This window comes from Amycolatopsis sp. cg9 (assembly GCF_041346945.1).
GTDB lineage: Bacteria > Actinomycetota > Actinomycetes > Mycobacteriales > Pseudonocardiaceae > Amycolatopsis.
The window spans coordinates 7595938-7653608 of sequence record NZ_CP166850.1; the positions used below are offsets into that span (position 1 = coordinate 7595938).

Annotated in this window: 48 protein-coding genes (2 of these 48 only partly in view); 14 read left to right on the forward strand and 34 right to left on the reverse strand. The window is 73.6% G+C overall.

What is annotated here, in order from left to right; all coding sequences use genetic code 11:
* The 3 genes in view from AB5J73_RS35260 to AB5J73_RS35270 are tightly spaced (each overlapping or abutting the next) and all read right to left on the reverse strand, a layout consistent with a single transcriptional unit that may run on beyond the window.
* A protein-coding gene (locus tag AB5J73_RS35260) for an ABC transporter permease (RefSeq protein WP_370963133.1) crosses the window boundary here: on the reverse strand, positions 1 to 167 show its start. Its footprint begins 778 nt before the window's first position; the window shows 167 of its 945 coding nt (coding positions 1–167); it begins with the start codon at positions 165 to 167; its stop codon lies off the left edge, out of view.
* The gene (locus tag AB5J73_RS35265; RefSeq protein ID WP_370963134.1) at positions 164 to 1741 is read right to left on the reverse strand and encodes an ABC transporter substrate-binding protein; all 1578 of its coding nucleotides are present in this window, start codon (positions 1739 to 1741) and stop codon (positions 164 to 166) included. The genes AB5J73_RS35260 and AB5J73_RS35265 overlap by 4 nt, the downstream gene beginning before the upstream one ends.
* A complete protein-coding gene (locus tag AB5J73_RS35270; RefSeq protein WP_370963135.1) occupies positions 1738 to 3474 on the reverse strand; it encodes a dipeptide ABC transporter ATP-binding protein in 1737 nt (578 codons plus the stop codon). The genes AB5J73_RS35265 and AB5J73_RS35270 overlap by 4 nt, the downstream gene beginning before the upstream one ends.
* A gap of 229 nt (positions 3475 to 3703) precedes the next feature.
* Here AB5J73_RS35270 and AB5J73_RS35275 point away from each other — a divergent pair, with 229 nt between their 5' ends.
* Together AB5J73_RS35275 and AB5J73_RS35280 are read left to right on the forward strand one after the other, a co-directional pair.
* On the forward strand, positions 3704 to 4678 hold the full coding sequence (locus tag AB5J73_RS35275; protein ID WP_370963136.1) for a methyltransferase domain-containing protein: 975 nt from the start codon (positions 3704 to 3706) through the stop codon (positions 4676 to 4678).
* Positions 4675 to 5604 (forward strand): alpha/beta hydrolase fold domain-containing protein, encoded by a 930-nt coding sequence (locus tag AB5J73_RS35280; RefSeq protein ID WP_370963137.1) that lies wholly within the window; start codon positions 4675 to 4677, stop codon positions 5602 to 5604. Before AB5J73_RS35275 ends, AB5J73_RS35280 begins: the two co-directional genes overlap by 4 nt.
* Before the next feature lie 3 nt (positions 5605 to 5607).
* Here AB5J73_RS35280 and AB5J73_RS35285 read toward each other — a convergent pair whose 3' ends face one another.
* The 4 genes from AB5J73_RS35285 to AB5J73_RS35300 form a co-directional block, all read right to left on the reverse strand.
* Positions 5608 to 6195 carry a TetR/AcrR family transcriptional regulator gene (locus tag AB5J73_RS35285; RefSeq protein ID WP_370963138.1) on the reverse strand — a complete coding sequence of 196 codons (588 nt, stop codon included), beginning with the start codon at positions 6193 to 6195 and terminating at the stop codon, positions 5608 to 5610.
* Positions 6196 to 6545: 350 nt separating this feature from the next.
* Positions 6546 to 8156, reverse strand: a complete 1611-nt coding sequence (locus AB5J73_RS35290; protein WP_370963139.1) for an amidohydrolase — start codon at positions 8154 to 8156, stop codon at positions 6546 to 6548.
* A gap of 3 nt (positions 8157 to 8159) precedes the next feature.
* On the reverse strand, positions 8160 to 8939 hold the full coding sequence (locus AB5J73_RS35295; RefSeq protein WP_370963140.1) for a molybdenum cofactor biosynthesis F family protein: 780 nt from the start codon (positions 8937 to 8939) through the stop codon (positions 8160 to 8162).
* A 7-nt stretch (positions 8940 to 8946) separates the two neighbouring features.
* Positions 8947 to 10818: a primary-amine oxidase gene (locus tag AB5J73_RS35300; RefSeq protein WP_370963141.1), complete on the reverse strand. Its 1872-nt coding sequence runs from the start codon at positions 10816 to 10818 to the stop codon at positions 8947 to 8949.
* 113 nt (positions 10819 to 10931) lie between these two features.
* Here AB5J73_RS35300 and AB5J73_RS35305 point away from each other — a divergent pair, with 113 nt between their 5' ends.
* Positions 10932 to 11630, forward strand: a complete 699-nt coding sequence (locus tag AB5J73_RS35305) for an SDR family NAD(P)-dependent oxidoreductase (protein WP_370963142.1) — start codon at positions 10932 to 10934, stop codon at positions 11628 to 11630.
* A 13-nt stretch (positions 11631 to 11643) separates the two neighbouring features.
* Positions 11644 to 12444, forward strand: coding sequence for an SDR family NAD(P)-dependent oxidoreductase (locus AB5J73_RS35310; RefSeq protein WP_370963143.1), 801 nt, complete (start codon positions 11644 to 11646; stop codon positions 12442 to 12444).
* A gap of 1 nt (position 12445) precedes the next feature.
* Here the strand turns inward: AB5J73_RS35310 and AB5J73_RS35315 are convergent, their stop codons facing one another.
* The 7 genes from AB5J73_RS35315 to AB5J73_RS35345 form a co-directional block, all read right to left on the reverse strand.
* On the reverse strand, positions 12446 to 13138 hold the full coding sequence (locus tag AB5J73_RS35315; RefSeq protein WP_370963144.1) for an ABC transporter ATP-binding protein: 693 nt from the start codon (positions 13136 to 13138) through the stop codon (positions 12446 to 12448).
* Positions 13135 to 14853 carry an ATP-binding cassette domain-containing protein gene (locus AB5J73_RS35320; protein WP_370963145.1) on the reverse strand — a complete coding sequence of 573 codons (1719 nt, stop codon included), beginning with the start codon at positions 14851 to 14853 and terminating at the stop codon, positions 13135 to 13137. Before AB5J73_RS35320 ends, AB5J73_RS35315 begins: the two co-directional genes overlap by 4 nt.
* Positions 14854 to 15116: 263 nt before the next feature.
* A complete protein-coding gene (locus tag AB5J73_RS35325; protein ID WP_370963146.1) occupies positions 15117 to 15977 on the reverse strand; it encodes a branched-chain amino acid ABC transporter permease in 861 nt (286 codons plus the stop codon).
* 10 nt (positions 15978 to 15987) lie between these two features.
* Entirely contained in the window at positions 15988 to 17160 is a 1173-nt protein-coding gene (locus AB5J73_RS35330) for an ABC transporter substrate-binding protein (RefSeq protein ID WP_370963147.1), read from the reverse strand.
* The gene (locus AB5J73_RS35335; RefSeq protein WP_370963148.1) at positions 17157 to 17552 is read right to left on the reverse strand and encodes a nuclear transport factor 2 family protein; all 396 of its coding nucleotides are present in this window, start codon (positions 17550 to 17552) and stop codon (positions 17157 to 17159) included. The genes AB5J73_RS35330 and AB5J73_RS35335 overlap by 4 nt, the downstream gene beginning before the upstream one ends.
* 11 nt (positions 17553 to 17563) lie before the next feature.
* On the reverse strand, positions 17564 to 18331 hold the full coding sequence (locus AB5J73_RS35340; protein WP_370963149.1) for a MoaF C-terminal domain-containing protein: 768 nt from the start codon (positions 18329 to 18331) through the stop codon (positions 17564 to 17566).
* A gap of 57 nt (positions 18332 to 18388) precedes the next feature.
* A complete protein-coding gene (locus AB5J73_RS35345; RefSeq protein WP_370963150.1) occupies positions 18389 to 19333 on the reverse strand; it encodes a helix-turn-helix domain-containing protein in 945 nt (314 codons plus the stop codon).
* Positions 19334 to 19457: 124 nt separating this feature from the next.
* On the opposite strand from AB5J73_RS35345, the gene AB5J73_RS35350 reads away from it, so the two are divergent.
* Both AB5J73_RS35350 and AB5J73_RS35355 read left to right on the forward strand, forming a co-directional pair.
* On the forward strand, positions 19458 to 21671 hold the full coding sequence (locus tag AB5J73_RS35350; protein WP_370963151.1) for a helix-turn-helix domain-containing protein: 2214 nt from the start codon (positions 19458 to 19460) through the stop codon (positions 21669 to 21671).
* A gap of 38 nt (positions 21672 to 21709) precedes the next feature.
* Positions 21710 to 21949: a hypothetical protein gene (locus AB5J73_RS35355; protein ID WP_370963152.1), complete on the forward strand. Its 240-nt coding sequence runs from the start codon at positions 21710 to 21712 to the stop codon at positions 21947 to 21949.
* A 277-nt stretch (positions 21950 to 22226) separates the two neighbouring features.
* On the opposite strand, the gene AB5J73_RS35360 is transcribed toward AB5J73_RS35355, so the two are convergent.
* The 3 genes from AB5J73_RS35360 to AB5J73_RS35370 are packed head-to-tail and all read right to left on the reverse strand — an operon-like array spanning position 22227 to position 25182.
* Positions 22227 to 22958, reverse strand: a complete 732-nt coding sequence (locus AB5J73_RS35360; protein ID WP_370963153.1) for a glycosyltransferase family 2 protein — start codon at positions 22956 to 22958, stop codon at positions 22227 to 22229.
* On the reverse strand, positions 22955 to 24238 hold the full coding sequence (locus AB5J73_RS35365) for a bifunctional PIG-L family deacetylase/class I SAM-dependent methyltransferase (protein ID WP_370963154.1): 1284 nt from the start codon (positions 24236 to 24238) through the stop codon (positions 22955 to 22957). Before AB5J73_RS35365 ends, AB5J73_RS35360 begins: the two co-directional genes overlap by 4 nt.
* Positions 24235 to 25182: an acyl-CoA dehydrogenase family protein gene (locus AB5J73_RS35370; protein WP_370963155.1), complete on the reverse strand. Its 948-nt coding sequence runs from the start codon at positions 25180 to 25182 to the stop codon at positions 24235 to 24237. Before AB5J73_RS35370 ends, AB5J73_RS35365 begins: the two co-directional genes overlap by 4 nt.
* A gap of 52 nt (positions 25183 to 25234) precedes the next feature.
* On the opposite strand from AB5J73_RS35370, the gene AB5J73_RS35375 reads away from it, so the two are divergent.
* Entirely contained in the window at positions 25235 to 26206 is a 972-nt protein-coding gene (locus tag AB5J73_RS35375) for a magnesium transporter CorA family protein (protein WP_370963156.1), read from the forward strand.
* Here AB5J73_RS35375 and AB5J73_RS35380 read toward each other — a convergent pair.
* Complete coding sequence (locus AB5J73_RS35380) at positions 26190 to 26468, reverse strand: oxidoreductase C-terminal domain-containing protein (protein WP_370963157.1); 279 nt, start codon at positions 26466 to 26468, stop codon at positions 26190 to 26192. The two genes, AB5J73_RS35375 and AB5J73_RS35380, sit on opposite strands and share 17 nt — an antisense overlap.
* The gene (locus AB5J73_RS35385; RefSeq protein ID WP_370963158.1) at positions 26447 to 27181 is read right to left on the reverse strand and encodes an NAD(P)/FAD-dependent oxidoreductase; all 735 of its coding nucleotides are present in this window, start codon (positions 27179 to 27181) and stop codon (positions 26447 to 26449) included. The genes AB5J73_RS35380 and AB5J73_RS35385 overlap by 22 nt, the downstream gene beginning before the upstream one ends.
* Positions 27182 to 27570: 389 nt before the next feature.
* On the opposite strand from AB5J73_RS35385, the gene AB5J73_RS35390 reads away from it, so the two are divergent.
* Together AB5J73_RS35390 and AB5J73_RS35395 are read left to right on the forward strand one after the other, a co-directional pair.
* A complete protein-coding gene (locus AB5J73_RS35390; protein ID WP_370963159.1) occupies positions 27571 to 32118 on the forward strand; it encodes a HAMP domain-containing protein in 4548 nt (1515 codons plus the stop codon).
* 4 nt (positions 32119 to 32122) lie between these two features.
* Complete coding sequence (locus AB5J73_RS35395; RefSeq protein ID WP_370963160.1) at positions 32123 to 34492, forward strand: SpoIIE family protein phosphatase; 2370 nt, start codon at positions 32123 to 32125, stop codon at positions 34490 to 34492.
* Between the two features lie 164 nt (positions 34493 to 34656).
* Here AB5J73_RS35395 and AB5J73_RS35400 read toward each other — a convergent pair whose 3' ends face one another.
* Genes AB5J73_RS35400 through AB5J73_RS35410 form a run of 3 tightly spaced genes read right to left on the reverse strand, consistent with a single transcriptional unit; the run spans position 34657 to position 37621 of the window.
* Positions 34657 to 35553, reverse strand: coding sequence for an ABC transporter substrate-binding protein (locus AB5J73_RS35400; protein WP_370963161.1), 897 nt, complete (start codon positions 35551 to 35553; stop codon positions 34657 to 34659).
* Positions 35554 to 35581: 28 nt separating this feature from the next.
* Positions 35582 to 36676: a calcium:proton antiporter gene (locus tag AB5J73_RS35405; protein ID WP_370963162.1), complete on the reverse strand. Its 1095-nt coding sequence runs from the start codon at positions 36674 to 36676 to the stop codon at positions 35582 to 35584.
* 51 nt (positions 36677 to 36727) lie between these two features.
* The gene (locus tag AB5J73_RS35410; protein ID WP_370963163.1) at positions 36728 to 37621 is read right to left on the reverse strand and encodes a LysR family transcriptional regulator; all 894 of its coding nucleotides are present in this window, start codon (positions 37619 to 37621) and stop codon (positions 36728 to 36730) included.
* Positions 37622 to 37691: 70 nt separating this feature from the next.
* On the opposite strand from AB5J73_RS35410, the gene AB5J73_RS35415 reads away from it, so the two are divergent.
* The gene (locus AB5J73_RS35415) at positions 37692 to 39425 is read left to right on the forward strand and encodes a pyruvate dehydrogenase (RefSeq protein WP_370963164.1); all 1734 of its coding nucleotides are present in this window, start codon (positions 37692 to 37694) and stop codon (positions 39423 to 39425) included.
* A 62-nt stretch (positions 39426 to 39487) separates the two neighbouring features.
* Here AB5J73_RS35415 and mftB read toward each other — a convergent pair whose 3' ends face one another.
* The 4 genes from mftB to AB5J73_RS35435 all read right to left on the reverse strand — a co-directional run bounded on the left by mftB (position 39488) and on the right by AB5J73_RS35435 (position 43517).
* Positions 39488 to 39736: a mycofactocin biosynthesis chaperone MftB gene (mftB, locus tag AB5J73_RS35420; protein WP_370963165.1), complete on the reverse strand. Its 249-nt coding sequence runs from the start codon at positions 39734 to 39736 to the stop codon at positions 39488 to 39490.
* 16 nt (positions 39737 to 39752) lie between these two features.
* Positions 39753 to 40862, reverse strand: coding sequence for an NDMA-dependent alcohol dehydrogenase (locus tag AB5J73_RS35425; protein ID WP_370963166.1), 1110 nt, complete (start codon positions 40860 to 40862; stop codon positions 39753 to 39755).
* An 87-nt stretch (positions 40863 to 40949) separates the two neighbouring features.
* On the reverse strand, positions 40950 to 42557 hold the full coding sequence (locus tag AB5J73_RS35430; protein ID WP_370963167.1) for a sigma-54-dependent Fis family transcriptional regulator: 1608 nt from the start codon (positions 42555 to 42557) through the stop codon (positions 40950 to 40952).
* A gap of 120 nt (positions 42558 to 42677) precedes the next feature.
* Positions 42678 to 43517 (reverse strand): urea carboxylase-associated family protein, encoded by an 840-nt coding sequence (locus tag AB5J73_RS35435; protein WP_370963168.1) that lies wholly within the window; start codon positions 43515 to 43517, stop codon positions 42678 to 42680.
* Between the two features lie 139 nt (positions 43518 to 43656).
* Here AB5J73_RS35435 and AB5J73_RS35440 point away from each other — a divergent pair, with 139 nt between their 5' ends.
* Entirely contained in the window at positions 43657 to 44448 is a 792-nt protein-coding gene (locus AB5J73_RS35440; RefSeq protein WP_370963169.1) for a hypothetical protein, read from the forward strand.
* Positions 44449 to 44530: 82 nt separating this feature from the next.
* A complete protein-coding gene (locus AB5J73_RS35445; protein ID WP_370963170.1) occupies positions 44531 to 45187 on the forward strand; it encodes an HNH endonuclease family protein in 657 nt (218 codons plus the stop codon).
* Here AB5J73_RS35445 and AB5J73_RS35450 read toward each other — a convergent pair.
* On the reverse strand, positions 45184 to 45951 hold the full coding sequence (locus tag AB5J73_RS35450) for a fructosamine kinase family protein (protein ID WP_370963171.1): 768 nt from the start codon (positions 45949 to 45951) through the stop codon (positions 45184 to 45186). The two genes, AB5J73_RS35445 and AB5J73_RS35450, sit on opposite strands and share 4 nt — an antisense overlap.
* A gap of 55 nt (positions 45952 to 46006) precedes the next feature.
* On the opposite strand from AB5J73_RS35450, the gene AB5J73_RS35455 reads away from it, so the two are divergent.
* Positions 46007 to 46363, forward strand: a complete 357-nt coding sequence (locus AB5J73_RS35455; RefSeq protein ID WP_370963172.1) for an MmcQ/YjbR family DNA-binding protein — start codon at positions 46007 to 46009, stop codon at positions 46361 to 46363.
* Here AB5J73_RS35455 and AB5J73_RS35460 read toward each other — a convergent pair.
* The 6 genes from AB5J73_RS35460 to AB5J73_RS35485 form a co-directional block, all read right to left on the reverse strand.
* Complete coding sequence (locus AB5J73_RS35460; protein WP_370963173.1) at positions 46288 to 47145, reverse strand: GNAT family N-acetyltransferase; 858 nt, start codon at positions 47143 to 47145, stop codon at positions 46288 to 46290. The genes AB5J73_RS35455 and AB5J73_RS35460 overlap by 76 nt on opposite strands.
* Before the next feature lie 45 nt (positions 47146 to 47190).
* Positions 47191 to 49263, reverse strand: coding sequence for a putative Ig domain-containing protein (locus AB5J73_RS35465; protein WP_370973431.1), 2073 nt, complete (start codon positions 49261 to 49263; stop codon positions 47191 to 47193).
* 106 nt (positions 49264 to 49369) lie between these two features.
* Positions 49370 to 49591 (reverse strand): hypothetical protein, encoded by a 222-nt coding sequence (locus AB5J73_RS35470; RefSeq protein WP_370963174.1) that lies wholly within the window; start codon positions 49589 to 49591, stop codon positions 49370 to 49372.
* Between the two features lie 199 nt (positions 49592 to 49790).
* Complete coding sequence (locus tag AB5J73_RS35475; RefSeq protein WP_370963175.1) at positions 49791 to 51377, reverse strand: acyl-CoA synthetase; 1587 nt, start codon at positions 51375 to 51377, stop codon at positions 49791 to 49793.
* Between the two features lie 56 nt (positions 51378 to 51433).
* Positions 51434 to 54400: a BTAD domain-containing putative transcriptional regulator gene (locus AB5J73_RS35480; protein WP_370963176.1), complete on the reverse strand. Its 2967-nt coding sequence runs from the start codon at positions 54398 to 54400 to the stop codon at positions 51434 to 51436.
* A 231-nt stretch (positions 54401 to 54631) separates the two neighbouring features.
* The gene (locus AB5J73_RS35485) at positions 54632 to 55225 is read right to left on the reverse strand and encodes a hypothetical protein (protein WP_370963177.1); all 594 of its coding nucleotides are present in this window, start codon (positions 55223 to 55225) and stop codon (positions 54632 to 54634) included.
* 56 nt (positions 55226 to 55281) lie between these two features.
* Between AB5J73_RS35485 and AB5J73_RS35490 the strand changes: the two genes are divergently transcribed.
* Positions 55282 to 55644: a DUF488 domain-containing protein gene (locus AB5J73_RS35490; protein ID WP_370963178.1), complete on the forward strand. Its 363-nt coding sequence runs from the start codon at positions 55282 to 55284 to the stop codon at positions 55642 to 55644.
* A 91-nt stretch (positions 55645 to 55735) separates the two neighbouring features.
* Here AB5J73_RS35490 and AB5J73_RS35495 read toward each other — a convergent pair whose 3' ends face one another.
* Positions 55736 to 57671, reverse strand: the 3' portion of a protein-coding gene (locus tag AB5J73_RS35495; protein WP_370963179.1) for a glycoside hydrolase family 2 TIM barrel-domain containing protein. It continues 380 nt past the right edge of the window; only the last 1936 of its 2316 coding nucleotides appear in the window; the start codon falls outside the window, past its right edge; the stop codon is at positions 55736 to 55738.

Here is a 57671-nt window from a genome sequence, read left to right on the forward strand (position 1 = left end):
CCCATGCTCGACCGCAGCGCGGCGACGTCGGCCGGGCGCGCGGTGGGGCCGAGGATGGCCTGCGCCGGGTCGCCCGGGATCAGCCGGATGACGAAGAACATCATCGTGCCGACGATGACCAGGATGATCAGCAGGTCGCGCAGCCGGCGCAGCAGCACCCCGGTCATGCGGCCAGCCAGGAGTTCCAGAAGACCCGGTAGAAGTCGCCGTAGCCCTTGAGCCGCGGGGTGTAGGCGGCGTACAGCCGGGACTGGCTCAGGGTGATCACCGACAGCTGCTTCCAGGTGAAGGCCTGGAGCTTGTCGATGACGGCCTTCGCCTGCTCGGGCGTCGTCGAGGCGTTGAACTCGGCCATCAGCCCGTCGAGCTCGGGCGACGACGAGCCGTTGAGCGTGCCGAGGGTGAGCGCCGGCATCTGGGCGGGTGAGGTCAGCGAGGAGTCGAAGAACAACGTCGTGATGTCCCAGCCGCCCGGGTCCTTGGTCAGGGTGCCGAGCATCGTGGCGAAGTCGAACGTGTCGATCTTGGTCTGCAGCCCGATCTTCCCGAGCGCGTCCTGGATGAGCACGGCCCACTTGCCGAACTCGGGGTAGGAGTTGGTCGTGACGATGTGGATCGTCGCGCCCGCGGTGACGCCGGCCTCGGCGAGCAGCTGCTTCGCGCGGGCCGGGTCGTGCTGCTTGTAGACGTCGTCGCCGGCGGTCGAGTAGGACGCCTTGTTGTCCGGCGAGGCGAAGGCGCCCGTCTCGATGGTCAGGTCCTTGCTGCCGCCGGTCGCGGCATTGATGGCGGGCTTGTCCAGCAGCAGGTTCAGCGCCTGGCGGGCCCGCGGGTCGGCGAACTTCGAGCCGGGGTTGAAGTTGGGGATGACGACGTTCTCGTTGCCGCCCGGCAGGTTGCGCACCACCAGGTTCGGGTTGGCCTTGAGCTGCTCGTACTGGTCGTTGGCCGGCATCGCGTGGTCCCACTGGCCGGTCTGCAGGCCGTTGATCAGCGCGTCCTGGTCGCCGACGACCTTGTAGGTGACCGTGTCGAGGTAGGCGTGCTTCGCGCCGGCCTGGCCACCCCAGTCCTCTTCGGAGCGGGACTTGTAGCCGTCGTAGCGCTCCAGCACCAGCTGCTGGCCGATGTCCCAGCTCTTCAGCTTGTACGGGCCGGTGCCGATGGCCTTGTCCTGGCCGAACCCGGTGGCGGGCAGGCCGGCGAGGTTCTTCGCCTCGTAGATCTCGGTGCCCGCGCCGGCCAGCTCGTCGATCAGCGGGTAGCGGGGCCGCTTGAGCTTGATGCTCACCGTCGCCGGGTCCGGCGCGGTGATCGCGTCGATGTCCGGGGTGACGAGCTGCCCGGTGCGGTGGCTCTTCTGCCAGCGCTGGAGACTTGCGACCACGTCGTCCGCCGTCAGCGGGGCGCCGTCCTGGAAGGTGACGCCCTGGCGCAGCTTGAAGGTGTAGGCGAGCCGGTCCGGGCTGGTGGTGAACGTGTCGACGAGCATCGGCCGGGCGACGAAGTGCTGGTCCACTTCGAACAGCTTCTCGTACATCATGTTGCCGATCTGCGCGGTCACCTGGCCGGGGTTGGCGACCATGTCGAGCGACTGCGGATCGGTGGGGACGGCGACGGTGAGGTTGCCGCCGCGGACCGGTGGCCCGTCGGCGGCCGTCGTGGTGCCGGCACTGCCCATGCAGCCGGCGAGCAACGTGGCCGCGGCGGCGAGGGCGGCGAGCAGAGGAGTTCTCTTCATGGGCGCGTCGATCCTGTGTGGGGGAGGGCGGGCAGGTCGGGGTTGGCGGCGAGCAGCCGCCGCGTGTAGTCGTGCCGCGGGGAAAGCCGGATCTCGTCGGGGGTCCCGGTTTCGATCAGCTCGCCGCGGTACATCACGCCGACGCGGTCGGCGACCGACAGCACGAGGCTGAGGTTGTGGGTGATGAACAGCAGGCTCAGCGTTCGGGTGCGGCGGAGGTCCAGGAGCAGGTTCATCACCTGGCCCTGGACGGAGACGTCGAGCGCCGAGGTCGGCTCGTCGGCGACGATCAGCTCGGGCCCGGCGGCGATCGCCCGGGCGATGGAAACGCGCTGGCGCTGGCCGCCGGACAGCTGCGACGGCAGCTTCCCCGCGGTGTCCTTCGGCAGGCCGACCTCGTCGATCAGCTCGGTGACCCGCCGGTCCAGTTCGGCGCCGCGCAACGGGGTCAGCTCCTTCAGCGGCTCTGCGATGATCCGCGCGGCGGTGTGGCGGGGGTCCAGGGAACTCTGCGGGTCCTGGAAGATGAGCTGGACGCGACGGCGGAACGCGCGCTCGTCCCCGAGCAGCCCGGCCGGCGTGATCCCGTGCGCGCCGAAGGCGATGGTGCCCGACGACGGCGGTTCGAGCGCGGTCACCAGCCGGCCGAGGGTGGACTTGCCGGAGCCGGATTCGCCGACCAGGCCGAAGAACTCGCCCGGCGGGAGCTCCAGGGAGACCTCCCGCACCGCGTCCACCCGGCGTCCTTTCCGGCCGTACACTTTGGACACCGCGGTCAGGGTGAGCGGCGGTCCTTCGGGCGCCCGTTCGGGACGCGGCCGGAGAACGCGGGTTTCGACGGCTTCGGTCGCTTCGCCCGCCATCGCCGATTCGAGCAGGGCGGGGGAGATGGTCGGGAAACCGTCCCGGCGGCTGACTCCCGGCTGCGGCACGCACCCGAGCAGCGCCCGGGTGTACGGGTGCCGCGGCCGGGTCAGGACTTCGTCGCGCGAGCCGACCTCGACCAGGCGGCCGCGGTACAGCACCGCGATCCGGTCGGCGACCTGCGCGGCGACCCCCATGTCGTGGGTGATGAACACGCAGGCGGTGCCGTGGTCGCGGCGCACGCGGTCGAAGAGCGTGAGGATTTCCGCCTGCGTGGTGACGTCGAGGGCGGTGGTCGGTTCGTCGGCGATGAGCAGGTCGGGGTCGGCCATCAGGGCCAGCGCGATCATCACGCGCTGCTGCATGCCGCCGGACATCTGGTGCGGGTACAGCCGCAGGATCCGGCCGGTGTCGGTGAGCCCGACCTCGGTCAGCAGCCGCCGGGCCTTGGCTTCGGCGCGCTTGCGCAGCGGGCTGCCGCGGCGGGCGGCCTGCCCGGGCAGCGACCCGGGTTCGCGGTAGGCCTCGGCCAGCTGCGCGCCGACGCGGCGGCTCGGGTTGAGGGAGTCGAGCGCCTCCTGGAAGATCATGCCGATCCGCGGGCCGCGGTAGGCGCGCATCGCGTCGGCGGGCAGCTTCGTGACGTCCACGCCGTCGACCGCGATCTCGCCGCGGGTGCGGACGGGGGCGACGAACTCGAGCAGGCGGATGATCGACAGGGCGGTCACGGTCTTGCCGCTGCCGGACTCGCCGACCACGCAGAGCGTCCGCCCCCGCCCGAGATCGAGGGAGAGCTCCCGCACGAGTTCGCGCTCGGTGTCGTCGGTGACGACGCCGACGGTGAGCTCCCGGATTTCGAGCAGCGTCATGGATTCCCCTTCCTCGCGCCCGCCGCGAGGGGGCGGGCCGGACTGCCGGGCACCGGCAGGGGTAGTTCTACGCATGTTGACACTGGCGCCATGCGGTGTCAATGGTTTTATTCTACAAACGTAGGAAGTTGAAACATCACGGCTTTTTGTTGCTGTGCGGGGGAAATTCGGCACTGGACTCTTTTATCTACGGATGTAGAGTGTCCGCGTCGAACAAAAGGAGGACGACGTGACGACCAGACCCGCCACGCCCGAACGGATCGTGGACATCGCGGTCGGCCACATGGCCGCCCAGCAGCTCTTCGCCGCCAACCGCATCGGCCTGTTCCCCGCACTGGCGGCCGGCCCGCTGACGGCGGGGGAGCTGGCCGGGTGCACCGGCAGGCCCGAAAAGACCGTCCGGATCCTCGGGGACACCCTCGCCGCGCTCGGCCTGCTGTCCCGCGTGGACGGTCGCTACGCGCTGACCGCCGACACCGCCGCGTACCTCGGCGGCGAAGGTCTGGACCTCGCGCCGTTCCTGACCTTCCTCGAAACGATCAGCTACCCGCACTGGCAGCAGTTCCCGCACACCGCCGACACCGGCGAACCCGGCGAGCTCGACCTCGGCGGCGACCGCTGGGACACCTTCCTGGGCGGGGTCATGGTGTATAACGCCCTACACGCTCGGATGCTGGCGGGCGAATTCGACTTCACCGGCTACAAAAACCTCCTGGACCTGGGCGGGCTCTCGGCCGAGTTCGCCCTGCGGGCCCTGCGGGCGAACGACGTGCTGCGGGCGACGTTCGTCTACGACCCGCGGTCGGTCCCGTCGGTCACCGAGGCGGTCGCGGAGTTCGCGGACCGGACCACCGTCGTCGGCGCCCCCACCCCGGACGCCGAGCCCGCGGGGGAGTTCGACCTGGTGATGGTGAACCACGTGGTCCACCGGTTCTCCGTCGACGAGAACCGGGCCGTCCTGCGCCACGCCCGGGCCGCGGCGGCGCCGGGCGCGCGGTTGCTGCTGCTCGACTTCTTCCTGGACGACGACCCCGCGCCGCGGGCGCTCGACGCGCTGCACGCGGGGGAGTACCTGGTCATCGACGGCACGGTGGTGTACCCCGAAGCCGACGTCCGCGGCTGGCTGTCCGCCGCCGGCTGGCGCCCGGTGGACCGGCTGACGCTGCCGGGCTCGCCGCGGGTGCTCGTCGCGGAGGCGGTGTGAGCACCGGTCTCGACCCCGCCGTGCGGGAACTGCTGGACCGGGCCGCGTCGGCGCCGGTCCCCGACCGCCCGCCGACGGCGGTGGAGCTGCGGGCGGCGTTCGCGGCCTCCCGGCCGCAGCCGGGCCCGGCGGCGCCGGTCGCGTCGGTGACCGACCACTGGGTGCCGGGGCCCGGCGGAGTCCTGCGCGTCCGCCTGTACCTGCCGGACGCGCCGGGCCCGGTGCCGGTGTTCGTGTGGATCCACGGCGGCGGCTGGACGATCGGCTCGATCGACGAGAACGAGGTCGCGTCGCGCGCGGTGTGCTCGGCGGCGTCGGTCGCGGTGGCGGCGGTCGAGTACCGCCTCGCGCCCGAGGACCCTTACCCGGCCGCGCCGTCGGACTGCTACGCGGTGCTGGAATGGCTGGCCGCGGGCGGTGCCGGCCCCGCGGTTTCGCCGTCGCGCCTCGCGGTCGGCGGGGAGAGTGCCGGGGGCAACCTGTCCACGGTGGTCTCGCTGATGGCCCGCGATCGCGGCGGCCCGCCGATCGCGGCCCAGGTGCTGATCTGCCCGGTGTCCGGCCACCCCGACGACGGCCATCAGTCCTATGTGGACTACGCGACCGGCTACGGCATGACGGCCGACGCGATGCGGTTCTTCTTCGCCCAGTACGCCCCCACCGCGTCGGATGACCCGTACGTGCTGCCCTCCCGGTCCCGCGACCTCTCGGGCCTGCCGCCGGCGCTGGTGCTGACGGCCGAGTACGACGTCCTGCGCGACGAAGGGGAGGCGTTCGCGCGGCAGCTGGCCGAGGCGGGGGTGGCGGTGGACGTGCACCGGTACGAGGGCCAGATCCACGGGTTCTACGGGCTGTACACGGACCTGCCCGCGTCCCCGCGGTCGCACGCCGAAGTGGCGGCGTACCTGAAGGGGATCTTCGCCTGAGGGTCAGGGGCGGGTGAGGCGGTCCAGGAACGACTCCAGGTGCCGGTGCTGGAGGTCGATCGTGGAGAACTCACCCGCCACCAGGCTCATCACGTTGGCGCCGGCGTTGAGCAGGACGATCTCGTCGACGAGCTGCTCGTCCGGGGTCTCGGTGACGATGTCGCCGTCTTCGCGCCCTTCGGTGAGGAAGCGGTGGAGCAGCCCGCGCCACTCGCGGACGTGCTCGAGGTACTTGTCGTGCATGGTCCGGTTGCCCAGCGACATCTGCCAGAAGATCATCAGCACCCGGCCGGCGGTGATGCGCTCGTCGTCGATCGGCATGGACGACACGCAGAGTTCCCGCAGCGCGGTGATCCCCCGGAGGCCGTCGAGCTCGACGTACTGCCGCATCATGTCGAGGGCCCGCTCGTAGGTGGCCGCGATGATGTCTTCCTTGCTGGGGAAGTACAGCTTGAGCGCCCCGTTGGCGAACCCGGCGGCCGCGGCGATCTCCCGCATGGTGGCGGCTTCGATCCCGCCGCGCACGATGAGGTCCCAGGTGACGTCGACGATGTCGCTGCGCCGCTGGTCGTGGTCGATGATCTTGGGCACCCGGCACCTCCCGCACTGGTTTCTCTACCAGTGTAGGAGAAAGTACCGGCGAGTACAGCACGGGGTGCGCGCGCCGGCACCGCCGGTTGGGGCCGCCCGCCGCGAGCAGCCTTCCCGCGCCCACACACGACCTGGCCGCCCCGCCGCGGGTCGCGATGTCTTGAACGAGTCGTTCATGACGCCAGGGCCCCGGCAAAGTCAGGTCAGCGCAGCAGATCCGGTCGCCCACACGTCATGAAAGGGCCGTTCACCTCGTCAGACGACATGAAAGACCCTTTCATGACATCGCCGCGACGCCGCGCGGACCGCGCGGCCACGACTTTGCCGGGACCCTTCCGGGCGGCACCGGGTCAGCGCTGGAACACGCGCCGCCCCGCGAACCACGTCTCCACGACCCGCGTCTCCGCCACCCGCGAAGTCCGGAAGGGATCGCGGTCCAGCACCACGAAGTCCGCCGACCGGCCCGGCGTCAACGCGCCCGTGACGTCGTCGAGCCCGCACGCCCGCGCCCCGCCGAGGGTGAACACCTCGATCGCCTCCGCCAGGGTGATCGCCTGCTCCGGCCACAGCGCCCCCGGCCGGCGCCCGTACGGATCCTGGCGGGTGACGAGGCCCGCGATGCCCTCCCAGGCGTTCGGCGACTCGCTCACCGGCCAGTCCGAGCCGCCCGCGACGAGCGCGCCGCTGTCCAGCAGCGCCCGGTTCGGCTGCATGCGGGTGGCTCGCGCGGCCGGCAGCACCTCGGCGATCGCCGACGGGATCACCCCCGGCACCCACAGGAACGGCGAGATGTCGGCCGCGACGCCCAGCGCGGCGAACCGCGGCAGGTCGTCCGGGTGCACGAACTGCCCGTGCGCCACCTGGAACCGGGTGTCGGCGAACCCCGCGGCCCGCACCTGCCCGACCGCGTCCAGGAACTGCCGCACCGAGGCGTCACCCGTGCAGTGGACCTTCGCCGAGAGGCCGGCCCGGGCGGCCGTCAGGAGCCACTCGGTCAGTTCCGGCGGGGACATCGTCGTCGCGCCGTGGAAGCAGCCGCCGTGTGTTTCGTCGGGCAGGTACGGCTCGAGGAACGCCGCCGTGCGGGTCGGGGGGACGCCGTCGAGGAAGATCTTCACGAAGTCCGGGCGGTGGTGCGGGCTCCGGTAGGAGTCCGCCACCTCCAGCAAGGGGGCGCCGACCGGGTCGAAGCCGAAGATCGGGTCGTTGACCAGCAACGACGACACCACCCACGCGGCCAGCTCGCCGGCGAGATCGAGCGACTGCAGCGCGCCCAGGATGTCGGTCGAGACCCCGGCGTCCTGGAACGCCGTGACGCCGAAGCCGTGCAGGACCTCGATCGCCCGCTGCGATGCACGGCGGTGCTGCTCGGGCGTCAGGCCGCCGGTCACCCGCTCGACCAGGACCCCGGCCGCCTCCAGCAGGAGCCCGCTGGGTTCGCCGCCGTCCCGGACGATGACGCCGCCGTCCGGGTCCGGGCCGGCCGCGGTGATCCCGGCCAGTTCCAGGGCGCGCGAGCTGACCCAGCGGTTGTGCCTGCTGTCGTCCGAAAGGGACACCGGGCGCCCGCCCGCGGCGTCGTCCAAAGCCCGCCGAGCGGCCGACGAGGACAACGCCGAGACCAAAGTGGACGCCCACGCCCCGCCGGTCAGCCACTCGTCCGGGCCCAGCGACGCGGCCCGCGCCCGGACCAGGGCGAGGATGTCGTCCAGGCCCGCGTCCGCGCCGAAGCTCAGCTCGAACAGCTCGGCGCGGCCGGCCATCGCGTGGTGGTTGTGCACGTCGACCAGGCCCGGCAGCACGAACGCGCCGCCGAGGTCGAGCACCTGCGTCTTCGGGCCGCGCTCGGCGTCTTCGAGCGCGACGATCTTCCCGCCGGACACCGCCAGCGCGGACGCCCACGGCCGCGCGGAGTCCACTGTGTACACGACGGCGTTCGTCAGCACCAGGTCGGCGGCCACGGCTCAGCGCTCCGCCGGGTCCAGGCCGTCGGGGTGCACGGTGGTGCTCAGCAGCCGCCCGTGCGCGCCGAAGGTGAAGTGCGTCGGGCGCTCGCCGGAGCCGTCGAGGCCGAAGAGGACGCCGTGGGAGCGCAGCCGGCGGGCGTCGCGGTGGTCGGCGACGGTGACCGACGCGCACGGGATGACCTTCTCGCGCCAGGCGAACACGTGGATGCCGGGGCGGATCCGGTACACGGTGTTCTCGTCGGTGTCGGCGAGCCCGCGCTCGGGGCCGGCCAGGCACTGCCAGGTGTACCAGTGCGGGCTGAGGTAGACGTGCTCGTAGGCGTGCTCACGGCTGTAGACCCACACCACCCGCCGCCCGATCAGGGCGGTGCTCGGCGCCATCGGCTCGCCGCGGGCCTCGATCCCGTCGAGCGTCGCGGGCCGGAACTCCTGGGTGACGCGCGGGGTGCCGTCGTCGCCGATCGTCGTGGTGACGACCAGGGCGCGGCCGTCGCGCAGGTCGAGCAGGAGCGAGACCGCCTCGCGCGGGGCGGGGTGGAACTGGACGTAGTACAGGTCGGGATCGACCAGGAACGTCTCGCAGAGGACGGTCGCGCCGTCCCACGCGACGCGCGCGCCGGTGAACCGGGCGGTGCGATCGGGGCCGTCGCCGTCGTCGTGCAGGACGAACGCGCGGCCGTGCAGGTCGCCGACCACCGGGGCCTTGTTCGCGTCGAACCCGGGGGCCAGGCCGTCCAGCGGCAGCCAGGTGGACGTGTCGGAAAGCGTGGTCACCATTCAGTCCTCAGTGGTCGGAGTGGTCGCAGTGGTCGCCGGACGGGAGGTCGAGCGCGGGGTTGCGGTCGAGGAACCCGTACGGCCGGAACAGGAAGCCGGACTTGTCGACCGGCATCACCGGCCAGTCCTCGGGGCGGGGGACGTGGGTGGGGCCGAACACGTGCCACAGCACGAGGTCGGTGTCGACGAGGTCGCGGTCGGCTGCGGTCCAGGCGGGCAGGCCCGCGCCGCCGGGGTGGGCGTTGGGCCGGTCGCCGGCCGGGAACTGCTCGTCCTCGCGGTACGGCGTCGCCCACAGGTGCTTCGTCGCGAACGTCGCGCGGGCGTGCACGGTCGCGTCCGGCTGCGCCAGCAGCGTCGCCGATGGGCTCGGCACCAGCTGGTAAGCGGTCGGCTTGCCGAGCCGGTTCACCCGCTCGGCGCTCCGGACCTCCCAGACGCGGGCGCGGGCGGGATCGGCCAGGCGCATCGCTTCCCGCTCGGTCCGCAACGGTGTGCTCCGCCAGGTGAACGCGTTGCCGTACGGGTTGGCGGGGCCGGTCGGCACGCCCTCGACGTCGACCTCGTGCAGGCTCGTGCGGTCGCCGTCGACCTCGACGTCGAGCCGGGCGCAGAACAGGTGCTGGTGCACCGGCGCGAACAGGCCGGGCGCGAGCTCGGTCGCGTGCGGCTGGTCCTGGCCGGGCGTCCCGGCGCCGCAGAAGACGATGCCGGTGGCCTTCGCCTCGAACTCGATCGAGCCGTCGAGGTGGAAGTACCAGTAGTGGCCGTAGTCGTAGTTGCCGATGGTGGAGATCGAGGACACCACCAGCCGGCGCGAGCGGCGGACTTCGGGCCGGCCGGCGAGGTCGGTGTGCTTCCAGAGGATGCCGTCGTCCTCCTCGTGCAGGCAGATCGCCCGCGAGATCTCCACCGGCTCGCCGCGGTCGTCGGCGACCCACGCCGGGAAGTAGTGGATCTCGCCGACGCAGTCGCAGCCGAGCCGCAGGTCGTTGCCGTTCTTGCCGAACTGGTACTCCCCGGCGTCGAAGTAGCTGATCCAGAACCGGCCGGGCGCGACGTCGCCGTACGGGACCACCATCTCGGGGACGGAGGCCCGGTACAGGACCGGCCGGTCCTGGAAGCTCAGCTGGTGCAGCGTCAGTCCTTCGCGGGCGTTGAAACCGACGCGCAGGCGCCAGCCCTCCCACGTGACCTCGGTGCCGTCGACGGTGAAGCTCGGGCCGGCAGGCTGGGTGATCTCGATCGGCCTGAGCGTCGTGCGGGCCGGGACGCCGGTGTAGCGCCCGTGCTCGGCGGGGACCGGGACGTCGCCTTCGTCTTCGACGCGGAGCACGCGCTGCCGCGTCAGGTCGAGGTGCACGACCAGGCCCTCGACCGGGTGGGCCCACGGGCTGTCGCCGTCGTCCTCGCGCAGGAACGTCAGCGAGCGCATGACGCGGCCCGTCTCGTCCTCGCGCCCGAAGAACCCGGGCGCCAGCGGCGCGCAGAAGGCGTGCTCGATCCGTTCGGCGAGACCGCGCCGCGCCATCGCGGCCCGCCAGCCCGCCGACGCCTTCGTCAGCCGCTCGGCCAGCGCGTACTCCTCGAACAGGTACGACGGCTGCCCTTCGGTGACGGCCCAGTCGTCCCAGGAGACGAGTTCCTCCTTGGACACCGACACCACGGCTTCCCCGGCCCGGCCGGTGGCGGTGTCCAGGAGCGTGTAGCGGATGCGGCGGTCGCCGGCGCCGGTGCGCACGTCGGCCTTGGCGGGTTCGACGGGCAGGGCCTGCGGGACGCGGATCGTGCCGCCGGCCAGCCCGGCTTCGGCGAGGATGGCGCGGCCCGCGGTCAGTTCGGCGGCGGTCAGCGGGTCGAGGGGGTGCGGCGTGCTCACCCTGGCCAGTCTCGGCCCGGGCCGGTTCGCGCGCCAACGCCCGTGCGGCCGCCGACAACAACGCTGCGCTCGAGGCCAACCCCGCGGCCGCCGCCCGCGGTGAGGATGGGCGCATGCGAACAGATCTCGACGGCCGGGCGGTCCTGGTGACCGGCGGGGCGTCCGGCATCGGGCTGGCCTGCGTGCGGGCGTTCCGCGCCGAGGGGGCGCGGGTCGGCGTCGTCGACCGCGAACCCGGCCCCGGCGTCGTCCAGGCGGACGTCACCGACGAGCCCGCGCTGGCCGCCGCGGTGGAGACCGTCGCCCGCGGGTTCGGCGGCCTCGACGCCGTCGTCGGCTGCGCCGGGATCTCCGGCCCGGTCGGCACACCGCTGGCCGCGACGACGGCCGCCGCCGTCGCGCGGGTCCTCGCCGTCAACGTCACCGGGCAGTTCCTGCTGGTCAAGCACGCGCTGCCGTGGCTGGCCGAGGGCGGCGCGGTGGTCCTGCTCGGCAGTGATTCGGCGTTCACGGCCGCGCCGGGCATGGTGCCCTACTGCGCGTCCAAGGGCGCGGTGGTGGCGCTGACCCGCGCGCTGGCCGTCGAGGTGCCGGGGATCCGGGTCAACTGCGTCTGCCCGTCGGTGGTGGACACGCCGATGGCGCGCGCCGACCTCGGCGCGGTCCTGGACGACCCGGCGTTCCCGGTCCAGGCCGCGGCCGATGTCGCCCGGCAGGTGCTGTTCCTCGCGTCCCCGGCTTCGCGGCCGGTCAACGGCCAAGCCCTGCTGGCCGACTTCGGGATGTCGGCCCGCTCGGCGTTCCCCGCTTAGGAAAGGATCCACAGTGGACTCATCTGGCAAGGTCGTCGCGATCACCGGCGGTGGCACCGGCATCGGCGCCGCGGTCGCCCGCCGCTACGCCGGCGAAGGCGCGCGCGTGGTCGTGCTGGGACGGCGGCGCGAGCCCCTCGAGAAGGTGGCCGCGGAAACCGGCGCGCACGTCATCGCCTGCGACGCGAGCGTGCGCGAGGACGCCGAACGCGCGATCGCCGAAATCCGCGCCGAGCACGGGCGGCTCGACGTCGTGGTCGCCAACGCCGGCGGCCACGGCCTGTCGTCGGTCGTCGACACCGGCGACGAAGAGTGGGAGCTGGCGCTGCGCTCGAACCTGTCGAGCGCGTTCGTGCTCTGCCGGGCGGCGCTGCCGTCCCTGGTGGAGACGGGCGGGCAGGTCGTCGTGGTGTCTTCGCTGGCCGGGCTGTTCGCCGGGCCGAACGTCGCCGGCTACACCGTCGCGAAGCACGCGCTGATCGGCCTGACCCGGTCGATCGCCCGCGACTTCGGGCCGCGCGGGGTGCGGGCGAACGCCGTCTGCCCCGGCTGGGTGCGCACCCCGATGGCGGACGGCGAGATGGACCAGTTCGCCGCGGCCGCGGGCTTCACCGGCGGCCACGAGGAGGGCTACCGCCGGGTGACGGCCGAGGTGCCGCTGCGGCGCCCGGCCGAGCCCGAGGAGATCGCGGCGATCGTGCGGTTCCTGGGCTCGGCGGAGTCGTCGTACATCACGGGCGCGGTCCTGGTCGCCGACGGCGGCGCCCACGCCGTCGACCTCCCGACGCTGGCCTTCGAGCGCGCCGGGATGTGAGTCACGACCCGAGGTAGGCGGAGTGCAGGGTGGCGGGGGAGTCGAGGAGGGTCCGGGCGTCGCCGGAGTAGGTGACGCGGCCCGACGAGACGACCACCGCCTCCTGCGCGACGCCGAGTGCCAGGTGCGTGAACTGCTCCACCAGCAGGATCGCCGCCCCCTCCGCGGCGAACCGCGTGACGACGGGCAGCAGCCGGGTGAACACCACCGGGGCCAGGCCCAGCGACATCTCGTCGATGAGCAGGAACGCCGGGCGGGCCGCGAACGCCCGTGCCAGCACCACCATCTGCTGCTCACCGCCCGAAAGCAGGGCCGCGGGGGAGTCGCGGCGCTTCTCCAGCTCGGGGAACAGCGTGAGGACTTCCTCCACCGCCGCCGGGGTGCGGGCGGTCAGGCGAAGGTTCTCCAGCACCGTCAGTCCCGGGAACACCGCCCGGCCCTGCTCGATGTGGGCCAGCCCGAGCCGCGCCCGCGCGACCCGGGAGTGCCGGGTGACGTTCACCCCGCCCAGGTGGACGCTGCCCGCCGCGGGCGGGACCACGCCCGACACCGCTTCCAGCAGGCTCGTCTTCCCGGCCCCGTTCGGCCCGACCAGCGCGGTGATCCGGCCCGGTTCGAGGACGAGGTCGACGTCGCGGATGACCGGGCCGGCCCCGCGCTTCACCGTCAGCCCGTGGACTCGCAACGCGTTCACAGCAGCTCCGTTTCACCCATGTAGGCCTTGAGGACGGCCGGGTCGGCCAGCACGTCCGCCTGCGGCCCGCTCGCCAGGACCTGCCCGAAGTCGAGGACGGTGAGCGTGTCGCAGACCGACCGGACCAGGTCGAGGTCGTGCTCGATGAGCAGCACCGTCACGCCGAACCGGGCCGGGACCTGGCGCAGCCGCCGCCCGAAGGCGACGTGCTCCTCGTGCGGCAGCCCCGCCGCCGGCTCGTCGAGCAGCAGGACCCGGGGCTTCGCGAGGAGGTGGCCGACGACCTCGACGAGCCGCCGCGCGCCCGCGTCCACCCGGGACAGCGGCGTGCGCGGGGGCGGGCAGCCGAAGAACTCCAGCGCGTCGGCGGCTTCCCGGGCGGTGAGCCGGCGCCGGGCGACGAACCGCACGTACGCGCCGACGGTGAGGCCGGGCGGGACGCGGTCCTGCTGGAACGTCCGCCGCAGCCCGGCGCGGGCCCGGCGGGTGGGCGAGCCGCTGAGCGGCCGGCCGTCGAGGGCGACCGTGCCGGTCGCCCGGGGCAGGAAGCCGCTGATCGCGTCGACCAGAGTGGACTTCCCGGCGCCGTTCGGCCCGATCACGCCGAGGATCCCGTGCTCGGGCACCGTGATGTCCACATCGGACAGCGCGGTCACGTGTCCGAAGGAGACGCTCAGCCCCCGCACGGCCAGGACGGGCCCGCCGGGCGGCAGCGGATCGACGTCGGCGACTTCGGTCGTGAGCCCGACGCCCGCGGTCCCGCGGGTGCGGCGGCGGTACCACAGGTTCCGCACGGCGGTGCCGAGGTTGCCGCGGCCGGTCAGGGCCTGGACGCCGAGCACGCCGAACACCACGAAACCCCAGTCCTGCGGCACGCCCCAGCGCTTGAGCAGTTCGGGAACGGCGACCCAGAGCAGTGCGCCGAACACGGCCATGTCGATCAGGTGCGCGCCGGACATGATCGCCAGCACGTACAGCGCGAGGGACTGGATGGCGGTGAAGCTCGCCGGGAAGGCGAGCCCGACCTGGCCGGTGAGCAGGCCGCCGCTGACACCGCCGAGGGCGGCGCTGACCGCGAACGCCGTGAGCTTGGAGGTGCGCACGCCCGCACCGACGGCGGCCGTCCCTCGTTCGGAGAAGGCGACCAGGTGCCAGCTGCTGCCCCAGCGGCCGCGGCGCAGGAAGTGCACCAGGAGCCCGCAGGCGACGAGCACCAGCACCGCGAACAGGAAGTAGGACCGGTCGTCGGAGAACGCCTCCGGGCGCTCGACCGCCAGCCCTTCGGTGGCGCCGGGGAACTGGATCTGCACCAGCGTCAGGTCGGCGGCCGCGGCCAGCCCGAGGGTGACGACGGCGAGGGTGATGCCGCGCAGCCGCAGCGCGGGCAGCCCGACGAGCACCCCGGCCACCGCGGCGGCCAGGCCACCGAGGAGCAGCCAGGTGACGAACCCGCCGGGCACGCCGGCGACGTTGCACGCGGAGACGACGAACGCGCCGACCGCCGCGAAGGTCAGCTGGCACAGGGAAATCATCCCGGCGGTCCCGGTGACGACGCCGAGCCCGAGGAGAGCGATCGCCGCGACGACGGCGCTGACGCCGAGGTAGACGAAGTACCCGGCGAGCCCGACGCTGAGCGCGTAGCCGACGCCGATCGCCGCGGCGGCGACCAGGAGGGGGAGTGCTTGCCGGGCGAGCGGGTGTTCAGCGAGCCGCACGGGGTACCGCCTTTCCGGCCGCGGTGAGGGGGCGCGTGCGTGGTCCGGCGCCGGGCCACGAGCCAGGGTGCCGGCGAAGTCGGGCCGCGAGTGGCCGGTCGCGGCACCCGCCGGGGTCGGCCCGGGATGCCGTGAACGACCCGTTCACCTCGCCGGACGTCGTGAAAGAGTCGTTCATGACGTCCCCACCTCGCCGGCCGGACACGACGAGCCGAGGCCATCCGGTCCGCGCCACGCGCGACCGCGGCCGGTGGCGAGTCCGTTCAGCGGGCCGCATCCCACACCTCCTTGCGCTGCGTCCACAGCAGCAGCGCCACGATGACCAGGAACGGGAGGAAGTACCGCAGCACCGACAGCTTGTCCGCCTGGGCGACCGCACCCTGCGCCATCCCAAGAACCAGGCCGCCCGCCACGGCGAGGTCCAGCCGGCGGAAGCCGCCGAGCAGGGCCGCCGCGGCGGCCGGGACCACCAGCATCGCCAGCGACGTCGGGTCGTTGGACTGCGACGGCGCCACGATCGACACCGCGAGCGTGGCGATCACCCCGGTCGCCGTCCAGACGCCGACCGACAGCGGCCGGGCCGGGATGCCCAGCAGTTCCGCCGTCGTCGGGCGCTCCGACAGCGCGCGCAGCCGGACGCCCAGCGACGTGCGGGCCAGCACCGCGCGGCAGCCCAGCGCCACCAGCACCGCCAGCGCCACCGTCACGACGGTGACCTGGCTGACCACCACACCACCCACGGTGAACGCCGGCCCGGCCAGCAGCGGGTGGAACGGCTGGGGCTTGTTGCCGAACAGGATGAACGCCAGCGAGATCAGCAGCAGGAGCACGGCGACGGTCACCGCCGAGCGCGTCCCGGTGTCGGCCTCGGCGAGCCACGTGGACACGATCCAGCCGAGCACCGCGCTCAGCGCGCCGCCGAGCACGATGCCGGCCAGCGTCGCCAGCCACTCCGGGAAGCCCAGGTGGACGGCGAGGAAGACGGCGACGTAGCAGCCGAACATCCCGGTCGCGGACTGGGCGAAGTTGACCACCCGCACCAGCCGCGACATCAGGGTCAGGCAGACCGCGAGCACCGCGTAGAGGCCGCCGGCGGCGAGGCCGGCCAGTGCGCCCTGCAGCATGAACGTCCTCCTACGGCTTCGGGATCCGGAGCCAGTCCCGCGCCGACAGCTCCCACTTGTTCGTCCCGGTGGCCAGCTTGATCGGCCAGCCCGCGGTGTTGTCGTGGTGCGCCTGCGCGGGCCCGAACACGTACGGCGTGCCGACCATCGGGTCGCTGATCGGCTTCATCTCGCGCAGCGCCTTGGTCACCGTCTCGCGCGTGATGTCGCCCTTCATCCCGCGCAGGACCGCGAGGAAGTACTTCGCCGCCAGGTAGCCGCCCTGGCTGAACGACGTGAGCGGGATCTTGTTCTTCGCCATCAGGTCCCGCCACTCCTGGTTCGCGGCGGCGGTCGCGTCGGTGAACGGGTAGAACTCCGCGGGCACGTACACCCCGGCGCCGGCGTTCGAGATCGCCTTGGCGTAGTTCTCGCTGTAGACACTGGTCAGCAGCAGCCAGGTGACGTCGGTCCAGCCCTGCGCCTGCGCGGCCTTGAGCTGGCCGATCGAGTCCGGCTCCACCGGGTTCACGGTGATCGCCTTGCAGCCCGCCGCACGCGCCTTGACGATGTACGGCGTGTAGTCCGACCCGCCATAAGGGACGGTCGAGTCGACGTACTTCAGCTTCTTGCCGGTGATCTTCGTCCACTCGCCGATCGCCGCCTGGTACGCCGGGAGCGTGTTTCCGGCGATCTCCAGCAGCGCGCAGACGTCGTCGAGCTTCAGCACTTCGGTGCCGTAGAGCAGGGTCAGCGTCATGTCGTGGAAGGGCCCGACGTTGACCGGGGCGATGTTGGGGCTGGAGAAGCACGCCGGGTCGACGCCGATGCCCGGCATCGACAGGATCTTCTGCTGCTCGTAGTACTTTTCGTTGATCTCGCACTCGATCAGGCTCGACGAGCCGACCAGCGCGACGGCCGAGTCGCCGCCGACCACCTCGCGGGCGGCCGCCGCGGCCGCCGCCGGGTCGCCCTTGTCGTCGATCGCCTTGTACTCGATCTTGCGGCCGTTGACGCCGCCGGCGGCGTTGGCCGCGTCGAACACGGCCTTCGCCGCCTGCGAGGACTCCGGGAAGGTGGCCGCGCCGCTGAGCGCGTTCACCGAGCCGACGACGATCGGGCCGCTCGACCCGGCGTCGGAACCGGCGCAGCCCGCGGTGGCCAAGAGCACGGCGGCCGCGAGGGTGGGAAGGACTTTTCTCATTGCTGCTCCCGGGTTGCGGCCACGACGGGCGCGGAGTCGACGATCTGCTCGAAGGCGGCGACCTCGCCGCCGTCGAAGCGCCACAGGTGCGCGACGCGGGCGGTGAAGGACCGGCCGGTCCGGCGGTGCGTGCCGGTGTAGGTGCCGACGCCGATCACCGTGTCCCCGGCGTCCAGCAGGTCTTCGAGGGTGAAGCGGTAGCCGTCCCAGTCCCGCCCGATGGCGGCGAAGACGTGCTCGGCCACCTCGTCCGGGCCGGTGTAGGTGCCGGCGTAGGGGAAGCCGGCGGCTTCGGTCCACGTCGTCTTCGCCCCGAGCGGGGCGAGCATGCCGGGCAGGTCACCCCGGTCGCTGGCGGCGTAGTGCGCGCGGATGACGTCCACATTGGACATGGGAAGCTCCTTCAGACGGGCTGGGCGTCGGGGTAGCTGACCGAGCCGAGCGGGTAGACGTGGCCGCCGGCGCGGGAGTGCTCGGAGCGGCCGTCGCCGGTCAGCCCGAGGAACACGCCGGTGGTGCGCAGCGCGTAGCCGAGGTCGTGCAGCCACACGCTGGCCACGGCGATCCGGAACTCGCGGAAGCAGAACAGGTACAGCCCGTCGGCGAACTTCCACACCGTCGACAGGTCCATGTCGCCGTGGCCGCGCTGGACGCCTTCCAGGCACTGCCAGGCGTAGCGCTCCGAGGAGACGTAGACGTGCTCGTAGAGGTGGTCGGGGCTGTAGCGGTAGAGGTTCCGCTTGCCGATCAGGTCGCGCGACGGCCCGGGCACGGCCCCGGACGGCGGGCCGCCGTCGGTCACACCGGCCCAGAAGCGCTGCGAGACGCGGGGAACGTCCTCGATGTCTTCGGCGCCGATCACCGAGCGGACGGCGAGCGCGCGGTGCGACGCCGTGGAGTACACGACGGTCAGCGCTTCGCCGTCGACGCTGGTGAGCGGCAGGTTCACGAAGAAGACGTCGTCCCGCACGGCGACGGCGTCGTACGGGTCCTCGACGCCGTTGCACACGACGTGCCCGGCGTCCTTGAAACTCAGCGAAAGGACTTCGCCGTCGTCGAGGGTGATCGTGACGTCCCGGCCGGTGAGGTCGGCGTCCGGCAGGCGGTAGGTGGCGATCCCGGCGGCGAACTCGTCGTAGGTGCGCCAGCCGTCGGTGGGGGCTTCGGGCATGGCCTCATCGTCGGGCGGCACCGGGGCCCGGGCGAGCGGTCACGCGCTGCGGGGCAACTACCGGACGCTGACGGTCAACTCCCGGCGCAGCTCGCTCGGCGCGCGGCCGAACGCGGTCTTGAAGACGCGGCTGAAGTGGGCGGCGTCCACGAACCCCCAGCGCGCGGCGATGGCCGCGACCGGGCGCCCGGCGTACACCGGGTCGAGCAGGTCCCGGCGGCAGTGCTCGAGCCGCCGCGCGCGGATCCAGCCGGAGACCGTGGTGCCCTGCTCCTGGAACAGCCCGTGCAGGTGCCGCGTCGAGATGAAGTGCTCGGCGGCGATCCGCGCCGGGGTCAGGTCCGCGGAGTGCAGGTTCGCGTCGATGTGCGCGCGGATCCGGCGCATCAGCTCGTGGTGCGGGTCGGTGCCGGCGTGCGCGAGGTCGAGCTCGGTGGCGACGAGCGTCGAGAGCAGGTCGACCGCGCTGTGCGCGAGCCGCGCGCCCGCCGGGCCGGCCAGCTGTTCGAGGTTGCCGCCGAGCTGGGCGAGGAACGGCACGACGACGTTGCCGACGCCTTCCTTGCCCGACATCCGCACCGCGGTCAGCCGCCCGACGAGCTCGGCGGGCAGGTCGATCAGCCGCTGCGGGAACATCACGACCAGCGTCCGGAAGTCCTCCTCGAACACCAGCGAGTACGGCCGGTGCGTGTCGTAGAGGGCGACGTCGCCGGGGCGCAGCACGGCCTGGCGGTCGTCCTGCACGAGCAGCCCGGTGCCGGCCAGGATCAGGCTCAGCTTGTAGTAGCGCCGCTCGGCCCTGGCGATCAGCTCCGGCGTGCGCTCGACGACGTGCGGCGACGCGGTCACCTCGGAGACCTGCACCTCGTCGGCGGCCGACGAGCGGATCCGGCCGCGGAAGCCGTCGCCGCCCGCCGTGACGTGCAGCGGGACGAACGACTGCGAGACGGCGGTGCGGAACTCGGTGAAGTCGCGGGCGATGAGGGTCGTGGGGGCGGGCACGGGGTCACCTCGCAGCGTCGGGAGGAAGACAGTGTCGTATACGATAAGCGATACGATCTTCGGCGACAATGCTCCCGGTCGCCCCGCCGTAGGATTTCGCCTCGGGCGGCGGGGAGGGGTGCGGATGGAGTCGTTCGGGGTGCGGCTGCGCCGGCTGCGGCGCGCGGCCGGGATGACCCAGGAGCTGCTGGCCGAGGCGGCCGGGCTGAGCGCACAGGCCGTCGGCGCGCTCGAACGCGGGGAGCGCCGGTTCCCGCACCGCGAAACCCTCGACCGGCTCGCCGGCGCCCTCGGCCTGGCCGGGGACGCCCGGGCGGAGTTCGCCGCGGCGGCCGCGCGGCCGAAGATCCCGGCGGGGAGCGCCGCCGTGCCGCGGGAGCTGCCGAGCGGGGTCGCCGCGTTCACCGGCCGCGAAGCCGAGCTGGACCGCGTGCTGGGCCTCTTCGCCGACGCTCGCCAGGGAGTCGTGGTCGCCATCGCCGGGATGGCCGGGGTCGGCAAGACCGCGCTGGCGCTGCAGGCCGGGCACCGGCTCGCGCGGCGGTTCCCGGACGGCTCGCTGCACCTCGACCTGCGCGGCCACGCCGCCGACCCGCCGGCCCCCCTGGACCTGCTCGACCGGCTGATCCGGGAGCTCGGCGGCGACCCGCCGACGCCGTTGACGCTCGACTCCGCGTCGGCCCGCTTCCGCACCGCGCTCGCCGGGAAACGCGTCCTCCTCCTGCTGGACAACGCGCGCGACGCCGCGCACGTCGCTCCGCTGCTCCCCGGGGCGGGCGGCTCGGCGGCCATCGTGACGAGCCGGGCCGCGCTGCCGGACCTGCCGCAGGCGCACCAGGTGCTGCTGGACGTGCTGCCCGAGCCGGACGCGCTGCGCCTGCTCGCGGCGGAGATCGGCGCCGATCGGGTGGCCGCCGAGCCCGCCGCGGCCCGGGCCGTCGTGCGCCTGTGCGGGTACCTGCCGCTGGCCCTGCACCTGGCCGGCGCGCGGCTGGCGACGCGGCCGTCGTGGCCGGTCGCCCACCTCGCGCACCGGCTCGGGGATGAGAGCCGCCGCCTCGACGAAACGGGCGTCCGCACCAGTTTCACGCTCGCCTTCGGTGCCCTCGACGAGGTGGCGGCCCACGCGTACCCGCTGCTGTCCCTGCTCGACGTGCCGGAGCTGTCGGTGCCCGTCGCGGGACGGCTGCTCGACGTCCCGGACCGCGAGGCCGAGGGCCTGCTGGAACGGCTGACCGACGAGCACCTGCTGACCACGCCCGCCCCGGGCTGGTACCGGCTGCACGACCTGCTCCGGCTCTACGCCCGCGAGCACGCCGCCCGGCTCACCGCGGCCGAGCGGGCCGCCGCGATCACCCGCGTCGTCGAACTCTGCGCGGCCGTGGCGTGGCAGAGCATGGCGGTCGTCGCGGCGGCTTCACACCGCCACGACTGGGCGGCCGGGCGCTGGGCGGCGAGCGGCCCGGCCACCACGGAGGAGGTGTTCGGCTGGCTCGACCGGCACCAGGAACACCTCGTCACCGTCGTGCGGCAGGCCGCGGCCACGCCCGGCGTGCCCGCGGAGGCGATCGCCGCCGTCGGGCTCGGCCTGTTCGAATACCACCGGGCGCGGGCGCGGTGGCGGGACGCGATCCAGGTCGACGAGGTGGCGCTGGCGCTGGTCGACGGCGTCGACCCGGTGGCGTCGGCGACGCTGCGCAACGACCTCGGCATCGCCGAAGCCGAACTCGCCCGCGGCGGCGAAGCGGCCGACTACCGCCGGTCGCACGCCCACCTGCGGCGGAGCCTCGCGGACTGGGAGCAGATCGGCGATCCCCGGCAGCTCGCCGGCATCCTCAACAACCTCTGCTACGTGCTCGGCCTCGGCGACGACGTCGACGCGGCCATCGAGTTCGGCGAGCGCAGCCTGGCGCTCAACCGCTCGCTCGGGCTGCGCCACGTCGAGACGCTGAACCTGGTGAACCTCGCCGTGCTCTACGGACGCCGGGGCGACCGCGCCCGCGAGCTGGCGTACGCGACCGAAGCGGTCACCGTCGGCGAAGGCGCCGACGACCTGCGCGGGATGGCCTACGGCTGGATGCGGATCGGCGTGGTGCACCGCGACGAGGGCCGGTACGCCGAGGCCGTCGGGGAGCTGCGCCGGAGCGCGGACCTCTGGCGCGCGGCGGGCGTCCGGCTGTACGAAGCCATGACACTGGCCGAGCTGGGCCGGGCCCACGCCGGACTCGACGAGCCCGCCCGGGCGCGCGAGGTGCTCACGGAAGCGCTGGCGATGCTGCGGGAGTACGGGGGAGCCGAGCACGTGGCGGCGGTCCGGGCCGAGCTGGAAGCGTTGTGACGAAGGCGGCCAGGTAGGACCGGGGATGGTGCACGGCGGTGCAGGCGACCCGGCCCGCATCCCGCGCGCAGGCGATCTCGACGGTGTCCCGCACGACCGCGACGAGCCGGACGCGCGATTCCACCGTGGCCGCCGCGGTCGGCACCCCGGCGAGAGCGGCGGCCGCGAGCAAGGCGGCGGGCAGCATCCTCCAGGCGCTCGTCACCGGCCGATCTTCGCGGCGCCCGGCGCGGCGCGACAGCGACAACCGCTACGAACGACCTCCACAACCGATGTGAAGGTCGTTCGGCTGTTACGACCGGTCTTGGCGGGCGCCGCGCTTCCCAGCGCTGGAGGCGGGCGCCGTGACCGCGACGAACGGCCTCGCCGGCCGCTGTGACCGTCGGCCGGAGGCCGGCGGCGCTCACGAGCGGTTTTCGCGGGCGTCGCGCTTCCCGGCCAGGCGCCGGAGCGCGGCTGTCGAGGCGGGTGCCGCGACCGCTACGAACGGCCTCGGCAGCTGCTGTAGCTGTCGGCTGCATGCCGGTGCCAGGCGGAGGGAGGCGCTGCCAACACTCACGATCGATCTCCGCAGACGTCGCGCTCCCCGGCCAGGCGCCGGAGCAGCGTTGCGAGGCCGTCCGGTGCCCGGCCGTGGAGGCGGGCGCTCGTCACCACCGGTGCCGCCGGCTCGAAGCAGCGGCGGAAGCCCGCCTGGCCGAGGCGGTGCCACAGGTCGTGGTCCTCGCCGGTGGCTCGCCTGCCGAAACCGCCGACGGCGTCGAACGCGTCCGCGCGCACGCCGAGGTTCGCGCCGTAGACCGAGCCGTGGCCCGCGGCCGTGCGCGCGTTGTCGAGGACGTGCTCGTACTGCCGCAGCGCCCGGGCCGACGTGCTGAACGGCGCCGACAGCTCCGCCGTCCCGGCGATCGCGTGGTAGCCCTGCCGCGCGCGGGCCAGGTGGGCCCGCGCCCACCCGGGTGTCACGCGCGTGTCCGCGTCCGTGCTCAGCAGCAGGGTCCCGGCCGCGGGGGTGCGCAACCGCCCGCGGACCCGCGTGATCCCGAAGTCGCGGACCTCGCCGATAGTCCGCGCCGACCCGGTCGCCACCACCACGCCGGGCAGGTCGCCCAGCGCGGCGCGGGCGGCCGCGGCCGTGGCGTCCCGGCAGCGGTCGGCGACCACGCAGACCGCGTACCCGACGCCGGCCGGCAGCCGCCGCAGGGCATCGCCGAGCGCGTGCACGCACGCGCCGACCAGTTCCGCCTCGTCCCGTGCCGGGATCACGACGCCGACCGCTTCGATCACCGGCGCCTCAGCACGTGCAGCAGGAACTGTTCGTCGGTGTGCTCGACCAGCGGCTCGAGCGCGGGGTGCGCCAGCAGCCGGGCGTGGGCGTCCCGGCCGTCGCGCGGCGCTTCGGGCGCCCACGGCAGCCAGTGCACGGCGAGCAGGTGCCCGCCGGGGCGCAACGCCGCCACCGAAGCCTCGACGGTCTCCCGGAGCGCGTCGTCGGCCAGGTAGTACAGCAGCTCGCTGTACACGACCAGATCGACCGGCCCGGCCGGCAGCGCTTCGGGCACCGATCCGATGTGGACGTCCACATGCGACAGATCGGCGGCGGCCCGGCGGGCGCGGTCGACGGCCGCGGGTACGGGGTCGAAGGCGTGCAGCCGCCCGGCCCGGCCGGCGAGGTCACGGGTGAGCGCACCGACACCGCAGCCCGGCTCGACGACCGTGCCGTAGTGCTCGTCCGGCAGGCAGGCCAGCACCATCGCGCGCTTGCGCCGCTCGTACCACTTCGTGCCGACCGACCACGGGTCCTCGGCGCCGCCGTACAGCTCGGCGAACCGGCTGACCGGCGCCGAATCCCGCGGCGGCTCGCGGAAGAACACCTCGCGGTCGCGGGCGAAGTGGGCCAGCACCTCGTCCGGCAGGATCGGGTCCTCGCCCCGCGGGCCGGGCTCGAGCTGCGACGGGAAGGCGGCGATGGCGGCGGCCTTGGCGGACCGTTCGGCCGCCGTCAGCCGGAGTGACCGGGCCCGCGCCCACGGGATACCCGGGTCGTCCGGGCGCAGCCGGTGCCACAGCCAGATCGGGTACGACCAGCACTGCGTCGTGAGCGGCGCGGCGGCGACGGCGGCCCGCGCGGCCGCCTGGTGGTCCGGGTGCGGGTCGTCCGGCCACGGGAACAAGCACAGGTCGTGGCCGTCGGCGCGCTCCCGCAGCGCCGTCACCAGCTCGTCGCCGTGGGCGGAGAGAGCGGAATCCGGCAGGCCCAGCCACACCGGTTCGACGTCGGAAAGCCCTTGGGCCCGCAGGGAATCCCGCAGTTCCCGGCGACGGGTCCGCCCCAGTTCCCGGCGTTCCGCGAGGCTCGAAGCCGGGAACGCCGCTTCGCCGTCGGTCGCGACGACGAGCGTCACCGCCGTGCCGCCGGCGTGCAGCCGCTGCAGGAGCCCGCTCGCGCCGAGCGTCTCGTCGTCGGGGTGGGCGGCGACGACCAGCGCGCGCTCGAACCCCTGCGCCGGCCACGGTTCGGGTGCGGGAAGGTCCGCCCACTCGGCTTCCCGGACGACCGCGGTCACGGCGTCCCCAGGACGTCGCGGCCGAGCGCGGCGAGGTCCCGCTCGGCGTGGTGCTGCCGGACGTACACCGGTAGGTCGGCGACCCGCTGCGCGAACCGCCGGTCGCGGCACGCCGGCGTCGGCCCGGTGACCTTCAGCGCCCGGTCCAGCACTTCGACGGCGGTGCGCTCGGCCGCGGCCCGGCAGGTGCCCGCCGACAGCGGGCCGACCGGCTCGCCGGCAGCGCGGGCGAGCACGGCTTCGGCCGCGGTCAGCGCGGTGTGGATCGCGCCGACGTGCGCCAGCTGGTGCTCGTCGGCGCCACCGCGGTCACGCAGGTAGGCGAGGACGCCGTCGAAGACGCCCGCCGCGCCGCCGAGCCACACCGCCGCCACGCCGGCGCCGCCGAGCGCGAAGCCGGGGCGCGCCACGTACCAGCCGGGCGGCCCGACGAGGTCCGCGCGCACGCCGTCGAAGACCACGTCGCCGCTGTCGGAGGCGTCCATCCCGACCGCCTGCCACGCGTCCGGGTGCCGGCGCACGCCGGGGTCGGCGAGGTCGGCTTCGACGAGCCGGTCGCCCGCCGCGACCAGGGCGCGGTCGAGCAGGGACAGCCCCGAGCAGAACCGGACCGTGCCGGTCAGGACGCCGTCTTCGAGTGCCGCGCCGGTGCCGCCGGACTTCGCCGCCCACACGCCGTAGAGCGCACCGGGCACGGGGGAGCGGCCCGCCTCGGCGAGGATCGCGACGGCGTCGGCGTGCCCCTCGGCGAGGCGGGCGAGCGCCAGGTCGCGACGGCCGAACGCGGCCAGCGCCGCCCAGCGGGCCGCGGTACCCGAAGCACCGGGCAGCGGCAGGTCGAGGTCGCCGGCCGCGTGCAGCGAGCGCAGCTCGGCGCCGATCGACGCGGTGGTGCGCGGGTACGGCAGCGGCTTCGGCGGGGTCTCCGCGAGCAGTCTGGTCACAAGATCGGCGCTTACCCGTTTTCGCCGCCGGTTACGCGGGAAACCCCGGGGTATGACGAGAACCCGGGCCTACCGCGACGGTGTGCTGCACAAGGAAGGCTTCCCCGTCACGGCCGTTTCCGACTTCCTGGCCGAACCGGGCACCGCCGTGTGGGTCGACCTTTGTGCACCGTCCGAAGCGGACTTGGCCGAACTCGCCGACGAGCTGGGCCTGCACCGGCTCGCCGTCGAAGACGCCGTGCAGGAGCACCAGCGGCCCAAGCTCGACCGCTACGACGGCCACGCCTTCCTGACCGCCTACGCCGTCCGGTTCGGCGCCCCGGGCGACCACCCGGTCACCACCGAGCTCGCCGTGTTCATCACGCCCCGCGCGCTGGTGACCGTCCGCAAGGACGACGGCTTCGACATCGAGGCCGTCACGCGCCGCTGGGACCAGGCGCCGGACCTGGCCGGGGCCGGGGTGCCGTTCCTGCTGCACGGCCTGCTCGACTACGTCGTCGACGGCCACTTCGAGGCCGTCCAGGTGCTCGACGACGAGGTCGAGGCGCTGGAGGACCTGGTGTTCGACGACCGCCCGGACACCGCCGAACTGCAGCGGCGCTCGTTCCGGCTGCGCAAGAACCTGACCGCGCTGCGCCGGGTCGTGGCCCCCGTGCCCGACGTCGTCGCCTCGCTGATGCGCCCGGACCTGAAGCTGGCCGACGGCACCACCCGCCCGTACTTCGAGGACGTCCACGACCACGCGCGGCAGGCCGCCGAGCACACCGAGGCGCTGCGCGAACGCCTGACGACGGTCCGCGAGACGCAGCTGAACCTGCAGAGCGACCGGCTGAACCTGATCATGAAGAAGGTCACCGGGTGGGCGGCGGTGATCGCGGTGCCCACCGCGGTGACCGGGTTCTACGGCCAGAACGTCCCTTACCCGGGCAACGGCACGACGCTCGGGTTCTGGGTTTCGACGGTCGTCATGCTGGTGCTCTCGGTCGGGCTCTACACGCTCTTCAAGGTCAAGGACTGGCTGTGAGCCGCGCGCCCCGGTGGATCAGGTCCCGGCCCCGTTCGTAGTCCTCGTCGGCTTCGTGGGTGAGGACGCCGACCACCCGGCCGTCGCGTTCGTACCAGACCGTGAACCCGCCGTCGCCGCGCGGGAACGGGCGGGCGCGGTCGAAGCCGTCGCCCCACGCGGCGTACTTCAGGACGCGGTCGCCGAGCACCGACCAGAAGCCGTGGACGTCGTCCCAGGTGGCGTCTTCGCCGGCCGCGGTCAGCCCGGCGACCTCGCCCATCGCGAGGCCGTCGCCCCAGTGCTCGACGGCGAGCGCGCGTCCCGCGGCCGGTGGTAGGCCAGCGCGACGTCGCCCGCCGCGAGCACGCCGGCCCGGCTCGTGCGCAGGTGCTCGTCGGTGCGGATCCGGCCCCGCTCGAGCGCGAGCCCGGCCGCTTCGGCCAGCCCGATCCGGGGGCGGACGCCGGTGGCGAGCACGACGAGCCCGGCGTCGAGGACCGGTACCAGGTCGGTGCGGACGCGGTGGCCGTCTTCGATCGACAGCAGCTTCGTCCCGCGAAGCACGCTGACGCCTTCGGATTTGAGCCAGCGCAGGAGGAATCCGCCCGCCTCGGGGCCGAGCCGCTTCTCCTGGGGGACGTCGTCGGGGCAGACGACGGTCACCTGCAGCCCGAGCCGGGACAGGGAGACGGCGGCTTCGCAGCCGATGAACCCGGCGCCGACGACGATCGCGCTGCGCACCCCGGCCGTGGCCGCGCGCAGCTCGCGGGAGTCGGCGGCCGACCGGAGGGTCCGGACGTCGGCGTGGCCGGTGCCGGGCAGCCCGGGCCGGACGGGTTCCGTGCCGGTGGCGAGCACGCAGGTGGTGAACCGGTGGACGGCGCCGGCCGCGGTGCGGACCCGGCCCTCGCCCAGTTCGGTGACCGGGTCGCCCAGCGTGACGGTGATGTCGAGCTCGGCGAGCGAGTCGTCCAGCGGCGGGAGATCGCCCACGCCGCGGAGGTCGCGAATGACTCATTCGCGACCTCCGCGGTCCCCAATGAGTCATTCGCGACCCCGCACCCCGCGCTCGTCCACAGTGGAACGTCCACTGTGGACAAACGGCGGCGGGCGCGACGAACGGCGGTGCCGCCGCCGGGTGCGGGGTACCGCTGTCTGGGAGCGCGTTCAGCCGAATGGGGCAACGTGGCCGGATGGCCTGCGGGGAAAGGAAAGGCTGTCGAGCACCGCCTGGGAGCGCGCGCGGACACGGGCGCGGCTGGTTGCTCAACCGTTGCCGCTCAGGATAGTGCAGCTGCACTATGCTGAGCCATCCGGTGTGCTCACCGGGACGGCGCCGGGGCGCCGACGACCGGAGAAACGGGTGGCGGATGGGTGGGGCAATGGTCGAAGGGGCGCGCCCGGGGACCAAAGGCGCAGTCGCAGGCGTGGGCGAGGCGGGGGAGCAGGAGCTGCGCCGGCTGCTGGCCGGCCTGACCGCGGTCCGCGACGGCGACTTCGGCATCCGGCTGCCCGGCGGGGCCGACGGCCTGCTCGGCGAGATCGCCACGGTCTTCAACGGCATGGCCGACCAGCTGTCGCTGTTCACCTCCGAGGTCACCCGCGTCGCCCGCGAGGTCGGCAGCGAGGGCCAGCTCGGCGGGCAGGCGAAGGTGCCCGGCGTGTCCGGCACCTGGAAGGACCTCACCGACTCGGTGAACGCCATGGCCGGCAACCTCACCACCCAGGTGCGTGACATCGCGCAGGTGGCGACCGCGGTGGCGAAGGGCGACCTGTCGCAGAAGATCGACGTCGACGCCCGCGGCGAGATCCTCGAGCTGAAGGACACCGTCAACACGATGGTGGACCAGCTGTCGTCGTTCGCGGACGAGGTCACCCGCGTCGCGCGCGAGGTGGGCAGCGAGGGCCGCCTCGGCGGGCAGGCGCAGGTGCCCGGCGTCGGCGGTGTCTGGCGCGACCTCACCGACTCGGTGAACTTCATGGCCGGGAACCTGACCGACCAGGTCCGCAACGTCGCCCAGGTGACGACGGCGGTGGCGAAGGGCGACCTGTCCCAGAAGATCACCGTCGACGCGCGGGGCGAGATCCTCGAGCTCAAGAGCACGATCAACACGATGGTGGACCAGCTGTCCTCCTTCGCGGACGAGGTCACCCGCGTGGCCCGCGAAGTGGGCACCGAGGGGCGGCTGGGCGGCCAGGCCGACGTCAAGGGCGTCTCCGGCACCTGGCGCGACCTCACCGACTCGGTGAACTTCATGGCGGGCAACCTGACCGACCAGGTCCGCAACATCGCCCAGGTCGCCACCGCGGTGGCGAAGGGCGACCTGTCGCAGAAGATCAACGTGACCGCCCGCGGCGAGGTCCTGGAGCTCAAGGACACGCTGAACACGATGGTGGATCAGCTGTCCGCGTTCGCGGACGAGGTCACCCGCGTGGCCCGCGAAGTCGGTACCGAGGGGCGGCTGGGCGGCCAGGCCGACGTCAAGGGCGTCTCCGGCACCTGGAAGGACCTCACGGAGTCGGTCAACGTCATGGCCGACAACCTCACCGCGCAGGTCCGCTCGATCGCCCAGGTCACGACCGCCGTCGCGCGCGGCGACCTGTCCCAGAAGATCCGCGTCGACGCCCGCGGCGAGATCCTCGAGCTCAAGGACACCATCAACACGATGGTGGACCAGCTGTCCGCGTTCGCGGACGAGGTCACCCGGGTGGCGCGCGAGGTCGGCACCGAGGGCAACCTCGGCGGCCAGGCGACCGTCCGCGGCGTGTCCGGGACGTGGAAGAACCTCACCGACAACGTCAACGTGATGGCGTCCAACCTGACCGGCCAGGTGCGCTCGATCGCCCAGGTCGCGACGGCGGTCGCGCGCGGTGACCTGTCCGGCAAGATCACCGTCGAGGCCAAGGGCGAGGTCGCGGCGCTGGCCGACGTCATCAACACGATGGTCGACACGCTCTCGGCGTTCGCGGACGAGGTCACCCGGGTGGCGCGCGAGGTCGGCACCGAGGGCATGCTCGGCGGCCAGGCGCGCGTGCCGAACGTGGCCGGCACTTGGAAGGACCTCACCGACAACGTCAACTCGATGGCGAACAACCTCACCGGGCAGGTCCGCAACATCGCCCAGGTGACCACCGCCGTCGCGCAGGGCGACCTGACCCGCAAGATCGACGTCGACGCCCGCGGCGAGATCCTCGAGCTCAAGACCACGATCAACACGATGGTCGACCAGCTCTCGGCGTTCGCCGCGGAGGTCACCCGCGTGGCCCGCGAGGTCGGCAGCGAGGGCCGCCTCGGCGGGCAGGCCGAGGTCGAGGGCGTGTCGGGCACCTGGAAGCGGCTGACCGAGAACGTCAACGAGCTGGCCGGGAACCTCACCCGGCAGGTCCGCGCGATCGCGGAGGTGACCAGCGCGGTCGCCGAGGGCGACCTGACCCGGTCGATCACCGTCGACGCCTCCGGCGAGGTCGCCGAGCTGAAGGACAACATCAACTCGATGGTGGAGTCGCTGCGCGAGACGACGCGGGCGAACCAGGAGCAGGACTGGCTGAAGTCCAACCTGGCCACGATCACCGGCCTGATGCAGGGCCGGCGCGACCTCGCCGTCGTCGCGGCCGCGGTGATGGACGAGCTGGTCCCGCTGGTCAACGCCCAGTACGGCGCGTTCTACCTGGCCGACGACACCGCCGAGGTCCCGGAGCTGCGGCTGGTCGGCGCCTACGGCCACCCGGACGGCGAGGGGCCGGTGGCCCGGTTCCGGATCGGCCAGTCGCTGGTCGGGCAGGCCGCCCGCAGCCGCCGCCCGATCGCGGTCGACGACGTCCCGCCGGGCTACGCCACCATTTCCTCCGGCCTGGGCAGCACCGTGCCGGCCAGCCTCTTCGTGCTGCCGATCGTGGTCGAGGACCAGGTGCTCGGCGTCATCGAGCTGGCGTCGGTGCACGGGTTCACCACGGTGCACCGCGGGTTCCTCGAACTGCTGATGGAGCAGATCGGCGTCAACGTCAACAGCATCGTCGCCAACGCCCGCACCGACGAGCTGCTCGGCGAGTCGCAGCGGCTGACCGCCGAGCTGCAGGCCCGCTCGGAGGAACTGCAGGCGCGGCAGGAAGAACTCCAGTCGTCCAACGCGGAGCTGGAGGAGAAGGCGGCGCTGCTGGTCACGCAGAACCGCGACATCGAGACGAAGAACCTGGAGATCGAGCAGGCCCGCCAGGAGCTGGAGGCCCGCGCCCAGCAGCTGACGCTGGCCTCGAAGTACAAGTCGGAGTTCCTGGCCAACATGAGCCACGAGCTGCGCACCCCGCTCAACAGCCTGCTCATCCTCGCCCAGCTGCTCGCGCAGAACCCGACCCGCAACCTCACCGCCAAGCAGGTCGAGTACGCCGGGATCATCCACTCCGCGGGGTCGGACCTGCTGCAGCTGATCAACGACATCCTCGACCTGTCGAAGGTCGAGGCCGGGAAGATGGACGTCACGCCGGAGCAGGTGTCGCTGCGCGGCCTGCTGGACTACGTCGAGGCGACGTTCCGGCCGATGACGTCCCAGCGCAACCTCGACTTCCGGATCACCGTCGCCCCCGGCTCGCCCGCCGAACTGCTCACCGACGACTCGCGCCTGCGGCAGGTGCTGCGCAACCTGCTGTCCAACGCGGTCAAGTTCACCGAGGTCGGCGGGATCGAGCTGCACATCGAGGCGGTCGACGTCGAAACCCTGCCGCGGCCGCTGCGCGCGCACGGGCCCGCCGTCGCCTTCCGGGTCACCGACACCGGCATCGGGATCGCCGAGCACCAGCTCGAATCGATCTTCGGCGCGTTCCAGCAGGCCGACGGCACCACCAGCCGCAAGTACGGCGGCACCGGGCTCGGCCTGTCGATCAGCCGCGAGATCGCCCAGCTGCTCGGCGGGTTCATCACCGCCGAGAGCACCCTGGGGGAGGGCAGCACGTTCACGTTCTCGCTGCCGGTCGCGCGCCCGGACTTCTCGGCGCTGCCCGCGGGCGAACACCCGAGTGCCGTCGTCTCGGCGGGTGACCCGGGCGCCGCGCTCACCACGTCGGCGCCGCGCGCGTACCGGCGGCTGCTGGTCGTGGAAGAGCGCCAGCACGGGCTGCTGACGCTGGTCGCCGAAAGCGCCGCCGCGGACCTCGCCGACAGCCGGGACATCGGCCTCTCGCCCGCCGACGTCGAGGTGGTGACGGCGGTCGGCACGCAGGAAGCGGCGGCCGCGCTCGCCACCGACGCCTACCATTGCGTGGTGCTCGACCTGGACCTGCCGGACCGGACGGCGTTCGGGTTCCTCGACGCGATGCAGGGCGACAGCGCGCTGCGGCTGGTGCCGGTGCTCGCGCACAACAGCCGCCGCCTCGACACCGAGCTGGAGCAGCTCGTGCAGTCCCGCGCGGACGTCCAGTCCCTCGAAGTGCTGTCCGGGCTGGACGAGCTGCGCGAGCGGATCGCGCTGCACCTGTCGGCCGAAGAACCCGGCGCGGTGCTCCCGCTGGTCCGCCCGGACGAGCCGGCCGCGCCGGTGCGGGCGGCCGACGTCGACGCCACGCTGTCCGGGCGCACGGTGCTGATCGTCGACGACGACCCGCGCAACGTCTACGCGCTGACCGGGATCCTGGAACTGCACGGGATGCAGGTGCTGCACGCCGAAGACGGCCGCAAGGGCGTCGAAACGGTCGCCGCGCACCCCGGCATCGACCTGATCCTGATGGACGTGATGATGCCGGAGATGGACGGCTACACCGCGACCGCCAAGATCCGCGCGATGCCCGAGCACGCCGCCATCCCGATCGTGGCGGTGACGGCCAAGGCGATGCCGGGCGACCGGGAGAAGAGCCTCGCCTCCGGCGCGACCGACTACGTGACGAAGCCGGTCGACGCGGACGACCTGATCGCCCGCATCAAGCGGCACGTGACGGCGTGATCGGGTGACCGCCGAAGAGGAGACCCTCCCGGTGCTCGCGCCGCCGGCCGAGGTGTCCGCCAACCTGGCCCGGCTGGCCGACACCGTCGCACGGCTGCGCGGCGAGGTCGACCACGCGCACGCCGTCGCCGACGGCCGCGCGCTGATCGAGCTGGCCAAGGGCGTGCTGATGGAACGCCTGCACTGCACGCCCGCCGACGCCGCCCGGCAGCTGGAGACCCTCGCCGAGCGCGCGGGGCTGACGCCGCTGGAGTTCGCCGCGGACGTCGTCGGCGAGGCGGCCGAGGACCGCATCACCGAAGTGGCGCAAGAGTTCCTGGCCCGCGCCGACGGTGAGGACTCGGTCGCGGTGCGGCTGCGCACCGCCGAGAGCGGCGTGCTCGCGGCGGGGGACACCCAGCGCGTCGCGGAGTCCATTTTGGAGCACGCGCTGCGCCCGCTCGGCGCGACCGCCGTCGCGGTGTGGCTCGCCGGGCCGGACGGGTCGCTGACGCTCGCCGGGTCGGCTGGGTTCTCCGCCGAGGAGGCGGCCCGCTGGCGGTACGTCCCGCCCGGCGTGGCGACGCCGGCCCGCAGCGCGCTGCTCGACCGCGACACCGTCTGGTACCCGACGCTGTCCGGGGCCCGGCTGCCCTCGCTCGGGCAGCACACCCTGGCCGGCGGCGGCCGGGTCGCGGTGCCCACCGGCACCGGCGGCCGGATCATCGGCGTCGTCGAGATGTGCTGGCCGGACCCGTTGCCCGCGGAGCCCGGGCGGCAGCTGCGCCAGCTGGAGGCCCTGGCCGAACTCTGCGCGCACACGCTCGACACGTGGGACGGCGTGGTCGCCCCGGTGGCCGCCGGCGCGGGGGACTTCCTCGGTGAGCTGGTGGACTTCGTCGACGGCCTGCACGACCCGGCCGTGCTGCTGTCGCCGTGCGTCGAAGGCGGCCGGCTCAGCGACTTCCGCATCCACCACGCCAACGTCCGGTTCGCCGACCCCGGTGGCCGGCCCCGCAGCCGGCTCGTCGGCACCCGCCTGCTGGAGACCTACCCGCTGGCGGCCGAGGAGAGCGGCCTGCTCGACAAGATCCGGCGGGTCTACGCCACCGGCGAGCCGTTCCGCGCCGACAGCATGGCGATCACCACCCTGGTCGACCAGGTACCGCTGACCGTGCTCACCGACGTCAGCGTCACGCGCTTCGCGGGCAACGTGCTGCTGATCCTGCGCATCCAGGACGACGCCGCGAAGCTCGCCGTGCTGCTGCAGCACGCCCAGCGGCTCGGCCGGATCGGCGGGTTCGAGGAGAACGTCGTCACCGGGGCGATCACCTGGAACACCGAGCTGTTCGCGCTGTACGGCCTGCCGCCGAACGCCACGCCGCTGTCGCTGCACGACCTGGCCACGCACGCGCACCCCGACGACGCGCCGGCCATCGGCCGGTTCCTGCGCGCGGTGCTGCACCACCAGCGCCCGTCGTCGACGGCGTTCCGGCTGCAGCGCTCCGACGGCGTCGCCCGGCACATCCGGGTGGTCGCCGAGCCGGTCGCCGACGCCCGCGGCGAGCTGCTCGCGGTCCGGGGCGCCTACCAGGACGTCTCGGCGCAGCACTGGACCGAGGTCGCGCTGGCCGCGACGCGCGACCGGCTGGCCGAGACCGAGCAGCAGGCGATCGAGCGCAACCGGCTGACGCTGCAGCTGCAGCACGCGATCATGCCGCCGGCGACCGGCCCGATCGACATGCCGGGCCTGCGCGCCGCGGTCCGCTACCGCCCGGCGGAGAAGGAGCACCTGGTCGGCGGCGACTGGTACGACGCGGTCGCGCTGCCGACGGGCGAGGTGCTGCTGTGCGTCGGCGACGTCGCCGGCCACGGCATCGACGCGGCGACCGGCATGGTGAGCCTCCGCAACGCACTGCGCGGCCTCGCGGCCACCGGAGCCGGGCCGGCCCAGCTGCTGACGTGGCTGAACCTGGTGGCCTACCACCTCACCGACCACGTCACGGCGACGGCGGTCGCGGCCGTCTTCGACCCGGCGACACGCCTGCTGCGCTGGGCCCGGGCCGGCCACCTGCCCCCGATCGTCCGCCACCGCGACGGCGGCGTGACGACGCTGCCGCTGATCCGCGGCTCCCTGCTCGGCGCGGTCCGCGACGTGACGTACCAGGAGGAGGAGATCCGCCTCGCCGAGGGCGACATCCTGCTGATCTACACCGACGGCCTGATCGAGCGCCGCGACCGCCCGGTGCAGGAAACGGTGTCGAGGCTGGTGACACTGGTGGAGCGCCACGAGGGCGGCCTGGAGCACCAGCTGGACACGCTGCTGACGTACAGCACGGCGGACACCGACGACGACACCTGCGTCGTGGGGATCGAAGTCCGCACGACGTCCTGAGGCGTTGGGCCCGGGTGGTGGGCGGCCAGGGCGGGGCGAGGTCGGGCCGCGAGCTCGAGCGGCCGGGCTGGGCCCGCCCCTGACCGGGGCTCGAGCGGCCGGGCTCGGGCGGTGCACGCCGCTCAGCGATTCCGTGCCCGCGGCCGTGACCGGCGGGATCGACGTCAGGCCGGGATCTCGAGCCGCTGGGCTTCGGGTGGCTCCGCGCCGCGGAGGAGCGCCGCCAGGATCTCCGCGCCGCGCACCACCCGTGGGCCCGGGCGGTTGAAGTACGCCGGGCCGTCCAGGACCCAGACCTGGCCGGTGCGGACGGCGGGCAGGTCCGCCCAGCCGGGCAGCCCGGCCAGTGCCGGGGCCTCGGCGAGGGTGCGCTCCGGCGGGAAGCCGCACGGCATCAGCAGCAGCACGTCCGGCCGGGCCTCGGCCACCGCCGTCCACGGCACCGGCCGGGTGTGCTCGCCCGGCCGGGCCAGCAGTGGGTCGCCGCCTGCCAGCGCGATCTGCTCGGGGACCCAGTGTCCCGCGGGCCAGATCGGGTCCAGCCATTCCAGGGCCACCACCCGCGGCCCGGCGGTCCGCCCCGCCAGGGCGGCGAGCCGGGCGCGGAGCGCGGCGATCTCGGCTTCCGCCCGGTCCGGCACCCCGAGCACCTCGCCGACCCGGCGCAGGCAGTCGAGGACGCCGTCGAGGGTCGCCGGTTCCAGGCTCACCACCCGCGGCCCGGTGTCGAGCGTGCGCACGGCCTCGGACACCCGCCGGTACGACACCGCGCACACCTCGCACAGGTCCTGCGTCAGCACGACGTCCGGAGCGAGCTCGGCGAGCAGCGCGCTGTCGAGCGTGTAGAGCGCCGAGCCGCGGTGCGCGGCTCCGCCGACGGCCGCGGAGATCTCGCGGCTCGACAACGCGTCCGGGGCGAACCCGGCGCGCGTCACGACCGGGACGCGGTCGAGCTCGCCGGGCGGCCAGTCGCATTCGTGGGTGCGGCCGACGAGGTCGGGCAGCCGGCCGAGCACCGCGACGAGATCGGTCGCGGCGGGCAGCAGGGACACGATCCGCATCGGGCCACCGTAACCGCCCGCGCCCGGCTCAGGGGTTGACGGCCAGCACCAGGAAGCCCGCCAGCAGGACCAGGTGGACGCCACCCTGGAGGCGGGTCGCCCGGCCCGGGACGACCGTCAGGACGCTCACCACCACCGTCAGGGCCAGCAGCACGATCTGCGTCGAACCGAGGCCGAGCAGCAGTTCGCCCGGCAGCCACAGCGACGCCAGCGCGATCGCCGGGATGGTCAGGCCGATGCTCGCGATCGCCGAGCCATAGGCGAGGTTGAGGCTGATCTGCATCCGGTCGCGCTGGGCCGCGCGCGTCGCCGCGAGCGTCTCCGGGAGCAGGACCAGCAGCGCGATCACCACGCCGACGAACGACTGCGGGAAGCCGGCCGCGCGGACGCCCGCCTCGATCGCCGGGGACTCCACCTTCGCCAGGCCGACCACCGCGACCAGGGCGACCAGCAGGAGCGCGAGGCTGCCCAGCGCCGCCCGGTTGGTCGGCGGCTCGGCGTGGTCGTCCTCCTTGACCTCGCCGTCGGCCGCGACCGGGAGGAAGAAGTCGCGGTGGCGCATGGTCTGGGTCAGCACGAAGGTGGCGTACAGCGCCAGCGACGCCACGGCCGCGAACGTCAGCTGCGCCGAGGAGAACGCCGGGCCGGGAGTGCTCGAGGTGAACGTCGGCAGCACCAGGCTCAGCGTGGCCAGCGTCGCGACCGTGGCCAGCGCGGCGCCGCTGCCCTCGGAGTTGAAGAGGGTGACGCCGTAGCGGCGCGCGCCGACGAGCAGCGAGACGCCGACGATGCCGTTGGTCGTGATCATCACCGCGGCGAACACGGTGTCCCGCGCCAGCGAGCCGGCGTCCGGGCCGCCGGAGACCATCATCGTGACGATCAGCGCGACTTCGATGACGGTGACCGCGACCGCGAGCACGAGCGAGCCGAACGGTTCCCCGACGCGGTGCGCGACGACTTCGGCGTGGTGCACCGCCGCCAGCACGGTCGCCCCGAGCGCGATCGCGACGAGCGCCACGAAGACCGGGCCGAGGTCGCGGCCCCAGGCGAGCGCGAGCACGAGGACGCCGAGCACGGGGGTGACGGAGGTCCAGGACGTCAGGAAGGATCTCAGCGCGGCCATGCCCCCACCCTGTCACACCGGCGGTCACTTTGCGTGGTCGTACGGCGCTTCTCACATAGTCCGATGTGGACGGTCGAGGCCGGCCGCGAGGACGTACTGCCGGAAGGTTTCGCTGGGCGGCGGGAGAGTCCGCCCGCCCGCCCAGGCGAGACCGATGTCGCGGGCAGCGTCCACATCGGTCAGCTCCAGGTGCGGCGCCGGGAACTCCGCGGCGTGCGGCAGCGGCAGCACGGACACGCCGAGCCCGGCGGTGACGAGCCCGCGCAGCGTTTCGACCTCGTCGCCTTCGAAGCCGATGCGCGGCACGAACCCGGCCTCGGCGCACAGGCGCTCGGTCGTTTCTCGCAGCGCGTAACCCGGGCGCAGGAGGATGAACGTCTCGTCCGCGAGATCGGCGAGGCGCACCCGGCGGCGCCGAGCCAGCCGGTGCCGCGGCGGGACCGCGAGCCGCAGGGGCTCGACGAGCAGGCGTTCCCAGCGCAGCTGCGGGTGCCCGGGGTCGCCGCTGGTGAGGACGAGGTCCGCGGTGCCCTCGAGCAGTTCCGCCTCGAGCCCGGCCTCGCCGTGCTGGCGCAGTTCGAAGCGGGTGCCGGGGTGCTCGCGCAGGAAGCCCCGCAGGACGTCGGGCACCAGCCACGTCCCGAACGTGTGCAGGAAGGCCAGCGGCACGACCCCGGTGCCCGGCGCGACGATCTCGCCGACCTCGCGCAGGCCCTGGTCGAGCTGGTCGAGCACGGCTTCGACGTGCCGCCTGAACGCGTGCCCGGCCGGGGTCAGCCGCAGCAGCCGCCCGGACCGGCGGAACAGCTCGGCGCCGGCCTCGTGCTCCAGCCGCCGCAGCGCGCGGGACAGCGCGGGCTGGGTGAGGTGGGCTCCGGCCGCGGTCTCCGTGACGGTCGCGCCGCCGGCGACCTCGCGGAAGAGCCGCAGCGTCTGGACGTCCATGTCCCCAGTGTATGGAAATTCAGCCAATCAGGCATTGGACGCATGAGCGGCGCGCGGGCACGCTGGAGGTATGGCTACGGTGGCAGAACAACTGGTCAGGACGCTGCGGGACGCGGGCGTCGAGCGCATCTACGGCATCGTCGGGGACAGCTTGAACCCGATCGTCGACGCCGTGCGCCGCACCGACGGCATCGAGTGGGTGCACGTCCGCCACGAGGAGACGGCCGCCTTCGCCGCGGCGGCGGAAGCGCAGGTCACCGGCAAGCTCGCGGTGTGCGCGGGCAGCTGCGGGCCGGGCAACCTGCACCTGATCAACGGCCTGTTCGACGCCCACCGCTCCGGCGCGCCGGTGCTCGCGATCGCGTCGCACATCCCGTCGAACCAGATCGGCACCGGGTTCTTCCAGGAGACCCACCCGGACCGCCTCTTCGCCGAGTGCAGCCACTTCAGCGAGGTCGTCGCCGACCCGGCGCAGCTGCCGCGGCTGCTGCGCATCGCCACCCAGGCGGCCGTCGGCAAGGGCGGCGTCGCGGTGCTGACCATCCCGGGCGACCTCGCCGACCGCAAGGCCACCGGCCCGCTGACCGAGCGGCTCCCGCTGGTCGTGCCGTCGCCGCCGGTGCCGAGCGCCGAGACCGTGCGGGAACTCGCGGACCTGCTGAACTCGGGGGAGAAGGTCATGCTGTTCGCGGGCGCGGGCGTCCGCGGCGCGCACGGCGAAGTCATGGCGCTGGCGGAGAAGCTCGCCGCCCCGGTCGGGCACTCGCTCGGCGGCAAGGAGTGGATCCAGTACGACAACCCCTTCGACGTCGGCATGAGCGGCCTGCTCGGCTACGGCGCCTGCTTCGACGCGATGCACGAGGCCGACCGGATCGTGCTGCTGGGCACGGACTTCCCGTACGACAAGTTCCTCCCGCAGGCGCGCACGATCCAGGTCGACCACGACGCTTCGCGCCTCGGCCGCCGCACGCCGCTGGACCTCGCCGTGCACGGCGACGTCAAGGAGACGCTGAAGGCACTGCTGCCGCTGCTGCGCCCGCGCGCCGACCGGGCGTTCCTCGACCGGATGCTGCGCGAGCACGTGCGGAAGCTGGAGAAGGTCGTCGGCGCGTACACGGGGAAGATCGAGCAGCGCCGTCCGATCCACCCGGAGTACGTCGCTTCGGTGCTCGACGAGGTCGCCGCCGACGACGCGGTGTTCACCGTCGACACCGGCATGGGCAACGTGTGGGCCGCGCGCTACCTGACGCCCAACGGCCGCCGCCGGGTGCTCGGCTCGTTCCGGCACGGCAGCATGGCGAACGCGCTGCCGCACGCGATCGGCGCGCAGCTGTCCCAGCCGGGCCGCCAGGTCGTGTCGCTGTCGGGCGACGGCGGGCTCGCGATGCTGATGGGCGACCTGCTGACGCTGCCGGCCTACGACGTCCCGGTGAAGGTCGTGGTGTTCAACAACGCCACGCTGGGCATGGTGAAGCTGGAGATGCTCGTCGACGGCCTCCCGGACTTCGGCACCGACCACGCGCCGGTGAACTTCGCCGCGATCGCGGCGGCGTGCGGTGTCTTCGCCGAGCGGGTCGAGGACCCGGCCGACGTGCGCGGCGCGCTGGAGAAGGCGTTCGCGCACCCCGGCCCGGCGGTCGTCGAGGTCGTGACCGACCCGAACGCGCTGTCGATCCCGCCGCGGATCACCGGCGAGATGGTGCGCGGCTTCGCCCTCGGCGCGACGAAGACCGTGCTCAACGGCGGGGTCGGCAAGATGGTCGACCTCGCCCGCGCCAACCTGCGCAACACCCCGCGCCCGTAAACCGTTCGAAGGCCGCCTTCAGGGCACTGGATGCCCTGAAGGCGGCCTTCGGCGGCAGGCGATCACGGGGCGGCGACGATGACCCCGGTGGCGGCGAGGTGCTCGAGCGCCGCCACCACCCGGGCCCGCGTGGTGGCGGCGAGCTCGGCGGCGTCGAGCGCGTCGCGGACCGTGGCGTGCATCGCCAGTGCCCGGACGAAGCGGACCACGTCCGGGGTGCCGAGCAGGCACCCTTCTCCGCGCTCGCTCCGGTGGACGAGCACCTCGAAGGGTTCGCGCGGGTTCACCCGGTACGGCGCATCGAGGTCCACTGTGGACACCACCCCGCTACGAGTGGACGATCACGCCGCGGATGTTCTTGCCGTCGCGCAGGTCCTGGTAGCCCTCGTTGACCTGCTCCAGGGTGTACTTGCGGGTCACCAGCTCGTCGAGCTTGAGCTTGCCGGCGTCGTAGAGCCGCAGCAGCCGGACGATGTCGTACTGCGGGTTCGCCGAGCCGAACAGCGTGCCCTTGACCGTCTTTTCGAACAGCGTCAGCACGGCGCCGGACAGGTGCACGGTCAGCTTCTCGGGGTTGGCGAGCCCGGTGATGACGACGGTCCCGCCCTTGCCGACGACGTCGAACGCGGCGCTGACGACCTCCTCGTCGACCGTGCCCACGGTGATCAGCGCCTGGTCGGCCAGCTGGCCCCAGGTCAGCTCGCTGACCTTCTCCGCGGCTTCGGCGGCGGTGGCGAACGCGTGGGTGGCGCCGAACTTCAGCGCCGTCTCGCGCTTGAACTCCACCGGGTCGACCGCGACGACGTACTTCGCGCCGGCGTGCGCGGCACCCTGCACGGCGTTGATGCCGATGCCGCCGATGCCGTAGACGACGGTCGTGTCCCCGGCCCGCACCCCGCCGGCGTAGTTGGCCGTGGCCCAGCCGGTGGGCACCCCGCAGCCGACGAGGACGGCGGTCTCCAGCGGGAGCCAGTCGTCGACCTTGACCACCGAGTGCTGCGAAATGGTGGCGCGCTCGGAGAACGTGCCGAGCATGCACATCGCCCCGAAGTCCTGGCCGCCGCCGTGGAAGCGGAAGGAGCCGTCGGGCATGTGGCCGTCGAGGATGGTGGCGCCCATGTCGCACAGGTTCTGGCGGCCGGTCGAGCAGTAGCGGCAGGTGCCGCAGTTGGGGATGAAGCTGCACACGACGTGGTCGCCCGGCTGCACCTTGGTGACGCCGGGGCCGACCTCTTCGATGATGCCGGCGCCCTCGTGCCCGCCGATGATCGGGAACCGCGGCACGAGGTCGTTGTCGATCAGGTGCAGGTCCGAGTGGCACAGCCCGGCGGCGGTGTACTTGATGAGCACCTCGCCGGGACCGGGCCCGTCGAGGTCGAGCTCCATGATCTCGAACGGCTTCCCGGCGTCGAACAGTACGGCTGCCTTCGTCTTCACGGCCATCTCCTCCACGTGCGGCGGTGCTCGTGCCTCGATTGTGTGGAGGCGGCGCGGTGGCGGAGTGTCCAAATCCCGGACACCGGGTCAGCGGACCCGCAGCGCCCGCATGCGGTTGTAGAGGGTCGAGCGGCTGATGCCCAGCTGCTTCGCCGCCCGGACCTTGTTGCCGTCGCACGCCCGCAGCGTGCGGACGATGACGTCGTACTCGGCCTGTTCCCAGCCGGTCAGGGCCGCACCCGTCTCCGTGCAGTCCGGGGCGAGGTCGGCCGCCGTCAGGTCGCCCGCCGAGCGGCGGTCGGCCGCGGCCGCCAGCACCCCTTCGAGCTCCCGCAGGTTGCCCGGCCAGTGCTGGGAAGCCAGCAGCTCCAGCGCTCCCGGGGTCAGGCGCAGCGAAGCGCCGAAGCCGCGCAGCAGCTCGCGGGCGATCGCCGGGACCTCGTCGCGGCGCTCCCGCAGCGGCGGCAGCTCGACGCGGCGGTGGACGCGGGCCGCCAGGGTCGCCTGCTCGCCGTGCAGCTCCGAGGGCGGGCCGCTCAGCAGCGCGAACCACGCCGGTGACTCGTCCAGCAGGCGGGCCAGGCGGACGGCCGCGAGCGGGGGCAGCAGCTGGATCCCGTCGATCACCAGCAGGCCACGGGAAGCCGCCGCGGCCTCGACCCGCGCGCACCACGCGGCCTCGCCCGCGACGACGTCGGACGCGTCGAACTCGTGCACCGGCTCGTCCCCGGCGACGACCCGGGCCGCCGTGCTGCGGCCCGCGCCGGGCTCGCCGCAGACCAGCACCCGCCGCCGGGCGCGGCCCGCGCGGTGGAGGCGGTCTTCGATCGGGGCCGGGAAGAGCCCGCGCGCGGTACGCGGCCGGGACACCACCGGGCTCGCCGGGCGCACCGGCGCCAGCTCGAACAGCAGCCCGGCGCTCGCCGACACGGCTTCGACGCGCACCTCCACCGGCGTGCCGGAGGTCAGCCGGATGCGCCGGAGTCCCCGCTGGGTGCGGCCGAGGTCCTGCAGCAGCCGGTGGTCGGCGGTGTCGACCAGCTCGGTCGCCGCGGTGTTGGCGAGCACGACGTCCTGGCCGAGCGCCAGCACCGCGCACGCCCGGTGCTGCACCGACTGGAACGCGGCCAGCAGCTGCTGTTCGGCGAGCTTGGCACCGTCGAGCAGCCGCCGTTCGATGTCGGCGACCGCGCGCCGCAGGAACGGCCCGAGCAGCGGGTTCGCGTCGCCCGCCGGGCCGGTGATGTCGAGGACGCCGGCCAGCCGCCGCGTCGACGGGTGCACCACCGGGTGGCCGTAGCAGGTGAACTGCTTCATGGCTTCGAGGAAGTGCTCGTCGCCGTCGACGGAGACACCGCGCCGGGTCTCGAACGGCGTGGCGAGGGAGTTCGTCCCGGTCCGCTCCTCGAGGAACTGGCAGCCGGGCACCGCGCTGATGTTCTCCAGCGCCAGCTCGACCGACCGCTCGGTGAACCGCCGCGCGACGATCCGGCATTCGTCGTCGGCCAGCACGACGCAGAACCGCGTGCCGGCCAGCTGCCGGGCCAGCTCGTCGAGCACGGGCGAAGCGGCCCGCAGGAGCCGGCTGCGGCTGTCGACGTCGGCGACGTCCAATCGGTCGAGCGACGACGCCGGCGAGAGCCCGGACAGCTCCGCCCGCCGCCACGACTGCGCGATCTCGGTCCGCAGGTCCACTCGCACTCCTCGCCGAGCCGATCGGTGTCCCCGGCCCTCCATCATCACACGGACCGGGCGCGGGGTGAACCTCTCCGTGCGCGCGAGCCGACGAACCGGTACCGCGCAAGGGATTTCGTCTCACGCTCCACGATCGGCCCACTCCGGCAGCCGGACGCCGTGCAGGCCGCCGTAGGCCGCGCGCGCCGGCGGGACCCAGCCTGCCAGCAGGTCCGCGCGTGGTCTGGTCACCTCGACGCCGATCGGGTGGCAGGTGTCGATCGGATCGCGTGCGCCCGGGCCCCAGAGCGGGACGGACAGGTCACCGCCCGGGCACGTCGACAGCGCGCACAGCAGGTCGACCTCGGCGAAGAACTCGAAGAAGTCGCCCGGGCGGGCGGGGCACGCCTTCATGAAGTACCGGTCGTCGCCGGTGAGCCCGGTGCACTGGAAGACGTTGAGGACGTCGTGCACGTCGAACTCGGTCAGCCCGAACGGCGCGACCGCGCGGACGAGGTTCGAGTGGCAGTGGAAGTCGAAGTCCTCGCCGGTGAGCAGGCGGTTGACGTACGGGTCGCAGCGGGTGCCCAGCAGGTCGTGGACGCGGCCGCCGTCGCCGTCTTCGCCGTGGTGCTCGAGGGTGTCGGCGGTGATCGTCGCCAGCGGGCGCAGGAACGGCAGCGTCGACCACAGCCGGTCGAACGTGCTGACGTGCGCGCGCTGGAGCTGGCGGGTGCGGGCCGCCCAGAAGCGTTCGCGGGGGTCGTCGGCGTGCCACAGGTTGAGGTCGCCGACCTGCGGGCCGTCGACGGTGCTGAGCCGGCACAGGTGACCCTTCGGCACCCGCCACGCGCGGCCGGAGCGAATGGGGACCTCGAAGGCGTCGACCCGCACCCGGCCGGGCTCGGTGGCGAGCCGCCGGTAGCACGACCGGTCGACTTCGAGGGCGGCGCCTTGGTAGGCGGGCGGGGGTGACCCCATGGGCGTTCTCCTTCGTCGGGTGCGTCCAGGATGCCCTCGATCACGCACGGTGGTGTTCGACCACTCGTTCGGCTGCTGGGGCGGCGGCGGTCGGGCTTTTACCGTCGAAGGGCCCTAGTTCGTGGGAGGAGTGAGCGGCGTGCTCGTGGCCCTCCAGCGCACCGGTGACGAGCGTGCCCGGCCGGCCGCGGCGGAGCACCTCGTGGGGTTGCTGCGTTCGTGGGGCCGGGGCCCGGACCACCTGACGGGCCTGGCGCTGGCGGGCATCGCCCTGCCGAGCCGGCTCGGCCCCCGGTTCGTCGACGCGCTGGTGTTCACCCGCACCGGGGTGGTGGTGATCGCGGCCCACGAGCCCGGCCCGGACCCGGGATCGGGGGAGCGGGCGGGCGCGGCGGTCGCGGCGGCGAAGGGCGCCCTCGCCGGGCACGAAGGCGGCCAGTACGTCACGGGCCTGGTCGCGGTCGTGCCGGGCCCCGAGCCCCAGTGGCACGAGCCCGCCTCCGTCCCCGGGGTCGCCGTCGTCCTCGCCGACCCGCGGAGCCTGCGCCGGATCATCGCCCAGCACAACCGCTGGCGGACCGTCTGGTCGGCCGACGACGTCCTCGACGCCTGCTACGCGCTGTCCCTCGCCCACCTGGCCCCGCCCCGGGCCGCGCTGGTCGCCGACGGGTTCCCGGCACGCCTGCCGCCGGTCCGCTCCCGGCTGCCGGAGCTGCCCGCGGTCGTGCCGGTCCCCGCCGAACCCCCGCCCGAGGCCGAGGAACCCGGCGAGCCGGTCGCCCCGCTGCCCCGCCGGCCGGGCTCGGCCGTCTTCCCGCGGCCACGGCCGATCCGGCAGGTGCCCTGGGGGCTTTTGACGGTGCTGGTGCTGCTCGTGACCGCGGGGGTGATCGCCGCGGTGTTCGTCGCGCAGGTCTTCCACGGCTCGTAAAGATCGCGCCACCTAGGCCATCTGCACCGTTTCCCCGCGGCGTCCGCTGGGCACCTCCCGGTAGACGTGAAAGGGGTTCACGATGCCGCGCACCCGAGCGCTCGTCCTGCTGGCCGTCCTGACCGGCGCCGCCCTCACCGGCTGCAAGGTGCCCGACGAGCTGGCGTCCGGCGCCCAGCCCTCCGGAACGGCCCCCGCCCCGCCGGTCGCGCCCGCCGAGGCGCGGGCGCAGCTGGGCCAGCTCAAGGTCGCCGTGCGCGGCACCATGGACGGCTACAGCCGCGAGAAGTTCCCGCACTGGGACAAGGTCGACGGCGCCTGCGACACCCGCGAAGAGGTGCTCAAGCGCGACGGCAAGGACGTCACCACGAACGCCGACTGCGCGGCCAAGTCCGGCACCTGGGTCAGCCAGTACGACGGCGAGACCTGGCACAAGGCGTCCGATGTGGACATCGACCACATGGTGCCGCTCGGCCAGGCCTGGGTCAGCGGCGCGAAGTCGTGGACCCAGGAGCGCCGCGAGCAGTTCGCGAACGACCTCGTCCGCCCGCAGCTGCACGCGGTCACCGACAACCTCAACGAGCAGAAGAGCGACAAGGCCCCGGACCAGTGGAAGCCGCCGCTCGTCGCGTACTGGTGCACCTACGCCACCGACTGGATCGTCGTGAAGCGCAACTACGGCCTGACGATCACCGTCCCGGAGAAGACGGCACTGGAGTCGATGCTGCAGCACTGCTAACGCAGCGACCGCGCCGCCGCCAGCGCCTGCCCGGCGTAGGACCGTCCGAACAGGACGGTGTGCACGAGCAGCGGGAACAGCTGGTGCAGCCCGATCCGCTCCGCCCAGCCGGCGGCCAGCGGGGTTTCCTCCTGGTACGCGGCGAGGACGCGGCCGAGGTGCGGGCAGCCGAACAGGTGCAGCATCGCCAGGTCCGTCTCGCGGTGCCCGCCGTGCGCGGCCGGGTCGATCAGCCACGCTTCCTCGCCGTCCCACAGGACGTTGCCGTTCCACAGGTCGCCGTGCAGCCGGGACGGCGGCTCGGCCGGCGACGGGATCCGGGCGCAGGCGCGCTCGAACACCGCGGCCTCGGCCGGGCCGAACGTGCCCGCGTCGACCGCCAGCCGGACGTAGGGCAGCACCCGGTGCGAGGCGTACCAGGACGCCCAGTCCTCGCCGGGGACGTTCGCCATCGGGGCCCGGCCGATCCACGCTTCGGCGGGCCCGTCCGGGGGAGCGGCGCCGAACGCCGGTGCGCCGGCCGCGTGGAGCCGCGCGAGCCCGCGCCCGAACCGCTCGGCCGCCGCCGCGGTCGGGCGTCCGGCCGGAACGCGGTCGAGGACGAGCTGTTCGTCGTCGTGGCTGTGCACCACCGGCACCGGGACCGCGTCCGCCGCGGCCAGCCAGCGCAGCCCCGCGGCCTCGGCGGCGGTCGCACCGGGCGCGTGCCCCGGCTTGACCACCACCACGCGGCCGTCGTCGAGAACGGCTTCGCGGATGCTCATGTCCCGCACCGTACCGGCGCGCTACCGTAGTCGCCGGAGACAGGGGGAACGACAGGTGACGGTCACGGTCCGGAAGTTCGAACGGCTGCTCGGCGGGCTCGCGGAGGTCGAGCGGTCCGAAGCGCGCGACTACTCGTCGTTCAGCGTGCGCGGCAAGCGGTTCGGCTACTTCTGGCCGCGGACCCGGACCGTCGGGCTCAAGCAGGAAATCTCAGAGCAGCTGGCACTCGTCGCGGAACGCCCGGACGTCTTCGAAGCCCAGTTCACCGCCGGTGGGTTCGGCTGGGTCGTGGTGTACCTCGACCGCGTCGACGCCGACGAGCTGGCCGAACTCCTCTACGAAGCCTGGCGGCTGTCGGCGCCCGAGGAGCTCGTCGCGGAGACACCCTTCACCAGGACCGCCCGCGCGTAGAGCAGATCGAACCCCAGCTGCTGCACGTTCCGCTGCGACCTCGACCCCGGCTGCGTGGTGACCACGGCGAGGTCGCACCCGAGATCGGCCGCGGCCGCGAGCCGGGCGCGCACCAGCGCCGTCTGCACGCCCCGGCGGCGGTGGGCGGGCAGCGTCGCCGCGGCGCCCAGCTGCGCGATCCCGTCGACGACGCGGAGGCCGGCGCCGCCGGCGAACTCGCCGTCCCGCTCCGCGGTGAACCGCAGCATCCCCGGCATGTCCCGCAGCGCGTCGAGGATCGTCTCGTGCGGGAAGTCCTCGTTCGAAGGCAGGCCTTCGGTGTCGGCGACGGTGGACGCGCCGGCGATCCCGGCCAGCCACGTCTCCAGCTCGTCGTCCCCGGAACGCCGGACCCCGTCGGGGAAATCCGCCGGGCCGACGCGCCGGCCCAGCACGTTCTCGTAGTTCTCCAGCCGGTAGCCGCGCCCGGTCAGGAAGGCGCCGACGGACGCGTCCGCCAGCTGCGACAGCTCGATCTGCACCGGCGCGCCCAGCTCGGCGAAGGCCGCTTCGACCTCGTCGAGAGCGTCCGGCAGGCCGGCGAAGCCGAGCCCGGCGACCTTGTTGAACGGCGAGTCCGCCTCGGCGAAACTCGCCACGCCCCCGGCGAGCGGCCGGGCGAAGCCCACCTCGTCGCCCCGGCGGGCGCGGGAGGCGTCGCTGCTTTCGGCGACCAGCCGCACCTCGGCGCGTTCGATGCGCTCGGCCAGCGCCACGTCGCAGAAAAGCCGTTCCCCGTCCATGCCCCCACAGTGGCGGACACGGACGGGGAACTCCAACCGGTTTTCTCAGCCCTCCACGCGGTGCGACGCCCAGAACGACGTCAGGTCGGTCGACCCGGCCGCCGCCTGCGCCGCCGCCTTGAACTCCGCGGTGGTCGACACGCCGTACCAGTGCGACTGCGCGTACGACTTCAGCAGGTTCGCCATCGCCGTGTCGCCGATCAGCCGCCGCAGGTCGTGCAGCGTGCACTTGCCGTAGTTGTAGACGACCGTCGAGTACCGCGACGAATGCGCGTCCCAGTAGGCCATCGAGTTGGTCAGCTTCTCCGCGCTCGACTGCCAGGTGATGCCGCAGCCGCTGCCGGTGACCCCGCGGTAGAGGTCGGTGGCGTAGTCGGTGAAGCTCTCGTCCAGCCACGGCGAGGTGTACTCGTCGTCGCCGACGATCCCGTAGAACCACTGGTGCGCCAGCTCGTGCGGGAGCGCCGTGGTGGACACGAGGTCGAGCACGAAGCCCGGGTACTCCATGCCGCCGAACCAGAAGTTGTTGTCCAGCACCACGTCCACCTCGCCGTACGGGTAGTCGCCGAAGCGGCCCGAGTGGACGTCGATGGAGTCGGCGGCCAGGCTCAGCATCTGGTTGGCGCTGCTGGTGGAGATCCCGCTGACCGAGTAGACGTTCACCCGCACGCCCTTGCCGGACGTCGTGGTGATCTTCGCGAACGGCCCGGCGGCCCACGCGAAGTCGCGGACCTTCGCCGCGGTCGCGTGCGTGGTCGTCGTGCTGCCGCTGGTCGTTTCGGTCGAGGAGCCGGTGGCCGGGGTCAGCAGCGACGTCGGGTGCACGAGCGTGACGTCGAAGTCGCTGATCACCGTGTAGAACGACTCGCCATTGTTGGTGTAGGGGTCGAGGTGCCAGCCGGCGCCGTCGCGGACCGCGAGCACCGGCAGCGCGTTGCCGATCATGTTGTACGCGCCGTCGTGGCCGAACCGGTCGGCGCCGCTGGGCACGACGATCTTCAGGTCGAACCCGATGGTCGCGGACTGGCCCTGCGCCAGCGGTGCGGGCAGCGTGATCTTGAGGGCCGTGCAGTTCACGCTCAGCGCCGACGGCGTGCCGCCGGTGACGTTGGTGACGGTGATCGGCGTGGTCGGGCAGCTGCCGTGGTAGTTGTCCCAGAGCCGCAGGTAGACCTCGGGCAGCGCGGTCGCGGAGCCGTTGGTGAAGCTGACGCTCTGGTGGCCGTTCCACGTGTCGCCCGCGGTGTTCGACGTCAGGTTCACCGTGTAGGCGGGGTTGATCGGGGTGCGTGTGGAGTCGGCCGGGGCCGAGCCGATCGTCCAGGCGAAGGTGGCGCTGCCGCTGTTCCCGGCCGGGTCCTTCGCGGTGACCGTCACCGACGAGGTGCCCGCGGTGGTCGGCGTGCCGGTGATCTTCCCGGTGCTCGCGCCGATCGTCAGCCCGGCGGGCAGGCCGGTCGCGGTCCAGGTGAGCGCGTCGCCCTGCGGGTCACTGGCCTGGACCTGCAGCGACACGGCCTGGCCGACGGCGCCGGACTGGGCGCCGGGCGAGGTGACGACCGGGGACTGCGGGTTCTGCGAACCGGTGGTGGTCAGCGAAAAGTCGTCCAGGAGGAAGTTGGTGGCGAGGCTCGAGTCCTCGGTGCCGGTGACCTTGAGCGTCACCGTCTGGCCCAGGTAGCGCGACACGTCGACCGTGCGCTGGACGTACCCGGTGTTCTTGTCGAGGTTGGAGTAGCTCGCGAGGGTGTCGGTGCCGACCTGCACGACCAGCTTGTCGTAGGCGGAGCTGGTCGTCGTCTCCTTGGTGTCGATGTGCGACCACCACGACAGCGCCGCCGACGCGCAGCCCGCGGGCAGCGTCAGCGACTGGGACAGCGTGTCGGTGTGCGTGCTGCCGTAGCCGTCGAGCCAGGCGTCCATCGTGCCGCCGTGGGCCGGCTCCGCCGTGGTGGCGGCGGAGATGACCCCGCTGGTCTGGGTCCACGGCGTGGTGCCGCTCTCGAACCCGCCGTTGCCGACGACCTGGTCACCGCAGACCGCCGCGGCCTCGGCCGGCGCGGCGGTGACGACTGTGCCCAGCAGGCCCACGGCCGCTCCGAGCGCAGCAGAAAGCACCCTCGATCTCATGGGGGAGTCCTTTCGCGGCCCCGTCCGTCGGGGCCACGGAAAAGCGTCCTCCGCGGTCGGGGCGGCAACAACCCGCCATGAGTCGGGTTCCGGCTCAGGCCTGCTGGAGCACGTTCAGCAGGATGAAGAGGAGCACGAGCGCGCCCGCCACGGCGACGACGGCGGAAACCGCCGACCGGATCATCTCCCCGAAGCCCTTGGCGGTCCGGGCCCGGTAGGCGGAGTAGTTGGCGCGGGCCTCGCGGGCACTGTGGACCCGGCTGCCGACGAGCAGCCCGGCTCCCAGGGCGAGGAGGACGGCGATGAAAACGGACACGAGCGAATCCCTTCGGAAGGGGGAACGGTGGACGGCCTCTATTCCTAGACCCGACGGACGGCGCGCGCCACGGCTTTCCGCGGATTCTTTCCGGGCCGGTCGGCCCTGGTGGGACGACTGTCCCGCGTTCTCCGGAAAACGCGGGCCGGCGATCGGCGGTATCCGTCGTTCTCCCTGCCGGGCAAGGGGAATTCGGTGGTCAGTCGCTCGCCGCGAGTCCCTTGTGCTGTTCCCGCAATTCTCGTTTGACGATCTTACCGCTCGGATTCTTGGGAAGGTGGTCCGTGAATACGACGTACTTGGGGCATTTGTAACCGGCGAGGTGTGACTTCGCGTGGTCGATCACTTGCGCTGCGGTGAGGGTGACGCCTTCGCGCGGCACGACGGCGGCGGTCACGGCTTCGATCCAGTGTGGATGGCCGATGCCGAACACCGCGGCCTCGGCGACGCCGTCGAGGAGGTAGAGGGCCTCCTCGACTTCGCGGCTCGCGACGTTTTCGCCGCCGGTCTTGATCATGTCCTTCTTGCGGTCCACGACGGACAGGTAGCCGTCCTCGTCGACGACGCCGAGGTCGCCGGAGTGGAACCAGCCGGCGCGGAAGGCTTCGGCCGTCTTGTCCTCGTCGCGGTAGTAGCCGAGGGTGGCGTGCGGGCTGCGGTGCACGATCTCGCCGACCACGCCGGGGGCGACCGGCTCGTCCTCGTCGTCGACGATCCGGGTCTCGACGTTGAGCGACGGCCGCCCGGCCGAACCGGCGCGGTCGAGCTGCTCGTGCGGGCGCAGGATCGTCGCCAGCGGCGCCATTTCGGTCTGGCCGTAGAAGTTCCAGAGCTCGACGTCCGGCAGCCGGCGGCGCAGTTCGCGCAGCACTTCGACCGGCATCGCGGAGGCGCCGTAGTAACCCTTTCGCAGGCTGGAGAGGTCGGTGCGGTCGAAATTTTCGTGGCGCAGCAGGGAGATCCACACCGTCGGCGGCGCGAACAGCTTCGTCGCGCGTTCCCGTTCGACGGCGGCGAGCAGCGCGGCCGGGTCCGGGCCGGGCAGGATCACGCTGGTCGCGCCGAGGTAGACGTCGACGGAGAAGAAGCAGTCGAGCTGCGCGCAGTGGTACAGCGGCAGGGAATGCACCTCGACGTCGTCGGCGCTCATGCCGCCGTCGACCACGCACGAGACGTACTGCGCGAGCAGGGACCGGCTCGACAGCAGCACGCCCTTCGGCCGCGACTCCGTGCCGGAGGTGTACATGATCCGCAGCGGATCGTCGTCGGCGACGAAGACCTCGGGCGCGGTGCCGTCCCCTTCGGACAGCCACCCGTCGACGTCCTCCCACAATCCGCCCGGCCCGATCCGCCCTCGGATTACTTCGTCGATTTCGGCCAGTTCGAGCGCCTTTCGCGCGGTCGGCTCGAGCGCGCCCTCGGCGACGAACGCGGCGACCTCGGCGTGGCGGAGGAGGTAGGCGATCTCGTCGGCACCGAGCATGAAGTTGACCGGCACGAGCAGGACGCCGAGCTTGGCGGTGGCGAAGGCGAGCGCGCCGTACTGCCAGCAGTTGTGGCCGAGCAGCGCGAGCCGGTCACCCTTGCGCAACCCCCGGGCGGCGAGCGCGTGGGCGAAGCGGTTGGCGGCGGCCTCGAACTCGGCGAAGCTGAACCGCCGCGCCCCATCGACGACGGCGACCTTGTCCGGCACCCGCAACGCGGTCCGGCGGAGCAGATCACCGAGCGCGTGCTGCCGAGCCCGGCCGACGAGAGCGGCGGTGCCCTCGGAGAACGGCTGATCCATCCCGGCAGTCTCGGCCGGGGCGGGCGAACTGGCAAGCCTGCGGGACGTCCCGGGGCTCAGCGGGCGAGCTGCCCGAGGGTCTCGGCCGCTCGCTTCTCCAACGGGCGGTACCCCGACTGCGCGGCCAGCTTCGCCGCCGCCTCCCCGTGCGTCCGGGCCGGCTCCGGATCGCCCACCGCCAGAGCCGCCTCCGCCAACCCGGTCAACGCGGCCGCCTCACACCACGCGAAACTCGTCTCCCGCGCGATCTCCAACGCCGCCGACAGCGGCGAGACCGCCTCCGCGGGCCGTCCCAGGTGCAAGCACGTCTCGCCCAGTGCCGCCAGCGCCGATGCCTCCGTTCCCCGGTCGCCGATGCGCCGGGTCAGCTCCACCGCCTCCGCCGCGTCGGACAGGGCTCGCGTCGCGTCGCCCGCGCGGGCCTCCAGGACCGCGCGGCCGGACAACGCCGCCGCCTCGCCGTACTGGTAGCCCAGCTCGCGGTTCGCCGTCAGGGCCCGCTCGTAGAACGACGCCGCGACCGGGTCGCCGAGGTCGCGGTGGATGTGCCCGAGGTCGACCAGCACCACCGCCACGCTGAAGCGGGCGCCGTCGCGTTCCGCGATCTCCAGGGCGCGGCCGAAGTGCGCCAAGGCTTCGTCGAGGTCGCCGACCTGGCCGCACGCGAAGCCGACGTTGGCCAGTGCCATCGTGACGCCCGGGATGGCCAGCTCTTCGCACAGCCGCAGGGACTCCAGGCCGCACGCGATCGCCTCGTGCGGGTCGCCGAGGCGCTGGTGGACCGCGCTCAGGTTGTTGAGGACGGCGGCGCGGCCGGCGGGCCAGTCCGCGGCGAGCCCGTCGTGCAGGACCGTCGTCAGGTGCGCGCGGGCTTCGGCGTAGCGGCCGCTGTTGACGCCGGCGAGCGCGATCGACAGCCGCATCGCCGCCTGGGCCTGGCGGGCGCCCGCGGCCTGGGCGGCGGCCAGCGCGGTGGTGGCCGTGTCGATCCACTCGGTGTGGTGGCCGCGGTGGTGGAAGAACGCCCGGAGCGCGTCGGCGAGGTGCCAGGCGTACTCCCGGGCGTCGGGGTGCTCGACGGCCGCGGCGAGGTTCGGCCACTCCGTGTCCAGCCAGTCGAGGGCCGCTTCCGTGCCGTCGAAAGCGGGCGCGGGTTCGGGGCGGGGGAGGCGGAGGAAGTGCGGGATCAGCACGCGGCCCGCGGCGTCGGCCGTCGCGAGGTAGTGGTCGAACAGCCGGCGCCGGGCCGCGTCCCGGTCCGCGGCCGGGTCGTCGGCCCGGCTCGCCGCGTAGCTGCGCAGCAGGTCGTGGAAGCGGTAGCGGCCGGGCAGGTGCCGTTCCACGAGGTGGGCCGCGGCGAGGGCCTTGAGCAGCCGGCCCGCCTGGCTTTCGGTGACCCCGGCGAGCTCGGCGGCGACCGGCGCGGTGAACGTCTGGCCCGGCACCAGCGCGAGCCGCCGGAACAGCAGGCGGTGCTCGGCGGGCAGCGCCCGGTAGGACACCGAGAACGCCGTCGTCACCACGCTCTCCTCGGCGCCGTCGACGCTCAGCCCGGCCAGCGGATCGCCGCCGGCCAGCTCGCGGGCCAGCTCCGCGATCCCGGACGCCTCGCCGGCGCCGAGGTTCGCCGCGGCCAGCCGCAGGGCGAGCGGGAGGTGCCCGCAGAGCCGGGCCAGCTCGGCCGCGGCGGCCGGTTCCGCCGCGACGGCGGGCGGGCCGAGCAGCGTCTCCAGCAGCTGCCGGGCGTCGGCCGGCGGCAGCACGGACAGCGGTACCGCGCGGGCGCCGGTGCGGGCGATCAGGTCGCCGAGCCGCTGGCGGCTGGTGATCAGCACCGTGCCCGACGGCGGCAGCAGCGGCGTCACCTGCGCGCTGTCGCGGGCGTTGTCGAGCAGGACCAGCACCCGCCGGTCGGCCAGCAGCGAGCGCCACAGCGCGGTGCGCCCGTCCGGGTCCGGCGGGATCGCCCGCGGGCTGGTGCCCAGCGCCCGCAGCAGCTGCGCGGCCGCGACGGCGGGGGTGAGCGGCTCGTGGTCCGGGTCGAAGCCGCGCAGGTCCAGGTAGAGCTGGCCGTCGGGGAACCGGTCGCGGACCCGGTGCGCCCACCGCACGGCGAGCGCGGTCTTGCCGACGCCCGCGGTGCCGGTGACCAGCCGGATGTCCGGCCCGGGGCCGGCGCCCGCCGGTTCGTCGAGCCGGGCCAGGTCGGCGGCGCGGCCGGTGAAGCCGCGGACGTCGTGGGGGAGCTGGGCCGGGCGCACCGGCTCCGGGTCCGGCTCGGGTGCGGCGTCGAGCGCGGGGTCGCCGGCCAGGATCGCGGCTTCGAGGCGGGTCAGCTCCGGCGCCGGGTCGAGGCCCAGCTCGGCGGCGAGCCGGGCGCGCAGGCCGCGGAAGGCGGCGAGCGCGGCGTCGGTGCGGCCTTCGCGGTGCAGGGCCAGCATCAGCTGGCCGACGAACCGCTGGCGCAGCGGGTGCGCGGCGACCAGCTCGGTGAGCTCGGCCAGCAGGGCGCGGCCCCGCCCCAGCCGCAGCTGCGCGTCGATCCGGTCCTCCAGCGCGCTCCACCGGGCCTCGTGCAGGCCGGCGAGGAGCCGCTCGGCGACGTCGGCGTCGGCGGCCCCGGCCAGCGCGTCGCCCCGCCACAGCGCGAGGGCTTCGCCGAGGAGCGCGACGGCGGTTTCGTCGTCGGCCGCGCGGGCCCGCCGGACGAGCGCGGTGAAGCGGTGCGCGTCGACCGCGTCCGGGGCGGCGCGCAGGACGTAGCCGTGTCCCTCGGTGACCAGCTCGGGGCCGCCCGCGGCGCGGAAGACCGCGCGGATCCGGGACACCAGCGCCTGGACGGTGCCGCGCGCGCTCGCCGGGGGATCGGCGGGCCAGAGCAGGTCCACGAGCCGATCGCGCGACACCGGGCGACCGGCGTCGAGGAGCAGCACGGCCAGCACGAGCCGCTGCTTGCGGGAGCCGAGGTCGACCGGGGCGCCGTCCGCCGTGGCCTCGACGGCGCCGAGGACGCGGAACTCCACCCGGTCACCTCCGTTCACCCGGCCGGGGCAAGGCGTGCAAGCGTACTGCAAGCGTCCTGCAGGCCCGGTCCGCGATCCTGGCCGGGCTGCAGGACACCACCCGACGATGTCCAAGGCCGGCTCGCTTCGCCGGTGGAACCGACGGGTTCGGCTGTTGGTCCCCCGCGGCACGAGCTGGGGGTAGGACCACCCCGGCGACCCCTCCACGGTCGCCGGGGTGGTCCTCCGCGTTCAGCGGGCGGCGTCGTCGATCTGCACCGGGTACCCGGCGCGGAGCACGGCGACCGTGGCCGGCGGCGTCAGCACGGGGACGGTCCCTGCCCGGGGCAGCTTCCGCCGGGTGCCGTAACCCGCCGTCGTCCACTCCGCCAGGTGCCCGTCCACGACGAGCTCCGGGTGCCGGCCGCGCAGCACGAACACGCCGTCGGGGAGCCCGGCCCAGTGCAGTTCGTGCCGGCGGCGGACGTGGGTGCCGCGGATCAGGCGTTCGGCGTGCAGCACCCGGTTCACCTCGGCGGCCGGCGGTGGCCGGCCCGGCCATGCGTCGCGGTAGGCGGTGTAGGCGGGCCGGCGGCACTCCGCGCACGGCCGGTGCCCGGCGGCGAAGGAGACGGCTTCGTCGTGGAAGAACAGGTGCGTGTACCGGTTCGGCAGCCACTGCTCCCGCCACCGGCCGCGGAACTCGAGCGCGCAGGTGATCCACAGGTCACCGGCGTGGAACCGGACGATCTCGCGGCCCTCGTGCAGGACGCCCCGGTTCCCGGTCCAGGCACCCCGCAGCGCGATGTCGACGACGTCGCCGGCGGGTGTCACGCGGTTGCGCACCAGGTCACCGCCCCGCTCCGGTGGCGGCGCCCGCGGCCGCACCGCAGAATGCGCGCATGCAGCCGACGGTCGTCCGGGTGGCGCGCCTGACCGAGCCGGCCGGGCCCGCCGACGGTACTCGCGTGCTCGTGGAACGCCTGTGGCCCCGCGGCACCGCCCGCACGGCGGTGGTCCTGGACGGCTGGTACCGCCGGCTGGCCCCGTCCGACGCCCTGCGCACCTGGTACGGCCACGACCCGGAGCGCTTCGCGGAGTTCGCCGAGCGGTACCGCGCGGAGCTGCGCGAGCCGGACCGGGCAGAGGCCCTGGCACGGCTGCGGGAGCTGGCGTCGAGTGGCCCGCTGACCCTGCTGACGGCGAGCGGCTCGCCTTCGATCAGCCAGGCGGCGGTCCTGGCGGCGGTGCTCGCCGAGGGCTGAAGCGGGGCCGCCGCGGCGAAGCCGGGATCGGCAGGCGCGGGGGACGTCATGAACGACCCTTTCACCGCGCCGGACGCGGTGAAAGGGTCGTTCATGACGTCCCGGTCGTGGTGATCGTCGCCGTCGCGGTGCCGAGCACGTCGTGGCGGGCGGTCAGCACCAGCGTCCCGGGCGGGCCCGCGAACGGCCGCACCCACACCGCCGCCGCGCCGCCCGTAGCGCCGAAGTCCAGCCGCGCGTCCCCGATCAGCTCACCCGGCCCGGTCAGCGCCAGGGAGACCGCGCCGGTCGTCCCCGCCCGGATCGTGCCGAACCGGTCGGTCGCCGCGACCACCACCCGGGTCGCGTCGGCGCCGTCGGCGCGCACGGCCGGGTCGTCGGGGACGCAGCCGAGCACGTCCCGGCTCCGGTCCCCGCTGAACCGGCGGCTGACGACCAGCCGTTCGCCGGCGTAGCCGTCGATCCGCAGCTGCGGCCGCTGACCGCGCGGGACCACGAGATCCACCGCGAACGGCGGGTGCGGCAGGTGCGGGAAGTCCGCGCGGCGGCTGCGCGCGTCCCCCACGGGACGGTCGTCGAGGAACACCGCGAGGCGGTCGCAGTTCGACCAGACCGTCGCGCCCCGCCCCGGCCCGGCCGGCTGGGCGGTGAAGTCCCACTCGAACCCGGGCTCGACGACGGCCCGCGCGTCCGGTGAGCCCTGCGACGCGTAGAAGGCCGCCGCGGGCTTCGCGATCCGGAAGATGTCGGACACCCCGGCGAACTTCGAGCCGCCGACCGACCGCTGCCAGCCCGACGGGTAGTCGAACGCGCACCACGCCAGCAGCCCGCAGTAGCGGTCGTCCGCGGCGGCCAGGTCGTGGGCCTTCGCGTGCAGTTCCGCCTGCAGCTGCCGGGTGGCCGGCGGGTCGGTGCGCCGGTAGGCGCGGGCCCCGGCGAGCGTGCCGATCGTCTCCGTCACCAGGTACGGCACGCCGGGCCGCGGCGGACGCAGCCGGAACGGGGCGCCGCGGCGCGCGGTGTAGTCGTTGTACGCCAGGACCTCGACGTCGGCGCCGGCGTAGCGCGCACCGGTCGCGCTGGCGAGCGCGCCGCTCGTCGGCCGCGACGGGTCCAGCTGCTTAGCCAGCCGGCCGGTCTTGGCGTACATCGCCGTCGTGCCGTCGGCCTCGTTCACCCGGGTGCCCCACACCACGACGCTCGGGTGGTTGCGGTCGCGGGTGACCATGCTCGCCACGTCCTGGAGGTTGCGCCGCTGCCAGGCGTCGTCGCCGACACGCCCCCAGCCCGGGATCTCCTCCCACACCAGCAGGCCCAGCTCGTCGCAGGCGTCGAGGAACGCGCTCGACTGCGGGTAGTGCGAGCAGCGGACCATCGTGCAGTTCAGCTCGCGGCGCAGGATCTCCGCGTCGCGGCGCTGCACCCGGTCCGGCATCGCCCCGCCCGCGAACGGGTACCACTGGTGGCGGTTGAGGCCGAACAGCTTCAGCCGCCTGCCGTTGAGGAAGAAGCCGTCCGGGGTGAACCGGGCCTCGCGGAACCCGGTCCGCACCGTCCGCCGGTCGAGCACCGCCCCGGCCTGGACGGTCACCACGACGTCGCACAACGCGGGGTCGTCGACGTCCCAGAGCCGGACGCCGCCGAGCCCGTGGACGTCGAACTCCACGCCGGCGCCGCGGACCGGCGCCGTGGCGCGCGCCAGCTCCCGGCCCGCCTGCCGCACCGACGCGGTCACCTGGCCGACGACCGGTGCCTCGAGCGTGCACGTCAGGTGCAGCGAGCGGCCGGGGGAGAGGACGTCGGCGGGCCGGGCGAAGACGTCGGTCAGCCGGATCCGCGGCACCGCCCCGATCGTGGCCGGGCGGTAGATCCCGGCGGGCTGGTAGAAGTCGAGCACCCCCGGGCCCGCGCCGCCCGGCAGGTTCGGCGGGACGTCCAGCGCCCACCGCCCGTCGACGACCACGGCGAGGACGTTGTCCCCGTCGGCGAGCCCGGCCAGCTCGACCTCGAACGGGAGGTAGCCGCCC

Coding starts and splice junctions, on each gene's coding strand:
- AB5J73_RS35265 (WP_370963134.1), bottom strand. CDS start 1,741: ATGAAGAGAACTCCTCTGCTCGCCGCCCTCGCCGCCGCGGCCACGTTG.
- AB5J73_RS35270 (WP_370963135.1), bottom strand. CDS start 3,474: ATGACGCTGCTCGAAATCCGGGAGCTCACCGTCGGCGTCGTCACCGAC.
- AB5J73_RS35295 (WP_370963140.1), bottom strand. CDS start 8,939: ATGGTGACCACGCTTTCCGACACGTCCACCTGGCTGCCGCTGGACGGC.
- AB5J73_RS35305 (WP_370963142.1), top strand. CDS start 10,932: ATGCGAACAGATCTCGACGGCCGGGCGGTCCTGGTGACCGGCGGGGCG.
- AB5J73_RS35325 (WP_370963146.1), bottom strand. CDS start 15,977: ATGCTGCAGGGCGCACTGGCCGGCCTCGCCGCCGGCGGCCTCTACGCG.
- AB5J73_RS35330 (WP_370963147.1), bottom strand. CDS start 17,160: ATGAGAAAAGTCCTTCCCACCCTCGCGGCCGCCGTGCTCTTGGCCACC.
- AB5J73_RS35335 (WP_370963148.1), bottom strand. CDS start 17,552: ATGTCCAATGTGGACGTCATCCGCGCGCACTACGCCGCCAGCGACCGG.
- AB5J73_RS35340 (WP_370963149.1), bottom strand. CDS start 18,331: ATGCCCGAAGCCCCCACCGACGGCTGGCGCACCTACGACGAGTTCGCC.
- AB5J73_RS35350 (WP_370963151.1), top strand. CDS start 19,458: ATGGAGTCGTTCGGGGTGCGGCTGCGCCGGCTGCGGCGCGCGGCCGGG.
- AB5J73_RS35375 (WP_370963156.1), top strand. CDS start 25,235: ATGACGAGAACCCGGGCCTACCGCGACGGTGTGCTGCACAAGGAAGGC.
- AB5J73_RS35380 (WP_370963157.1), bottom strand. CDS start 26,468: ATGGGCGAGGTCGCCGGGCTGACCGCGGCCGGCGAAGACGCCACCTGG.
- AB5J73_RS35390 (WP_370963159.1), top strand. CDS start 27,571: ATGGTCGAAGGGGCGCGCCCGGGGACCAAAGGCGCAGTCGCAGGCGTG.
- AB5J73_RS35400 (WP_370963161.1), bottom strand. CDS start 35,553: ATGCGGATCGTGTCCCTGCTGCCCGCCGCGACCGATCTCGTCGCGGTG.
- AB5J73_RS35405 (WP_370963162.1), bottom strand. CDS start 36,676: ATGGCCGCGCTGAGATCCTTCCTGACGTCCTGGACCTCCGTCACCCCC.
- AB5J73_RS35410 (WP_370963163.1), bottom strand. CDS start 37,621: ATGGACGTCCAGACGCTGCGGCTCTTCCGCGAGGTCGCCGGCGGCGCG.
- AB5J73_RS35415 (WP_370963164.1), top strand. CDS start 37,692: ATGGCTACGGTGGCAGAACAACTGGTCAGGACGCTGCGGGACGCGGGC.
- AB5J73_RS35435 (WP_370963168.1), bottom strand. CDS start 43,517: ATGGGGTCACCCCCGCCCGCCTACCAAGGCGCCGCCCTCGAAGTCGAC.
- AB5J73_RS35445 (WP_370963170.1), top strand. CDS start 44,531: ATGCCGCGCACCCGAGCGCTCGTCCTGCTGGCCGTCCTGACCGGCGCC.
- AB5J73_RS35450 (WP_370963171.1), bottom strand. CDS start 45,951: ATGAGCATCCGCGAAGCCGTTCTCGACGACGGCCGCGTGGTGGTGGTC.
- AB5J73_RS35460 (WP_370963173.1), bottom strand. CDS start 47,145: ATGGACGGGGAACGGCTTTTCTGCGACGTGGCGCTGGCCGAGCGCATC.
- AB5J73_RS35475 (WP_370963175.1), bottom strand. CDS start 51,377: ATGGATCAGCCGTTCTCCGAGGGCACCGCCGCTCTCGTCGGCCGGGCT.
- AB5J73_RS35490 (WP_370963178.1), top strand. CDS start 55,282: ATGCAGCCGACGGTCGTCCGGGTGGCGCGCCTGACCGAGCCGGCCGGG.